The organism is Mycobacterium sp. E2733, assembly GCF_001667585.1.
Classification (GTDB): domain Bacteria; phylum Actinomycetota; class Actinomycetes; order Mycobacteriales; family Mycobacteriaceae; genus Mycobacterium.
The window spans coordinates 1-54905 of sequence record NZ_LZJZ01000122.1 but is presented as its reverse complement, the minus strand read 5'-3'; the positions used below and the strand labels follow the sequence as shown (position 1 = coordinate 54905).

62 protein-coding genes and 2 pseudogenes (1 of these 64 running past the window's edge) are annotated in these 54905 nt (G+C 67.0%); 36 read left to right on the top strand and 28 right to left on the bottom strand.

The window, feature by feature from the left end:
* Both A5678_RS22220 and A5678_RS26765 read right to left on the bottom strand, forming a co-directional pair.
* Window positions 1-769: the 5' portion of a YihY/virulence factor BrkB family protein gene (locus A5678_RS22220; protein ID WP_068046882.1), read on the bottom strand. The gene continues 227 nt to the left of window position 1, outside the view; 769 of the gene's 996 nt are visible here — the first part of the coding sequence; the start codon lies at window positions 767-769; the stop codon falls past the left edge of the window.
* 65 nt (window positions 770-834) lie between these two features.
* Complete coding sequence (locus A5678_RS26765) at window positions 835-1020, bottom strand: hypothetical protein (protein ID WP_082945686.1); 186 nt, start codon at window positions 1018-1020, stop codon at window positions 835-837.
* Window positions 1021-1156: 136 nt separating this feature from the next.
* Here A5678_RS26765 and A5678_RS22215 point away from each other — a divergent pair, with 136 nt between their 5' ends.
* Window positions 1157-1522 (top strand): DUF952 domain-containing protein, encoded by a 366-nt coding sequence (locus A5678_RS22215; protein ID WP_068046880.1) that lies wholly within the window; start codon window positions 1157-1159, stop codon window positions 1520-1522.
* On the opposite strand, the gene A5678_RS22210 is transcribed toward A5678_RS22215, so the two are convergent.
* The 3 genes from A5678_RS22210 to ppgK form a co-directional block, all read right to left on the bottom strand.
* Window positions 1471-1884 carry a Rid family hydrolase gene (locus tag A5678_RS22210; RefSeq protein WP_068046878.1) on the bottom strand — a complete coding sequence of 138 codons (414 nt, stop codon included), beginning with the start codon at window positions 1882-1884 and terminating at the stop codon, window positions 1471-1473. The two genes, A5678_RS22215 and A5678_RS22210, sit on opposite strands and share 52 nt — an antisense overlap.
* 102 nt (window positions 1885-1986) lie before the next feature.
* Window positions 1987-3489 (bottom strand): RNA polymerase sigma factor, encoded by a 1503-nt coding sequence (locus A5678_RS22205; RefSeq protein WP_082945685.1) that lies wholly within the window; start codon window positions 3487-3489, stop codon window positions 1987-1989.
* A gap of 176 nt (window positions 3490-3665) precedes the next feature.
* Complete coding sequence (ppgK, locus tag A5678_RS22200) at window positions 3666-4475, bottom strand: polyphosphate--glucose phosphotransferase (protein WP_068046871.1); 810 nt, start codon at window positions 4473-4475, stop codon at window positions 3666-3668.
* A 103-nt stretch (window positions 4476-4578) separates the two neighbouring features.
* On the opposite strand from ppgK, the gene A5678_RS22195 reads away from it, so the two are divergent.
* Window positions 4579-5457 carry an inositol monophosphatase family protein gene (locus A5678_RS22195; RefSeq protein ID WP_068046868.1) on the top strand — a complete coding sequence of 293 codons (879 nt, stop codon included), beginning with the start codon at window positions 4579-4581 and terminating at the stop codon, window positions 5455-5457.
* Window positions 5458-5465: 8 nt separating this feature from the next.
* Here A5678_RS22195 and cei read toward each other — a convergent pair whose 3' ends face one another.
* On the bottom strand, window positions 5466-6119 hold the full coding sequence (cei, locus tag A5678_RS22190) for an envelope integrity protein Cei (RefSeq protein WP_068046866.1): 654 nt from the start codon (window positions 6117-6119) through the stop codon (window positions 5466-5468).
* Between the two features lie 194 nt (window positions 6120-6313).
* Here cei and A5678_RS22185 point away from each other — a divergent pair, with 194 nt between their 5' ends.
* The gene (locus A5678_RS22185) at window positions 6314-6616 is read left to right on the top strand and encodes a DUF4193 domain-containing protein (RefSeq protein ID WP_068046861.1); all 303 of its coding nucleotides are present in this window, start codon (window positions 6314-6316) and stop codon (window positions 6614-6616) included.
* 13 nt (window positions 6617-6629) lie between these two features.
* Here A5678_RS22185 and A5678_RS22180 read toward each other — a convergent pair whose 3' ends face one another.
* Window positions 6630-7115: a DUF3093 domain-containing protein gene (locus tag A5678_RS22180; RefSeq protein WP_068046858.1), complete on the bottom strand. Its 486-nt coding sequence runs from the start codon at window positions 7113-7115 to the stop codon at window positions 6630-6632.
* 25 nt (window positions 7116-7140) lie between these two features.
* Here A5678_RS22180 and dut point away from each other — a divergent pair, with 25 nt between their 5' ends.
* Together dut and A5678_RS22170 are read left to right on the top strand one after the other, a co-directional pair.
* The gene (gene dut, locus A5678_RS22175) at window positions 7141-7605 is read left to right on the top strand and encodes a dUTP diphosphatase (RefSeq protein WP_068046854.1); all 465 of its coding nucleotides are present in this window, start codon (window positions 7141-7143) and stop codon (window positions 7603-7605) included.
* Window positions 7605-8360 (top strand): DUF3710 domain-containing protein, encoded by a 756-nt coding sequence (locus A5678_RS22170; RefSeq protein WP_156747035.1) that lies wholly within the window; start codon window positions 7605-7607, stop codon window positions 8358-8360. The genes dut and A5678_RS22170 overlap by 1 nt, the downstream gene beginning before the upstream one ends.
* A gap of 11 nt (window positions 8361-8371) precedes the next feature.
* On the opposite strand, the gene A5678_RS22165 is transcribed toward A5678_RS22170, so the two are convergent.
* On the bottom strand, window positions 8372-9073 hold the full coding sequence (locus A5678_RS22165) for an alpha/beta fold hydrolase (protein WP_068046849.1): 702 nt from the start codon (window positions 9071-9073) through the stop codon (window positions 8372-8374).
* 138 nt (window positions 9074-9211) lie between these two features.
* On the opposite strand from A5678_RS22165, the gene A5678_RS22160 reads away from it, so the two are divergent.
* Complete coding sequence (locus tag A5678_RS22160; RefSeq protein ID WP_068046846.1) at window positions 9212-9580, top strand: OB-fold nucleic acid binding domain-containing protein; 369 nt, start codon at window positions 9212-9214, stop codon at window positions 9578-9580.
* A 74-nt stretch (window positions 9581-9654) separates the two neighbouring features.
* Complete coding sequence (locus tag A5678_RS22155) at window positions 9655-10299, top strand: DUF3159 domain-containing protein (RefSeq protein WP_068047113.1); 645 nt, start codon at window positions 9655-9657, stop codon at window positions 10297-10299.
* Window positions 10300-10352: 53 nt separating this feature from the next.
* Here the strand turns inward: A5678_RS22155 and A5678_RS22150 are convergent, their stop codons facing one another.
* Both A5678_RS22150 and A5678_RS22145 read right to left on the bottom strand, forming a co-directional pair.
* Window positions 10353-11030: a TrkA family potassium uptake protein gene (locus A5678_RS22150; protein WP_068046843.1), complete on the bottom strand. Its 678-nt coding sequence runs from the start codon at window positions 11028-11030 to the stop codon at window positions 10353-10355.
* A gap of 11 nt (window positions 11031-11041) precedes the next feature.
* Window positions 11042-11710 (bottom strand): TrkA family potassium uptake protein, encoded by a 669-nt coding sequence (locus tag A5678_RS22145; protein ID WP_156747034.1) that lies wholly within the window; start codon window positions 11708-11710, stop codon window positions 11042-11044.
* Window positions 11711-11838: 128 nt separating this feature from the next.
* Here A5678_RS22145 and A5678_RS22140 point away from each other — a divergent pair, with 128 nt between their 5' ends.
* The 4 genes from A5678_RS22140 (at window position 11839) to dxs (ending at window position 18661) form a co-directional block, all read left to right on the top strand.
* The gene (locus A5678_RS22140) at window positions 11839-13833 is read left to right on the top strand and encodes an APC family permease (protein ID WP_068046837.1); all 1995 of its coding nucleotides are present in this window, start codon (window positions 11839-11841) and stop codon (window positions 13831-13833) included.
* 20 nt (window positions 13834-13853) lie between these two features.
* On the top strand, window positions 13854-15047 hold the full coding sequence (locus tag A5678_RS22135; RefSeq protein ID WP_068046834.1) for a class I SAM-dependent RNA methyltransferase: 1194 nt from the start codon (window positions 13854-13856) through the stop codon (window positions 15045-15047).
* 182 nt (window positions 15048-15229) lie between these two features.
* Window positions 15230-16693, top strand: a complete 1464-nt coding sequence (locus tag A5678_RS22130; protein ID WP_082945683.1) for a cation:proton antiporter — start codon at window positions 15230-15232, stop codon at window positions 16691-16693.
* A gap of 54 nt (window positions 16694-16747) precedes the next feature.
* A complete protein-coding gene (gene dxs / locus A5678_RS22125) occupies window positions 16748-18661 on the top strand; it encodes a 1-deoxy-D-xylulose-5-phosphate synthase (protein WP_068046831.1) in 1914 nt (637 codons plus the stop codon).
* Between the two features lie 107 nt (window positions 18662-18768).
* Here dxs and A5678_RS22120 read toward each other — a convergent pair whose 3' ends face one another.
* From A5678_RS22120 to A5678_RS22110, 3 genes are all read right to left on the bottom strand, one after another.
* The gene (locus A5678_RS22120) at window positions 18769-20058 is read right to left on the bottom strand and encodes a ribonuclease D (protein WP_068046828.1); all 1290 of its coding nucleotides are present in this window, start codon (window positions 20056-20058) and stop codon (window positions 18769-18771) included.
* Between the two features lies 1 nt (window position 20059).
* Entirely contained in the window at window positions 20060-20695 is a 636-nt protein-coding gene (locus tag A5678_RS22115; protein WP_082945682.1) for a DUF3000 domain-containing protein, read from the bottom strand.
* A gap of 198 nt (window positions 20696-20893) precedes the next feature.
* Complete coding sequence (locus A5678_RS22110; protein WP_068046826.1) at window positions 20894-21715, bottom strand: enoyl-CoA hydratase/isomerase family protein; 822 nt, start codon at window positions 21713-21715, stop codon at window positions 20894-20896.
* A 47-nt stretch (window positions 21716-21762) separates the two neighbouring features.
* Between A5678_RS22110 and hemE the strand changes: the two genes are divergently transcribed.
* From hemE to A5678_RS28065, 5 genes and pseudogenes are all read left to right on the top strand, one after another.
* Window positions 21763-22812: a uroporphyrinogen decarboxylase gene (gene hemE, locus A5678_RS22105; RefSeq protein ID WP_068046823.1), complete on the top strand. Its 1050-nt coding sequence runs from the start codon at window positions 21763-21765 to the stop codon at window positions 22810-22812.
* Entirely contained in the window at window positions 22809-24164 is a 1356-nt protein-coding gene (locus A5678_RS22100; RefSeq protein WP_068046820.1) for a protoporphyrinogen oxidase, read from the top strand. Before hemE ends, A5678_RS22100 begins: the two co-directional genes overlap by 4 nt.
* 5 nt (window positions 24165-24169) lie before the next feature.
* Window positions 24170-24862 (top strand): hydrogen peroxide-dependent heme synthase, encoded by a 693-nt coding sequence (gene hemQ / locus A5678_RS22095; protein ID WP_068046818.1) that lies wholly within the window; start codon window positions 24170-24172, stop codon window positions 24860-24862.
* A gap of 38 nt (window positions 24863-24900) precedes the next feature.
* Window positions 24901-25608 (top strand): class I SAM-dependent methyltransferase, encoded by a 708-nt coding sequence (locus A5678_RS22090; RefSeq protein ID WP_156747040.1) that lies wholly within the window; start codon window positions 24901-24903, stop codon window positions 25606-25608.
* Between the two features lie 6 nt (window positions 25609-25614).
* Window positions 25615-25788, top strand: a pseudogene (locus A5678_RS28065) (hypothetical protein); the annotation flags it as partial.
* A 96-nt stretch (window positions 25789-25884) separates the two neighbouring features.
* Here the strand turns inward: A5678_RS28065 and msrB are convergent.
* The 4 genes from msrB to A5678_RS22070 are packed head-to-tail and all read right to left on the bottom strand — an operon-like array spanning window position 25885 to window position 30011.
* Window positions 25885-26295 (bottom strand): peptide-methionine (R)-S-oxide reductase MsrB, encoded by a 411-nt coding sequence (gene msrB, locus A5678_RS22085; RefSeq protein WP_068046812.1) that lies wholly within the window; start codon window positions 26293-26295, stop codon window positions 25885-25887.
* Between the two features lie 9 nt (window positions 26296-26304).
* Window positions 26305-27657, bottom strand: a complete 1353-nt coding sequence (gene aftC, locus A5678_RS22080; protein WP_068046809.1) for an arabinofuranan 3-O-arabinosyltransferase — start codon at window positions 27655-27657, stop codon at window positions 26305-26307.
* An 18-nt stretch (window positions 27658-27675) separates the two neighbouring features.
* Window positions 27676-29235 (bottom strand): alpha/beta hydrolase, encoded by a 1560-nt coding sequence (locus A5678_RS22075; RefSeq protein WP_068046806.1) that lies wholly within the window; start codon window positions 29233-29235, stop codon window positions 27676-27678.
* A gap of 14 nt (window positions 29236-29249) precedes the next feature.
* Window positions 29250-30011: a pyrimidine reductase family protein gene (locus A5678_RS22070; protein ID WP_068046801.1), complete on the bottom strand. Its 762-nt coding sequence runs from the start codon at window positions 30009-30011 to the stop codon at window positions 29250-29252.
* On the opposite strand from A5678_RS22070, the gene zapE reads away from it, so the two are divergent.
* Window positions 30010-31101: a cell division protein ZapE gene (gene zapE / locus A5678_RS22065; protein WP_156747033.1), complete on the top strand. Its 1092-nt coding sequence runs from the start codon at window positions 30010-30012 to the stop codon at window positions 31099-31101. The genes A5678_RS22070 and zapE overlap by 2 nt on opposite strands.
* On the opposite strand, the gene A5678_RS22060 is transcribed toward zapE, so the two are convergent.
* The 3 genes from A5678_RS22060 to A5678_RS22050 all read right to left on the bottom strand — a co-directional run bounded on the left by A5678_RS22060 (window position 31079) and on the right by A5678_RS22050 (window position 32897).
* Window positions 31079-31579, bottom strand: a complete 501-nt coding sequence (locus A5678_RS22060; protein ID WP_068046795.1) for an N-acetyltransferase — start codon at window positions 31577-31579, stop codon at window positions 31079-31081. The two genes, zapE and A5678_RS22060, sit on opposite strands and share 23 nt — an antisense overlap.
* Window positions 31567-32091, bottom strand: coding sequence for a hypothetical protein (locus A5678_RS22055; RefSeq protein ID WP_068046793.1), 525 nt, complete (start codon window positions 32089-32091; stop codon window positions 31567-31569). The genes A5678_RS22060 and A5678_RS22055 overlap by 13 nt, the downstream gene beginning before the upstream one ends.
* Window positions 32092-32162: 71 nt before the next feature.
* A complete protein-coding gene (locus tag A5678_RS22050) occupies window positions 32163-32897 on the bottom strand; it encodes a Clp protease N-terminal domain-containing protein (RefSeq protein WP_068046789.1) in 735 nt (244 codons plus the stop codon).
* 145 nt (window positions 32898-33042) lie between these two features.
* Between A5678_RS22050 and A5678_RS22045 the strand changes: the two genes are divergently transcribed.
* The 5 genes and pseudogenes from A5678_RS22045 to A5678_RS22025 form a co-directional block, all read left to right on the top strand.
* Window positions 33043-33339 carry a DUF732 domain-containing protein gene (locus A5678_RS22045; RefSeq protein WP_231983739.1) on the top strand — a complete coding sequence of 99 codons (297 nt, stop codon included), beginning with the start codon at window positions 33043-33045 and terminating at the stop codon, window positions 33337-33339.
* 59 nt (window positions 33340-33398) lie between these two features.
* Window positions 33399-33716, top strand: coding sequence for a DUF732 domain-containing protein (locus tag A5678_RS22040; RefSeq protein ID WP_068046783.1), 318 nt, complete (start codon window positions 33399-33401; stop codon window positions 33714-33716).
* A gap of 137 nt (window positions 33717-33853) precedes the next feature.
* Window positions 33854-35362 carry a sodium:alanine symporter family protein gene (locus A5678_RS22035; protein ID WP_068046780.1) on the top strand — a complete coding sequence of 503 codons (1509 nt, stop codon included), beginning with the start codon at window positions 33854-33856 and terminating at the stop codon, window positions 35360-35362.
* An 80-nt stretch (window positions 35363-35442) separates the two neighbouring features.
* The gene (locus A5678_RS22030; protein WP_068046777.1) at window positions 35443-35787 is read left to right on the top strand and encodes a DUF732 domain-containing protein; all 345 of its coding nucleotides are present in this window, start codon (window positions 35443-35445) and stop codon (window positions 35785-35787) included.
* A gap of 193 nt (window positions 35788-35980) precedes the next feature.
* Window positions 35981-36304, top strand: a pseudogene (locus tag A5678_RS22025) (cytochrome c oxidase assembly protein); the annotation flags it as partial.
* Between the two features lie 7 nt (window positions 36305-36311).
* Here the strand turns inward: A5678_RS22025 and A5678_RS22020 are convergent.
* On the bottom strand, window positions 36312-37232 hold the full coding sequence (locus A5678_RS22020; protein ID WP_068046774.1) for a cation diffusion facilitator family transporter: 921 nt from the start codon (window positions 37230-37232) through the stop codon (window positions 36312-36314).
* An 84-nt stretch (window positions 37233-37316) separates the two neighbouring features.
* A complete protein-coding gene (locus A5678_RS22015) occupies window positions 37317-37529 on the bottom strand; it encodes a hypothetical protein (protein WP_068046770.1) in 213 nt (70 codons plus the stop codon).
* A gap of 638 nt (window positions 37530-38167) precedes the next feature.
* Here A5678_RS22015 and A5678_RS22010 point away from each other — a divergent pair.
* The 3 genes from A5678_RS22010 to A5678_RS22000 all read left to right on the top strand — a co-directional run bounded on the left by A5678_RS22010 (window position 38168) and on the right by A5678_RS22000 (window position 39677).
* Entirely contained in the window at window positions 38168-38908 is a 741-nt protein-coding gene (locus A5678_RS22010; protein WP_156747032.1) for a hypothetical protein, read from the top strand.
* A gap of 79 nt (window positions 38909-38987) precedes the next feature.
* Window positions 38988-39218 (top strand): hypothetical protein, encoded by a 231-nt coding sequence (locus A5678_RS22005; RefSeq protein WP_067199165.1) that lies wholly within the window; start codon window positions 38988-38990, stop codon window positions 39216-39218.
* 105 nt (window positions 39219-39323) lie between these two features.
* Window positions 39324-39677 carry a hypothetical protein gene (locus A5678_RS22000; RefSeq protein ID WP_068046764.1) on the top strand — a complete coding sequence of 118 codons (354 nt, stop codon included), beginning with the start codon at window positions 39324-39326 and terminating at the stop codon, window positions 39675-39677.
* 22 nt (window positions 39678-39699) lie between these two features.
* Here the strand turns inward: A5678_RS22000 and A5678_RS21995 are convergent, their stop codons facing one another.
* Complete coding sequence (locus A5678_RS21995) at window positions 39700-40608, bottom strand: IclR family transcriptional regulator (RefSeq protein ID WP_068046761.1); 909 nt, start codon at window positions 40606-40608, stop codon at window positions 39700-39702.
* A 66-nt stretch (window positions 40609-40674) separates the two neighbouring features.
* Here A5678_RS21995 and A5678_RS21990 point away from each other — a divergent pair, with 66 nt between their 5' ends.
* The 6 genes from A5678_RS21990 to A5678_RS21965 all read left to right on the top strand — a co-directional run bounded on the left by A5678_RS21990 (window position 40675) and on the right by A5678_RS21965 (window position 45917).
* A complete protein-coding gene (locus A5678_RS21990; RefSeq protein WP_068046758.1) occupies window positions 40675-41604 on the top strand; it encodes an SDR family oxidoreductase in 930 nt (309 codons plus the stop codon).
* Complete coding sequence (locus A5678_RS21985) at window positions 41601-42416, top strand: acetoacetate decarboxylase family protein (protein WP_068046754.1); 816 nt, start codon at window positions 41601-41603, stop codon at window positions 42414-42416. Before A5678_RS21990 ends, A5678_RS21985 begins: the two co-directional genes overlap by 4 nt.
* A 4-nt stretch (window positions 42417-42420) precedes the next feature.
* Entirely contained in the window at window positions 42421-43635 is a 1215-nt protein-coding gene (locus A5678_RS21980; protein WP_068046751.1) for an amidohydrolase family protein, read from the top strand.
* Window positions 43636-43649: 14 nt separating this feature from the next.
* A complete protein-coding gene (locus A5678_RS21975; protein WP_068046749.1) occupies window positions 43650-44918 on the top strand; it encodes an amidohydrolase family protein in 1269 nt (422 codons plus the stop codon).
* A gap of 206 nt (window positions 44919-45124) precedes the next feature.
* Window positions 45125-45316 (top strand): hypothetical protein, encoded by a 192-nt coding sequence (locus tag A5678_RS21970; RefSeq protein ID WP_068046746.1) that lies wholly within the window; start codon window positions 45125-45127, stop codon window positions 45314-45316.
* 100 nt (window positions 45317-45416) lie between these two features.
* On the top strand, window positions 45417-45917 hold the full coding sequence (locus A5678_RS21965) for a hypothetical protein (protein ID WP_068046743.1): 501 nt from the start codon (window positions 45417-45419) through the stop codon (window positions 45915-45917).
* A gap of 53 nt (window positions 45918-45970) precedes the next feature.
* Here the strand turns inward: A5678_RS21965 and A5678_RS26755 are convergent, their stop codons facing one another.
* From A5678_RS26755 to A5678_RS21950, 4 genes are all read right to left on the bottom strand, one after another.
* Window positions 45971-46270: a hypothetical protein gene (locus tag A5678_RS26755; protein ID WP_082945678.1), complete on the bottom strand. Its 300-nt coding sequence runs from the start codon at window positions 46268-46270 to the stop codon at window positions 45971-45973.
* Between the two features lie 57 nt (window positions 46271-46327).
* A complete protein-coding gene (locus tag A5678_RS21960) occupies window positions 46328-46519 on the bottom strand; it encodes a hypothetical protein (protein ID WP_068046740.1) in 192 nt (63 codons plus the stop codon).
* Window positions 46520-46595: 76 nt separating this feature from the next.
* Window positions 46596-47627, bottom strand: a complete 1032-nt coding sequence (locus tag A5678_RS21955; RefSeq protein WP_068046737.1) for a hypothetical protein — start codon at window positions 47625-47627, stop codon at window positions 46596-46598.
* A complete protein-coding gene (locus tag A5678_RS21950) occupies window positions 47628-47921 on the bottom strand; it encodes a hypothetical protein (RefSeq protein WP_068047098.1) in 294 nt (97 codons plus the stop codon). It lies immediately after the preceding gene.
* A 119-nt stretch (window positions 47922-48040) separates the two neighbouring features.
* On the opposite strand from A5678_RS21950, the gene A5678_RS21945 reads away from it, so the two are divergent.
* The gene (locus A5678_RS21945) at window positions 48041-48373 is read left to right on the top strand and encodes a hypothetical protein (protein WP_082945692.1); all 333 of its coding nucleotides are present in this window, start codon (window positions 48041-48043) and stop codon (window positions 48371-48373) included.
* A gap of 161 nt (window positions 48374-48534) precedes the next feature.
* Complete coding sequence (locus tag A5678_RS27315; protein WP_156747031.1) at window positions 48535-48708, top strand: hypothetical protein; 174 nt, start codon at window positions 48535-48537, stop codon at window positions 48706-48708.
* 196 nt (window positions 48709-48904) lie between these two features.
* Here A5678_RS27315 and A5678_RS21940 read toward each other — a convergent pair whose 3' ends face one another.
* Entirely contained in the window at window positions 48905-49270 is a 366-nt protein-coding gene (locus tag A5678_RS21940; protein WP_231983738.1) for a hypothetical protein, read from the bottom strand.
* Between the two features lie 972 nt (window positions 49271-50242).
* On the opposite strand from A5678_RS21940, the gene A5678_RS21935 reads away from it, so the two are divergent.
* From A5678_RS21935 to A5678_RS21925, 3 genes are all read left to right on the top strand, one after another.
* On the top strand, window positions 50243-51019 hold the full coding sequence (locus A5678_RS21935) for an SDR family NAD(P)-dependent oxidoreductase (RefSeq protein WP_068047095.1): 777 nt from the start codon (window positions 50243-50245) through the stop codon (window positions 51017-51019).
* A gap of 240 nt (window positions 51020-51259) precedes the next feature.
* Window positions 51260-52462, top strand: a complete 1203-nt coding sequence (locus A5678_RS21930) for a cytochrome P450 (protein ID WP_068046729.1) — start codon at window positions 51260-51262, stop codon at window positions 52460-52462.
* A gap of 211 nt (window positions 52463-52673) precedes the next feature.
* Window positions 52674-54440 (top strand): serine/threonine-protein kinase, encoded by a 1767-nt coding sequence (locus tag A5678_RS21925; RefSeq protein WP_068046727.1) that lies wholly within the window; start codon window positions 52674-52676, stop codon window positions 54438-54440.
* Window positions 54441-54905: the final 465 nt, after the last annotated feature.

The window sequence follows — 54905 nt, the reverse complement described above, 5'->3', positions numbered from 1 at the left end:
TTGGTGTGGCCAGCGCCCCGTAGGTGTAGCCGGTGCTGGTGATCCAGCGCAGGTAGACCCGGAGGCCCAGCGTGGCGATCAGGAAGACGGCCGTGGCGAGCACGGCGCCGAAGACCAGCCGGTGCGTCGGGAGGGGTTCGGGCAGCGCCACCCGGTACAGGATGACCACCCCGACCAGCAGGCCGAGGATCAGCGCCGGGTAGTAGCCGTAGCGCAGGACGTTGGCCAGGTCGTAGGGGATGTGTTCGCTCACCTTGCGCGGACCCACCACCAACACCGGCGCCGCTCCCACCACGAACACCAGCATCACCACGTAGAGGAACAGGGCGAAGAGTCGCTGTCGCACGGGGTGCCGCAGCGGAGTCTGGTCGTGCGCCTCCACCACGGCATCGACGTAGGCCGAGATTGCCGACGATCCCGCCCACATCGAGATCAGGAAGCCGACCGACACCACCTCGCCACGCGCATTGGCGGTGACGTCACGGATGGTCGGCTCGATGATCTCGTTGACGACGCTGGGCGAGAAGAAGCTGCGGATCGCGGAGGTGATGCTCTTCTCGACCGCCGTCAACGTGTCGGGCCCGAACAGCGGCGCCACGTAGGCCAGGCTACCCAGCATTCCCAACAGCAGTGGCGGCAGCGACAGGGCCGACCAGAAGCCCGCCTGCGCGGACTCGGAAAAGATGGAATCGTCCCAGCTTTTCGTCAGAGTCCTCAGACTGAGTCGCCAGACGTGATGGCGCGACGGCTTTGCGACTTGATCGCTCATACCCGTCCAGCATTACCGAAGACTGCCCCACTGGCCCACATTGGCGGTGGGTGAGTTCGGCGGACCTAGCTTCCGCTGACCTCCAGGACGGCGGACAACTCGGTCAGTTTCGCCTCGTGCTCGTTGGCGTGATGCTGGCAGAAGAGAAGCTCAGCTCCGGAAGGCAGCTTCGCACGGACTCGAGCAGCGGCACCGCAGCGATCGCAGCGGTCCGCACGGGTTAGCTCGGGACTGGTCAGAGTTGCATTCATGGCTTCTCCGTTCTTGCTTTCTTTCACTCTCTCAGACGTATGGGGTTTTCGCGTTGTTCCCTGATCGTTATCGGGTGTGTCGTTTCTCACGGCCTGTAAACGTTTCGTTTCCGCCGCATCTCTAATGTGTTCATCCATGACTTCCGCTCCTGACCTGCTGGTACATCTGTGTGGGGTCGACGAGTGGTCCCGTGCCCGTGCGTGCGGTGAGATCCGCCCCGACGAGTCCGGCGGCGGCCGGTTCATCCATCTGTCGACACCCGGGCAGGTTCACCTGCCCGCGAACCGGCTCTATCGGGGCCGCGATGACGTGGTGCTACTGCACATCGACCCTGCGCGGCTGGACTCCGAAGTGCGTTGGGAGCCAGGCGTTGCAACGGATCCGGAGTCGATGCTGTTCCCGCACCTGTACGGTCCGCTGCCCACCGACGCTGTGATACGAATCACCGCTTACCGCCCAGCGCCCGACGGAACGTTCCCGCCCGTCGGCGAGTCCACGTAGGCGTCGGCTTCGATCTCGACCAACAGCTCGGGTGCGATCAGCGCGGACACCTGCACCATGGTGGCCGCGGGACGGATGGCACCGAAGACCTGCGCGTGTACCGCCGCGACCTCACGCCAGCGAGAGATGTCGGTGACATAGATGCGGGTGCGGACCACGTCGGTGAGTGCCGCGCCCGCCTGTGCGAGCGCAATCTCGATGCGGTGCAAGGCATCTCGCGCCTGGGCCGCGATGTCCCCGGCCGCACCGGCGCCGGTTGTTCCGGCCACCGACACGTGCGGGCCGACCCGGACCGCGCGCGAATAGCCGACGACCGCTTCGAACTCCGAGTCGGATGACACCACTGTGCGGTTGGCTGACATGGGAGTCACCGTACGACGGCGCGGGCGCCCGCGCGACGCATTTTTCCGTGCGCGCTGAGTGTCCTTGCGCGCCAACAGGTCCGGTGCGGCCGGCCGGAGGTTCTAGTCGAGGTAGTCGCGCAAGACCTGGGAACGGCTGGGGTGGCGCAGCTTTGACATCGTCTTCGACTCGATCTGACGGATGCGCTCGCGGGTGACGCCGTAGACCTGGCCGATCTCGTCGAGGGTGCGCGGCTGGCCGTCGGTGAGGCCGAAGCGCAGCCGTACTACGCCGGCCTCGCGCTCCGACAGCGTCTCCAGCACCGACTGCAACTGGTCTTGCAGGAGGGTGAACGACACCGCGTCGACGGCCACCACGGCCTCGCTGTCCTCGATGAAGTCACCCAGCTGGCTGTCGCCCTCGTCGCCGATGGTCTGGTCCAGCGAGATCGGCTCACGGGCGTATTGCTGGATCTCCAGCACCTTTTCGGGCGTGATGTCCATTTCCTTGGCCAGCTCTTCGGGCGTGGGCTCGCGGCCCAGGTCCTGCAGCAGCTCGCGCTGGATGCGGCCCAGCTTGTTGATCACCTCGACCATGTGCACCGGGATGCGGATGGTGCGGGCCTGGTCGGCCATGGCGCGGGTGATGGCCTGGCGGATCCACCACGTCGCGTAGGTGGAGAACTTGTAGCCCTTGGTGTAGTCGAACTTCTCGACCGCACGGATCAGGCCCAGGTTGCCCTCCTGAATGAGGTCGAGGAACGCCATCCCACGGCCGGTGTACCGCTTGGCCAGCGACACCACGAGGCGCAAGTTGGCTTCCAGGAGATGGTTTTTCGCGCGATCGCCGTCGCGGCAGATCCACATCATGTCGCGGCGCTGAGCCGCGGGCAGCTTGTCGCCGCGCTCGGCCATCTCGGCCATCAGCTGCGTGGCGTACAGGCCGGCTTCGATCCGCTTCGCCAGCTCGACCTCTTCCTCGGCGTTGAGCAGCGCCACCTTGCCGATCTGCTTGAGGTACGCGCGAACCGAGTCGGCGGAAGCGGTGAGTTCGGCGTCCTTGCGCGCCTGCCGCAGCGCCTCGGACTCGTCTTCGTCCCACACGAAATCGCCGGAAGCCTTGTCCTTTTCGGAGGGCTCGGCGATTTCCTCGTCCTCGTCGGCGGGAGCCGCGGTGGCCACGGCGGCCGGGGCGGCGGCCTCTTCGTCGCTGTCGTCGGGATCGGGTGGGTCGACGTCGGCGTCGTCGCCGTCGGTCGCGGCGTCATCCTCCAGGTCGTCCAGGCTCAGGTCGCCGGCGTCGATCTCGAGGTCTTCGCCGGGCTCGGCGTCGAGCTCCGCGTCGTCGAGATCCTCGACGGCCTCGAGTTCGACATCGGAATCGGCCGGAGCGGCCTTGGCCGCTTTGGTCCCGCGGCCCGACGGTGCCTTGGGGGCCCGGGTCTTCTTCGTGTCGGAAGTGGCCGCGGCGTCGGCCGCGCGTGCCGGGGCCTTGGCGGCGCGCTTCGCGGGTGCGGAGCCATGAGCGGCCTTGGCCGCCGAGCGCTTAGCGGGGGAGGACGGAGACTTCGTGGCGGTCCGTTTCACCGGCGCTTCGGTTGCCGGGCTTGCCTTGGTCGCTGCCACTTACACCCCTTCGTTTGGACTCACCTTCGGTGGGTATTGGGCATGGTTAACCGAAAGTGTCTGCTATGTCGATGTCGGCGTTGGATCAGCGTGGGTGTTTGCACGCTATCGTTCGGGCGGTCGCCGATCACCATTGTAACGACAGTGAGCGGTCGAACGGCTCCGCCGGGCGAAAATCAGTGCGTCACGTCGGAGGTGGAGGCCATGGCCGCGCCGACTATCCCGGCGGTGTTGAGCAGGGCCGCAGCCACCACCGGGGTGCGATTTTCGAGCAGCGGTAGCCACTTGTCGGCCTTGCGGCTGATGCCACCCCCGGCGATGAAGAGGTCCGGCCACACCGCGTTCTCGATGGCCACCAGCACCCGGGTGACCTGCGTGGCCCACCTTTCGTAGCTCCAATTGTTCTTCTCTTTGACCGATGACGCCGCCCGCTGCTCGGCCTCTTTGCCGCCGACCTCGAGATGCCCTAACTCGGTGTTTGGTATCAACGTGCCGTTGTGAATGACCGCGGAGCCGATTCCCGTGCCGAACGTCAGCAACACCACCAGACCGGTCTGATTTCTGCCGGCCCCGTAGTGCTCCTCGGCCAGCCCCGCAGCGTCGGCATCGTTGAGCACCGTGACGTCCTGGCCGTCCAACTCCGCGCTGATGATGTCGCGCGCGTTGCTGCCGATCCACGACTTGTCGACATTGGCCGCCGTCTGGACGACACCGTGGGTGACGACCCCCGGATAGGTCACCCCGAGCGGACCGGTCCAGCCGAACGCGTTGACCACCTCGGCGATGGTTTTGGCAACCGCGGCCGGCGTTGCCGGCTGCGGGGTCAACAGTTTGATCCGCTCGCCGATCAACTGCCCGGTGTCCATGTCGACGATCCCGCCCTTGATGCCGCTGCCGCCGACGTCGACGCCGAATCCCCGCCGCTGTGGGGTGCCGACGGCGGCGCCGGTGCCGGGCGTATCCGTGGTCGAGTCGGTGCTGGTCATCGAAGCTCCTGGACGTGGCTGAGGCTGTCCGCCCACCTTAGCCCGGCGCCGACGCGCCTACGGGGTATCTGCGGGGCCGTGCCGCCTGTGATGCGATAGACCGGTGACCCGAGGAGATGACGAGCCCGCCCGGTTGCGCACGGTGGCCGAATCACTGGCCACGGAGGCCGCCGCGTTCGTGCGGCGTCGCCGCGCCGAGGTGTTCGGCGAAGCCGCGGCGAGCGCGCAACTTCCAGGCGACGGCGCGGTGCGGTCGAAGAGCACCCCCACCGATCCGGTGACCGTGGTCGACACGGAGACCGAACGCCTGCTGCGGGACCGGCTGGCTGAATTACGGCCCGGTGACCCGATTCTCGGCGAGGAGGGCGGCGGCCCGGCCGACCCGGCGGGCACCCCCGCGGGCGCGGTCACCTGGGTGCTCGATCCCATCGACGGCACGGTGAACTTCGTCTACGGCATCCCGGCGTACGCGGTGTCCGTCGGTGTGCAAGTCGACCGCGTGTCGGTGGCGGGCGCGGTCGCCGACGTCGTCGCCGGCCGGGTGTACTCGGCGGCGACCGGCCTGGGCGCGCACGTCATCGACGATCAGGGGGTGTGGCCGTTGCGGTGCGCCGCGGTCGACGACTTGTCGATGGCGCTGCTGGGCACCGGTTTCGGGTACTCACGGCAGCGGCGGGCGACGCAGGCGGCGTTGTTGGCGCGGCTGCTGCCGGTGGTCCGCGACGTCCGCCGGATCGGTTCTGCGGCGCTGGATTTGTGCATGGTCGCGGCCGGCCGGCTCGACGCGTTCTACGAGCACGGCCTGCAGCCGTGGGATTGCGCCGCCGGCGCGCTGATCGCGGCGGAGGCGGGGGCGCGGGTTTCCTTGCCGGCCAACGACATTGAGGGCGCCGGACTGGTGCTGGCCGCCGCGCCGGGAATCGCCGACCAGTTGCTGGCCGCCCTGGACGAAATCGACGGCCTGGACCCGATTCTCGATTGACGCCGATGTCAGCAGCTGCTGGAGTGAATCTTGGTGAGCAGCGCGGGGTCTGACGGCTCGGTGGCGCCGGGGCGCAGTGTGGCCAGCACGGCGTCGATGTCGTCGTTGTGGGCCAGCGCGGTGAAGTCCGTGCCCAAGGCCAGGTCGACCGAGTCGTCGGCGCGGCTGTCGTTGAACAGCTCCATGCACGGCGCCACCAGCCAGACCGCGGCCGCGGTGGCTTGCCCGGCCGTACCGAACCGGATCTGGCCCTGGCAGGTCAGCCGGGTGCCGGCGTAGAGGGGATCGTTGGCGGCCGTCGGCTGGGCAAACCCGATGTCCTTCAGGGCGCCCGAGACGTCGCCGGCCTGCCCGCCGCGGCCGCTGGCGTTCAGCACGCGGACCTTGGTGTCGCTGAGTTTGGCGGGTGTGACGTCCATCATCGCGCTTCGCGACACCTGCTCACCGATCTGGGCCGGCGCCCCCGATCCGGCCCCTTGCGGCGGCGGGTTGCACACCGCGACCTCGTGCACCTTCGCCGGCCGGGTCAGCGCGATCGTCCACACCACGGCCGTCACCACCACGAGGAAAACGACCACGACGATGGCGGGGCGGGGATTGCGTCGCCGGAAGGGCCGACCGTGCTTGTCAAAGGCGGTACCCTCGGTGATTTGTGCGACCACAGGTGCACTCTAGTCGCACCCTAAACGCACTGTTCAAAGGCGAACGCAAGGGCCAAGATGGGTGTGTGACGTAAATCACACATTAACGGGTCGCGATCCGGGCACGAATCGTTTGGTGGATGCGTTCGACGCTGGTACAAAGCGATGCTTGAGATTACGAGGGCATGTAGAGGCAAAAGGGCAGGGGAAGAGATATGCCTACCGACTATGACGCTCCACGGCGCACCGAGACGGACGACGTCTCGGAAGACTCGCTGGAGGAGCTGAAAGCGCGACGCAACGAGGCGGCCTCGGCTGTGGTGGACGTCGACGAATCCGAAACCGCTGAATCTTTCGAGCTGCCTGGCGCCGACCTGTCCGGGGAGGAACTGTCGGTTCGCGTCATTCCGAAGCAGGCCGACGAGTTCACCTGCTCGAGCTGTTTCCTGGTGCAACACCGCAGCCGGCTGGCCAGCGAGAAGAACGGCCGGATGATCTGTACCGACTGCGCGGCTTGACCGGTCCGTCAGGTCAGCTGCGCAATGCCGACAGCACCCGCTCGGGGTGGCGGCAACTCACCAGCCAGTACGGCGTCGGGTCGTCCGGGTCGTCGAGCACGACCAGGATCATCGGCCCGATCCACGCCCGATGCAGCACATACGCCGCCGGATCGAGTTGGCGGCCCAGCGCCGCGGACTTGGCCGACGGGGCTACCGCCGCGGACCGGGCGATCACGGCGACCGGCAGGTGCGCCTCGCCGGCCCACAGTTCCACCCCGCCCGGGACGTTCGGGTCAGCCGTCACCCGGATCTCGACGCGGCCCAGCCACAACAGCGTTCCGACCGCAACCGCGAAAAGCGTTGCGTACGGCAGCCAGGACGGCCGGGGGGCCACACCCATGTTGACTTCGAAAGCGATCAGCCCCGCCAGCCCCAAGGCCAGCGGCCACCACCACCATGGCACCCACAGTCGTTCGCGATATCGCACACTGTGCGGCGCGACGCGCGTACCGGACACGCAGTCAAGGGTAATCTGTGGCCCCGTGTCGACCAGTCTCGCCATCGTCCGGCTTGATCCCGGGCTTCCACTGCCCACGCGCGCCCACCAGGGCGACGCCGGTGTGGACCTCTACAGCGCCGAAGACCTGAAGCTGGACCCCGGGCGACGCGCCCTGGTGCGTACGGGCGTGGCCGTCGCGATCCCGTTCGGCATGGTCGGGTTGGTGCATCCGCGTTCGGGATTGGCGTCGCGCGTGGGGCTTTCGATCGTCAACAGTCCGGGAACCATCGACGCGGGCTATCGCGGCGAGATCAAGGTCGCGCTGATCAACCTCGATCCGACCGAGCCCGTCGTCGTGCATCGCGGCGACCGCATCGCCCAGCTGCTCGTGCAGCGGGTCGAACTGGTCGAGCTGGTCGAGGTGTCGTCGTTCGACGAGGCCGGCCTGGCCGACACATCCCGTGGCGACGGTGGCCACGGTTCCTCCGGCGGACATGCGAGTTTGTGATGGCACTTAAGAGACGTTCAGGCAATGACGACAGTGACCAGCCGGTGGACGCGGAAGCTGCCGCCGACCCGATCGACGACGAGTTCGACGAAGAACTCGAGGGCCCGTTCGACATCGACGATTTCGACGACCCGTCGGTCGCGGAGTTGGCGCGCCTGGACCTGGGCTCGGTGCTGATTCCCATGCCGGAGGCGGGCCAGCTGCAGGTCGAACTGACCGAGACCGGCGTTCCGAGCGCCGTGTGGGTCGTCACGCCCAACGGGCGCTTCACCATTGCCGCGTACGCGGCACCGAAGACGGGCGGCCTGTGGCGCGAAGTGGCCAGTGAACTCGCCGAGTCCCTGCGCAAGGACTCGGCCAAAGTCAGCATCAAGGACGGCCCCTGGGGCCGCGAGGTGGTCGGCTCCGCCTCCGGTGCGGTGCGCTTCATCGGGGTCGACGGCTACCGCTGGATGATCCGCTGCGTCATCAACGGTCCCCACGAGACCATGGAAGCTCTCGAGCAGGAGGCGCGGGCGGCGTTGGCGGACACCGTTGTTCGCCGCGGTGACACACCGCTTCCGGTGCGCACGCCGTTGACCGTGCAGCTGCCCGAGCCGATGGCGCAGCAATTGCGGGAGGCCGCGGCCGCCCAGCAGGCCCAGCAACAAGGCGACGCGCAACAGGCCGCCGAGCCGGGCTCCAACGAGCCGGCGGCGCGTCGCAGCGTCGACGGCTCGGCCATGCAGCAGCTGCGCACCACCACCGGGGGCTGAGCGGAAACCCGCTAGCTCACCTCGGCGAGAGCGGCCAGGCACGCGGCGCCCAGTGCCGCCGGGTCTGAACCGATCTGGTCGAGCGTCACGGTGCGCAGCGCCGCCCGCGGCGCGGCGGCGACCCACTCCGCACCGACCTGGAGCGGATGGATGGGATCGTCGACGGCGGATGCCACGGCCAGTGGCACGGCCAGCCGGGCCAGCTCGGCATGGTTGGGCGCCACGTGGCCGGCGGCTTCGTCCATGGCGTCGGGCAGTTGGGGCCACTGGGCGCGCCACGAACGGGCCAGCTCGTCGGCCAGCCAGGGCGGGCTGGACGCCCGCATCTGGTTGGTCGTCGCCTCCAGTCCGTCAGCGCGCAGTTGCGACGCCGTGTGCCGAGCCGCGAGGGCCGCCGGCGCCGTTTCCGGCTCCCCGGCCCAGGCCGGCAGCGCGGCCAGGACGGCGACCGTCCGGTCCGGGTGGGCCAGTGCCCAGGCGACCGCCACCGCCGCGCCGATCGAGACGCCGCCGACGGCGATCGGGCCCGTGCGCGCGGCGGCATCCAAAGCGGACAGGTAGCCGTCGATCAACCGATCCGGGTTGGGCGGCGGGGTCACCAGCACGGCGCCGACCTCGCGCAGCGGACCGGAAAACGCCCGGCGAACGTAGTCGTCGTCGGACCCCGTGCCGGGCAGCAAGACGGTCGTGACACCGCGCAGATCGACAGCCATCCCCTGATAGTGCCCTGGCGTTCATTTGCGCTCCAACATCGGTGTTTGAGTCGGTTGGCGCGGGGGAACCAAGAGGTCTACGGTGTCCGTTGGCATAAATGGAAGCGCCAAGGCTTATCAGCATTGTCAGGAGGGGCCATGGGGGCCCAAGGATATCTGCGCCGGCTCACTCGGCGCTTGACGGAGGCTCCGGAGCAACGCGACTCCGAGGAGTTGTCCGACGAGGTCGCACTTACCGGCGCGCAACGAGTCGTCGATTGCGAGCGTGGCCAAGAGGTCACCATGGTCGGCACGCTGCGCAGCGTGGAATGTAACGGTAAGGCCTGCGCGGGCGGTGTCCGCGCCGAGCTGTTCGACGGCAGCGACACCGTCACTCTGGTCTGGCTGGGCCAGCGCCGGATCCCCGGCATCGACTCCGGCCGCAAGCTGCGGGTGCGGGGTCGGCTGGGCAAGCTGGAGAACGGAACCAAGGCCATCTACAACCCCCACTACGAAATTCAGCGGTGACCCGACCCGCCGATCGGGGGCCGAGTCCGGGACCCCGCGAGCCGGGCTCCGCCGAACCCGCGCCCGCCAGCCGCATCACACCGGAACGCCTGCTGGGACAAGTGGGCGGGGTCAGCGGTGTCATCTATTCGTCGCTGCCCGTTGTGATCTTCGTCATCGCTTCGAGCGTGGCCGGCCTGCTCGTGGCGATCGTGGCCGCGCTGGCCGTCGCCGCGCTGGTGTTGGTATGGCGGCTGATTCGCCGCGAATCCCCGCAACCGGCGTTCTCCGGTTTCTTCGGCGTCGCCATCTGCGCGCTGATCGCTTACATCGTGGGGGAGTCGAAGGGCTACTTCCTGCTGGGCATCTGGATGTCGTTGGTGTGGGCGGTGGTCTTCGCCGTATCGGTCGTCGTCCGACGGCCTCTGGTCGGCTACGCGTGGAGCTGGGCCAGCGGGCGTGGTCGCGGATGGCGCGACATTCCCCGGGCCGTCTACGCGTTTGACATCGCCTCGGTGTGCTGGGCGCTGGTGTTCGCCGCCCGGTTCGTCGTCCAGGGCCTGCTCTACGACGCCGACCAGACCGGTTGGCTGGCGGTCGCGCGGATCGCAATGGGGTGGCCGCTGACCGTGGCGGCCGCGCTGGCGACGTACGTGGCGATCAAGTCGGTGCAGCGTGCCCTGTCGGCGGGTGGTGGTGACACCGGCGTCGAGATCGAGGCCGATCCCGTCCGCGACTAGCGGTGATCGCAAGCGCGGCGAAGCCGGGCGCTGCGGGTCACCGCCATCGGGCCCTAGGCGTCCAGCGGCGGGCCGTCCGGCAGCAGCAGCTTGCGCAGGTCCTCTTCGACCTCCGCGACCGCGACGAAGAGCAGCTCGTCGCCGCCTTCCAGCGGCTCGTCCGCCTCGGGCACGATCACCCGCGGGCCGCGGAGGATCGTCACCAGCGAGGCGTCCCGGGGCAGTTGCAGGCGGCGCACCGGCTTGCCGCCCCAGGGGGTGTCGTCGGGCAGGGTGATCTCGACCAGGTTGGCCTGCCCCCGGCGGAATTCCATGAGCCGCACCAGATCACCGACGGCAACGGCCTCCTCGATGAGCGAGGCCAGCATGCGCGGTGTGGACACCGCCACATCCACGCCCCAGGCGTCGGTGAACAACCATTCGTTGCGGGGATCGTTGACCCGGGCTACCACCCGGGGCACCGCGAACTCGGTCTTGGCCAGCAAGCTGAGCACGACGTTGGCCTTGTCGTCGCCGGTCGCGGCCACCACCACGTCGAAGTCCTGCAGATGCACCGATTCCAGCAGGCTCAGCTCGCAGGCGTCGCCGAGCCGCCAGTGCGCGGCGGGGATGGCGTCGACGTCGATGTGGTCGGGGTTGCGTTCGATGAGTGTCACGTCGTGGCCGTTGCCGATGAGTTCGCGACTGACGGACCGGCCGACCGCGCCGGCCCCGGCGACAGCTACCTTCATGTTCGCCCCTCCTAACCGAGGTCTTCGCTGGGGGGCATGGCCGCGATGGCGATGGCCTCGGCAGCGCGGCCGGAGATCGCGGCGACGTAGACCTGATCGCCGGCCTGGATGACCATCTTGGGTTCCGGCAAGACGCCGGTACCGAACCGGATCAGGAACGCGACGCGGGCGCCGGTGGCCTGCTCGAGATCGGTGACCCGCTGCCCGATCCACTCCTCGTGCAGGACGACCTCGGCGACGACCACCGTGCCGGTCGGGTCGCGCCACTTGGCGGTCTCGGTGTCCCGAAGCAGCGCGTTGAGCAGGCGATCGGTGGTCCAGGGCACGGTGGCGATGGTGGGGATGCCGAGGCGTTCGTAGACCTCGGCGCGTTTGGCGTCGTAGATCCGGGCGACGACGCGCTTGACGCCGAACGTCTCCCGGGCCAGCCGCGCCGAGATGATGTTCGAGTTGTCCCCGGACGACACGGCGGCGAACGCGTCCGCCTCCTCGATGCCCGCCCTCAGCAGTACGTCCCGATCGAACCCCTGCCCCAACACCCGCTCCCCGGCGTACTCGGGGCTGAGCCTGTTGAAGGCGGTGCTGTCGCGGTCGATGACCGCGACGTCGTGGCCGATCCGCGATAGCCCGTCGGCCACCGAGGAACCGACCCGGCCGCAGCCCATCACCACTACTCGCACTTTCCGGTCCTCTCGGCTGCGTCCTGCGCCCTAATCGGCAACCCACGTCGGCCAGCCGATTTCGGGTCGGCAAACATTCTTGCCTACGAAGCTACCGCCAAACCCTCGTGGGCTTACTCTTGGCTCTCGTGTCCAAACTTTCAACCGCAGCGCGTCGGTTGCTAATTGGCCGGCCGTTTCGCAGCGACCGGCTGAGTCACACCCTGCTGCCCAAGCGGATCGCCTTGCCGGTGTTCGCCTCCGACGCGTTGTCCTCGGTGGCGTACGCACCCGAGGAGGTCTTCCTGATGCTCTCGGTGGCCGGCCTGTCCGCCTACGCGTTGACGCCCTGGATCGGTCTCGCCGTCGCCGCGGTGATGCTGGTCGTGGTGGCCAGCTACCGGCAGAACGTGCACGCCTACCCGTCGGGCGGGGGCGACTTCGAGGTGGTCACCACCAACCTCGGTGACACCGCCGGACTGGTGGTGGCCAGCGCGCTGATGGTGGATTACGTTCTGACGGTTGCCGTTTCGACGGCGTCGGCAATGGCGAACATCGGCTCCGCCATCCCGATCGTGGCCCAGCACAAGGTGTGGTTCTGCGTGGCGGCCATCCTGCTGGTGATGGCGTTGAACCTGCGCGGCATCCGTGAGTCCGGGGTGGCGTTCGCCATTCCGACCTATGCCTTCATCTTCGGCGTCTTCATCATGATCGGCTGGGGCCTGTTCCGGATCTTCGTGCTGGGTAACCCGCTGCGTGCGGAGTCCGCCGGCTTCCAGATGCACGCCGAGCACGGCCAAGTCGTCGGCTTCGCGCTGGCGTTCCTGGTGGCGCGGTCGTTCTCCTCGGGCTGCGCGGCGTTGACCGGTGTGGAGGCGATCAGCAACGGCGTTCCGGCGTTTGAGAAGCCCAAGTCGCGCAACGCGGCGACGACGTTGCTGATGCTGGGTGGGATCGCGGTGGCCCTGCTGATGGGCATCATCGTGCTGGCCCAGCAGATCCGGGTCCAGCTGGTCGAGGATCCCGCCCGGCAGCTGGCCGGCGCCCCGCCGGGCTACTACCAGAAGACCCTGGTCACCCAGCTGGCGGAAACGGTGTTCGGCAGCTTTCACCTCGGCTTCCTGCTGATCGCCACGGTGACCGCCCTGATCCTGGTGCTGGCGGCCAACACCGCGTTCAACGGGTTCCCGGTGCTCGGTTCGGTCCTGGCGCAGCACAGTTATCTGCCGCGCCAGCTGCACACCCGCGGGGACCGATTGGCGTTCTCCAACGGCATCCTGTTCCTGTCCGGCGCCGCGCTGCTCGCGATCATCGCGTTCCGTGCCGAGGTCACCGCGCTGATCCAGCTGTACATCGTCGGCGTGTTCATTTCCTTCACGCTGAGCCAGATCGGCATGGTGCGGCACTGGACCCGGTTGCTGCGCACCGAGACCGATCCGTCGGCGCGGCGCAAGATGATGCGCTCCCGGATCGTCAACACGGTCGGATTGCTTTCCACTGGCGCGGTTTTGTTGGTCGTCCTGGTGACCAAGTTCGTCGCCGGCGCGTGGATCGCGCTTTTCGCCATGGGTTTGCTCTTCGGGATGATGAAGATGATCCACCGGCACTACGGGACCGTCACCCGGGAGCTGGAGGAGCAGGCCGCCGCGCAGCACGACGTGGTGCTGCCCAGCCGCAATCACGCGCTGGTGCTGGTGTCCAAGCTGCATCTGCCGACACTGCGCGCCCTGGCCTATGCCCGGGCGACACGTCCCGATGCGCTCGAGGCGCTCACCGTCAGTGTCGACGACGGCGAGACCCGCGAGTTGGTGCACCAGTGGGAAGAGAGTGACATCAGTGTGCCGCTGAAGGTCATCGCCTCGCCCTACCGCGAAATCACCCGGCCCATACTTGATTACGTCAAGCGGGTCAGCAAAGAGTCGCCCCGCACCGTGGTCACCGTGTTCATTCCCGAGTACGTGGTGGGTCATTGGTGGGAGCAGGTGTTGCACAATCAAAGCGCGCTGCGGCTCAAGGGCCGGCTGTTGTTCATGCCCAACGTGATGGTGACTTCTGTTCCATGGCAATTGAATTCGTCGGAGCGGCTGCAGACGCTGCAGCACCACGCCGCCCCGGGTGACACTCGCCGGGGCATCTTCGATTGACCCGCGAATCACCACGCACGGTGTTGCCAACGTGCGACGAGCTGACGTTGGTCACCGGTGCCCCGGCCAACGGCGGCAGCTGCGTGGCGCACCACGAAGGACGGGTGGTGTTCGTCCGCTACGCGTTGCCGGGTGAGCGGGTGCGGGTTCGGATCACCGCCGACCGTGGATCTTATTGGCACGCAGAAGTTGTCGAAGTACTGGAGCCGGCGGTCGACCGCATCGAGTCGCTGTGCCCGATCGCCGGAGTGGACGGTGCCGGGTGTTGCGACCTGGCGTTCGCCACTCCCGAGGCGGCTCGCGCGCTCAAGGCGCAGGTCGTGGCCAATCAGCTGGAGCGGCTGGGCGGGCACCGCTGGCATGGCGAGGCGGAACCGCTGTCGGACGCAGGGCCGACGGGGTGGCGCACCCGGGTCCGGCTCGATGTGGGCGCCGACCGCCGCGCCGGCTTTCACCGGTATCACAGCGACGAGCTGGTGACCGACCTGCGCTGCGCGCAGTTGCCGGCCGGCATGCTCGACGGCATCGCCGAATCCGAGTGGCCGCCGACGGCCCAGCTGCACGTCGTGGTGGACGACGACGGGGAGCGCCACGTGGTGCGCACGTTGCGGCAGGGCAAGAAGACCGCCACCAAGGTGGTCGAGGGCGGCTACGAGGCGGTGCAGCGGGTCGACGGCCGCAGCTGGCAGATCCCGGTGACGGCGTTCTGGCAGGCGCACCGCGGCGCGGCCGCGGTCTACAGCCGCCTGGTTGCAGACTGGGCGCAGCCCGGTGCCGGCATGACCGCCTGGGATCTCTACGGCGGCGCGGGTGTTTTCGCCGCGGCGCTCGGAGCCGCGGTCGGGGAGTCCGGTCGGGTGCTGAGCGTCGACACCTCGCGCGCGGCCGCGCGCGCCGCCCGGGCCGCACTGGGCGACCTGCCGCAGGTACAGGTCGTGAGCGACTCGGTGCGGCGGGTGCTCAACGCGCAACGATCCGGCGCCGATGTGGCGGTGCTGGATCCGCCGCGGGCGGGTGCCGGGCGCGAAGTCATCGATCTGCTGGCTGCCGCCGGTGTCCCGCGGATAGTGCATATCGGTTGCGAGGCGGCATCTTTCGCCCGTGATATCGGGCTCTACCTCGGCCGCGGCTATACCGTCGAGGAGATCAAGGTGTTCGACGCGTTCCCGCTCACCCACCACATCGAATGCGTCGCGCTGCTGACCCGCGCCTGAGGGCGCCGCTGGAGCCAACGAGACACGAGTGATCGCAATGCCTCTGCGGGTGGGGTGCGCCGAAAGCGGCTAGACTCCATCGCGGTGTGCCGGGAAGTCTGGTCGGCGATGTCCGTGTCGACCAACCGAAAGGCACGAGTGCCTACCGACAAAGCGCTGTCGCGTCTCCGGGGGCCGCGATCGTGAACGATGGTCTTCGGTTCGCGCTCATCATCTTGTTCTGCAGTGCGGTCGGTCTGGTCGCTGTCTTGGCGAACCGTCTGACAGAGCGGGTCAAGGTCCCCGTGCCACTGCTCGTGCTCGTCGGAACGGCAGCGGTGGTGCACGCCATGCCCGCCGTGCAACCACCGTCCGAGCGGATCGTGCAACAGGTAATCACCGTCGCGCTGGTGCTGGTGCTCTTCGACGGCGGAATGCATATCGGGCCTTCTCGTTTCCGCGCGGCGGCGGCCCCCATCCTGTCGGTCGGCGTCGTGGGCACGGCCCTCACCGCCGCCGGCGCCGCCTTGGTGCTGCACTACGCATGCGGAGTCAGCTGGTTCCCTGCGGTGCTCGTCGCAACCGCCATAGCTCCCACCGATCCGGCCGTCGTGTTCTCTGTCCTGGGCAAACGCGAGATCAGAGGCCGCAGCAGCACCATCTTGGAGGGTGAGTCCGGCGCCAACGATCCGGTGGGCATCTCGTTGATGTCCAGCCTGATCGCCGCCGGCGGCCTCAGCGCAGCCGGATTCGCCAGCGTCGGAACTCAATTCGCTCTGCAGATGGCCATCGGCCTGGCCGTCGGGGTGATCGGCGGCCGCGCCTTGCTCGTCTTCATGCGCCGCGTGGCGCTGCCGAGCGAAGGCCTCTACCCGCTACGAACCCTGGCATCGATCCTGATGCTGTACGGCATCGCCACGCTTGCACACGGATCGGGATTTCTGGCGGTATTCGTCGCCGGCATCGTGATCGGCGACGCGCGCGCGCCCTACAAGCCGGAGATCAAGCGATTCCACGCCGCCCTGGCCGGTCTGGCCGAGATCGTCGCGTTCGTCGTGCTGGGTTTGACCGTCGACCTCGGCGTCCTTACTCACCCGGACGTGTGGATTCCCGGGGTCGTCCTCGGAATCGCGCTAACGGCGCTGATTCGCCCGCTGGCCGTGAGCGCATGCCTGGCGGGCGTGCGACTTGAGCGAAACGAACGCGTCTTCATCCTGTTCGCCGGCCTCAAAGGGGCGGTGCCGATTCTGCTCGGTGAGTTGCTGCGCGCCGCGCACGTTCCCAACGCCGAGCGGCTCTACGGCATCGTGGTCGTCGTCGTGATCTTCTCGGTTCTGGTGCAAGGCAGCTCGGTGCCCGGCGTCGCAAAACTGTTGGAACTGCCCATGCGCACCGTGGAGACCCGGCCGTGGGAGATCGGCGTGCGGCTCGCGGACGAACCGGAGGGGGTGCATCGCTTCAGCGTTGCCCCGGGCTCTGCCGCCGAGGGGTGCACGGTGGAGGGGCTCAGTGACCGGGTTGGTGACATCTGGGTGAGCATCGTGGTTCGCACCACAGGCCTGGTGCCCGTGCGGGGCGACACCGAACTTGAAGCCGGTGACGAGGTCGTCGTGCTGGCGGATCCCGAGCTGCACGACACCCTGGCCGAGCTTTTCGGGCCCTCGTAGTCCGGCTGGCTCCGGCTCCCTGCTGTTCCTTCCGGCGCTGCGTAGACTATCGGGATGCTGGAACAGATCCGCGGGCCCGCTGATCTGCAACACCTGTCCCAACAGCAGCTGCGCGAACTGGCCGCCGAGATTCGCGAGTTCCTGATCCACAAGGTCGCTGCGACCGGGGGACACCTCGGGCCCAATCTCGGCGTTGTCGAACTGACGCTGGCGCTGCATCGGGTGTTCGACTCGCCGCATGACCCGATCGTCTTCGACACCGGCCACCAGGCCTACGTCCACAAGATGCTCACCGGGCGCGCCCAGGACTTCGAGAGCCTGCGCAAGAAGGGCGGGCTGTCCGGCTATCCGTCGCGCACGGAGAGCGAACACGACTGGGTCGAGTCCAGCCATGCCAGCGCGGCGCTGTCGTACGCCGACGGCCTGGCCAAGGCGTTCGAGCTGACCGGCCACCGCAACCGGCACGTGGTCGCCGTGGTCGGCGACGGCGCGCTCACTGGCGGCATGTGCTGGGAGGCGCTGAACAACATCGCCGCGTCGCGCCGTCCGGTGATCATCGTGGTGAACGACAACGGCCGCAGCTACGCGCCGACGATCGGCGGGGTCGCCGACCATCTGGCCACCCTGCGGCTGCAGCCGGCGTACGAGCAGGTTCTGGAGAAGGGCCGCGACGCGGTGCGCTCGCTGCCGTTTTTCGGGGAGCTCGCCTACCGGTTCATGCACAGTGTGAAGGCCGGAATCAAGGACTCCTTGTCCCCGCAGCTGCTGTTCACCGACCTCGGGCTGAAGTACGTGGGACCGGTCGACGGCCACGACGAACGTGCGGTCGAGATGGCGCTGCGCCACGCGCGGGGCTTCGGCCGGCCGGTGATCGTGCACGTCGTCACCCGCAAGGGCATGGGTTTCGGTCCGGCGGAGGACGACGAGGCCGAGCAGATGCATTCGTGCGGCGTCATCGACCCGGTCACCGGGCAGGCCACCAAGGTCGCGGGCCCGGGTTGGACCGCCACCTTCTCCGACGCGCTGATCGGCTACGCCAGGAAGCGCCGCGACATCGTGGCCATCACCGCGGCGATGCCCGGCCCGACCGGGCTGAGCGCCTTCGGCCAACAGTTTCCGGATCGCCTGTTCGACGTCGGCATCGCCGAGCAGCACGCGCTGACGTCGGCGGCCGGCCTGGCGATGGGCGGCATGCACCCGGTGGTGGCCATCTACTCGACGTTCCTCAACCGGGCCTTCGACCAGATCATGATGGACGTGGCGTTGCACAAGCTGCCCGTCACCATGGTGCTCGACCGGGCCGGGATCACCGGTTCGGACGGCGCCAGCCACAACGGAATGTGGGACATGTCGATGCTGGGCATCGTGCCCGGCATGCGGGTGGCCGCGCCCCGGGACGCCACCCGGTTGCGCGAGGAGCTCGGCGAGGCGCTTGACGTCAACGACGGGCCGACGGCGCTTCGGTTCCCCAAAGGCGATGTGGGCGAGGATATTCCGGCGCTCGAGCGACGCTCGGGTGTTGATGTGCTCGCGGTGCCGGCCGCCGGACTGAACCACGACGTGCTGCTGGTGGGCGTCGGGGCGTTCGTCCCGATGGCGCTTGAGGTCGCCAAGCGGCTACACAACCAGGGGATCGGCGTGACGGTGATCGACCCGCGTTGGGTGCTCCCGGTGTCCGAGGGAGTCATCGAGCTCGCCGCGCAGCACAAGCTGGTCGTCACGTGCGAGGACAACGGGGTCAACGGCGGCGTCGGGTCGGCGGTGTCCGCGGCCTTGCGGCGCACGGAGTTCGACGTGCCATGCCGCGACGTCGGCCTGCCGCAGCGCTTCTACGAGCACGCCTCGCGGGGAGAGTTGCTGGCCGACCTGGGGCTGACGGATCAGGACGTGGCCCGCCGCATCACGGGCTGGGTCGCCGCGCTGGGTAATGCCGTCACCGAAGCGGAGATCCGCGAGCACCTCGACTAAGTGGCGATCGCGAGCGCGGCGGAGCCGGGCGAAGCGGGTCGCCACCTCGACTAAGTGGCGATCGCGAGCGCGGCGGAGCCGGGCGAAGCGGGTCGCCACCATCGGGGCTAGTCGCGGTCATCTTCGGGCGGTTGCAGCGCCCGGGCCAGAACGGGATCGACCAATTCGCGCTGCCACGACCGGGCCTGGCCGGCCCGCAGAAACGTCTCGACGGCTTCGAACGGGTCGGGGGCGGGTTCCCAGTCCCAGCACAACCGTCGGACCAGGTCGGGTGAAACCAGGTTCTCGGTGGGGACGTGGACCCGCTCCGACACCTCGGACAGCGCCGCACGCGCCGCCTCCAACCGCGCGGCCGCCTCCGGTTTGCGCCTGCTCCACCGCGCCGCCGGTGGCGGCCCGTTCGGCGGTTCGGCATCCACGGGCGGATTCTTGGTCTGCCGGGCCGCCTCCAGCGCCCCCAGCCACGTGGCGGCACTGCGACGCTGATTGCGCCCACCGAACACCGGCAAGGCAGTGAGGTCCTCGATCGTCTTCGGGTCGGCGATGGCGGCCTCGATGATGGCCGAGTCGGGCAGGATGCGTCGCGGCGCGATGTCGCGGCGCTCGGCGATGCGGTCGCGCGTCAACCACAGCTCGCGGACTGCGGCCAGGCCGCGTTGGTCGCGCACCCGATGGATTCCCGACGTCCGCCGCCACCGGTCCCGCCGCGTCGCCGCGCTGGGCTCCCTGGAACCCGCCACCCGAAGATAATCGAATTCCTCTGCGGCCCAACCGGTTTTGCCCTGCTCGGCCAGGACGTCGGCCATCGCGGCCCGCAGCTCGATGAGCAGTTCCACGTCCAGCGCCGCGTAATTGAGCCATTCATCGGGCAGCGGGCGTTTGGACCAATCGGCCGCCCCGTGCCCCTTGGCCAACCCGGAACCGAGCAGCCGCTCGACCATGGTCGCCAGGTTCACCCGCTCGAACCCGGCCAGCCGCCCGGCGAGCTCGGTGTCGTACAGCGCGGGTGGCCGCAAGCCGACCTCCGCGAGGCAGGGCAGGTCCTGGTCGGCCGAATGCAGGATCCATTCGTCTTGGTCGAGCACCTCGGCGACGGGTCGCAGCGCCTCCAGCGGGTCGGCGCCGTGGCTGACGGGGTCGATGAGCACGGTGCCTGCGCCGGCCCGCCGGATCTGGATCAGGTAGGCCCGGTTGGAGTACCGGAAACCCGACGCCCGCTCGGCGTCCACCGCGAACGGCCCGCGACCGCGACCCAGGAGCTCCGCCGCCTCCGCGATTTGGCGGACCGTCACCGAGAGGTCCGGAATCCCTTCGGTCGGGTGCAGCAGGGGCGTGGGCGCGGGTTCGGTGTCCTCGGGCGCGGCGCTGCCGGCCTCATGGGCCGCCGGTTCGCACATGTCAGGCGCGTGACCTCGAGCTCAGATCGGTGACGCCCGTCGGCGGTAGACCCGCCGCGTGTTCCAGCACCTCGCAGAAGGCCTCGACATGGACGCCGACTTGCGGCGTGGTCGCCGTCCACGACGCCCGCAGCTCCAACTGGTGGGCGCGCGGCGGCCCGGAGATGTCGCCGTAGCGCACCGACGTGGTGGCGGTGACCGTGCCGCCGAGGGCGGTGACCTGCTCCATCCGGGATTCCAGCGCGTCGACCAGCCAACTCCACGCCACCTCCGGCAGCAGGGGGTCGACGGCCTCGCTGGGATCAAGGTCGGCCTGGATGTAGGCGACCAGGCGGATGGTGCCGTCCCACGCGTCGGCGCCTTCCGGGTCGTACAGCAGGATCAGGCGGCCGAAGGCGTCGCCGTCGGATCGCTCGGGCACGATTTCGCGGTCGGGATGCTTGACTTCGGCCCCCAGCGCGTAGCTGTAGGGCGCCAGGCGTTGCGGCGGTCGGATTGGGCCCAGCTCGATTTCCGCTCGGACGGTGACACCGTTCATCTCCGCTACCGCCTCGCGGAAGGGCTCCGGTTCAGCTGAGGTCACTTGGCGCCGCTCCTCTTCATCCCGGCCGCTCTGCGTGGGCGCGGCATATGTCATTAGCGCCGCTCCTCAGCATCGCTGCCATCCCCCAAAAGCGGGTGGGGGAACCTCCCACTTGTGGGGGCGTGCCCCCACTGCATCGTCGCCGCGCGGGTCACAGGGTCCGACGGTAGACCTATCGGCCGACACGCGGAATCAGGCGCGCCGACCGCTACCAACCCGTTACCCGACCTCATCGGCCGGTATCTCCCCTGCTCAGGAGCCATTTCCGCCGGTAAATCGGGCCGGCCGCTTCTCGCGGTGCGCGGCCAGCCCTTCCTGCACATCGGGGCCGCTGAAGCTGAGAAACTCCAGGCCGAGCGAGGTGTCGAACGCGGGCGCGAACATGCGGTACCAGTAGTTGAGGCTGTGCTTGGTCCAGCGGATGGCGTTCTGCGCGCCGTCGGCCAGATTTTCGGCGATGCGCGTTGCCGTGGACAGCACGTCGTCGTCGTCGACGCAGGTGGACACCAGGCCGATGCGCTCGGCTTCCTCGCCGAGCAGCGTCTCGCAGGTGAGCAGGTAGTACTTCGCTTTGGCCATGCCGACGAGCAACGGCCAGCAGATCGCGGCGTGGTCGCCCGCGGCCACACCCAGCTTGGTGTGCCCGTCGATGAGTTTCGCGGTGCGGCCCGCCACCGAGACGTCGGCGAGCAGGGCCACCACCAGGCCCGCCCCGACGGCCGGGCCGCGGATCGCCGAGACGACGGGCTTGTCGAAGTTGACCATGTTGAGTACCAGATCGCGGGCCTCCCGCATGATGCGCATCCGGCCCTCGTAGTCGCCGATGGTTTCGGCGATCAGGTCGAAGCTGCCGCCGGAGGAGAAGGCCTTGCCCTCGCCGCGGACCAGCACGACGCGCACGTCGGGGTCGCGGGCGATCACCGGCCAGATGTCGGCGAGGTCCCGGTGCATCTGCGGGCCCACCGAGTTGAGGCCGGGGGCGTCGAGAACCAGCGTCAGAACGCCGCTGTCGCCCACCTCGCAGCGCAGGCTGGGGAAGTGGTCGTAGTTCGCGGGCGGGTGGCTCACTGGCACGGTCGTCGATATTACGCAGCGGCACCCTCATGGCAGCATTGAGGACAATGACTACTCGCCGCGACCTACCCGAGTCGCCGTATCTGGCCGCCGTCACCGGTGGTAAGCCGGGCCGGATCCCGGTGTGGTTCATGCGGCAGGCGGGTCGTTCGTTGCCCGAGTACCGGGCGCTGCGGGCCCAGACCGACATGTTGTCGGCCTGCTTCGACGCCGAGCTGGTCTGCGAGATCACCCTGCAGCCGGTGCGCCGGCACAACGTCGACGCGGCGATATTGTTCTCCGACATCGTGGTGCCGCTGCTCGGCGCGGGCGTCGACTTGGACATCGTCGCGGGCGTCGGGCCGGTGATCGCGTCGCCGGTGCGCACAGCCGCCGACATCGATGCGATGAAACCCCTTGACCGGCAGCGGATTCAGCCGGTGTCCGACGCGGTGACGCTCCTGGTGGGCGCGCTCGGCGCCGTCCCGCTGATCGGGTTCGCGGGCGCGCCGTTCACGCTGGCGTCATATCTGATCGAGGGTGGCCCGAGCCGCCACCACGCCAACACCAAGGCGATGATGCTGGCCGAACCGGACAGCTGGCATGCGCTGATGGAAAAGCTGACCGACATCACCGTGGGCTTCCTGCGGGCCCAGCTGGAGGCCGGGGTGGACGCCATTCAGGTGTTCGACTCGTGGGCGGGTGCGCTGTCGCTCGCCGACTACCGCACCTACGTGCAACCCCACAGCGCCCGGGTTTTCGGCGCGCTCGCAGACCATGGCGTCCCGATGACGCACTTCGGCGTCGGCACCGCCGAACTGCTGGGCGCGATGTCGTCGGTCGGCGCGAACGTGGTGGGGGTCGATTGGCGAACCTCCCTGGCCGATGCGGCCGCCCGGGTTGCGGCGGGCACGGCGTTGCAGGGCAACCTCGATCCGGTGGTCCTGATGGCGGGGTGGCCTGCGGTCGAACGCGCCGCCCGGGCCGTGGTGGACGACGGGCGCCGCGCCGTCGACGCGGGCGCGACCGGTCACGTCTTCAATCTCGGCCACGGCGTGCTGCCGGACACCGACCCCGGTGTGCTGACCGATCTGGTGTCACTGGTCCACTCCCTATGACCTCGCCTTCGTATTGCGTTGTCGGGGGCGGTATTTCGGGACTGACGGCGGCATACCGGCTGCGCGCGGCGGTCGGTGAGGACGCGACAATCACGCTGTTCGATCCCGGCGACCGGCTGGGCGGAGTCTTGCGCACCGAGCGCGTTGCCGGGCAGACCATGGACCTGGGTGCCGAGGCGTTCGTGCTGCGCCGCCCCGAGATGCCGGCGCTGCTGGCCGAGCTGGGCCTGTCGGGGCGCCAACTGGTGTCCACCGGCGCCCGCCCGTTCATCTACAGCCGGCAGACGCTGCACCCGTTGCCCACCGGCACGGTGATCGGGATTCCGTCGTCGGCCGCCTCCGTGGCCGGATTGGTCGACGAGGCGACCGTCGCGCGCATCGAAGCGGAACCCGGCCGCCCGCTGGACTGGCGACCCGGCAGCGACCCCGCGACGGCCGAACTGGTCGGCGAGCGGTTCGGCGAGCAGGTCGTGGCCCGGTCGGTGGATCCGCTGCTGAGCGGGGTGTACGCCGGTTCGTCGGCCACGATCGGTCTGCGCGCGGCGGCTCCCGGCGTCGCAGCGGCCTTGGACCGCGGGGCCACCTGCCTGACGGACGCTGTCCGGCAGGCGCTGCCGCCGGCGACCGGGGCACCGGTGTTCGGGGCGCTGGACGGCGGCTACCAGGTGCTGCTCGACGCGCTCGTCGAGCGCGGCCGGCCGCACCGGGTCCAGGCCGCGGTGCAACGGCTCGAGCCGGCCGGACCGGGGTGGTCGCTGCTGGATGACACCGGCGGCCGCTGGCGCGCCGATGCGGTGATCCTGGCCGTCCCGGCCCCGCGGGTGGCGCGCCTGGTCGCCGACGTCGCCCCGAGCAGCGCCGCCGCAGCGGGCCGGATCACCAGCGCGTCGTCGGTGGTGGTCGCGCTCGCGGTGCCGGGCGACACGCCGTTCCCGCAGTGTTCCGGTGTGCTGGTGGCCACCGGAGAGCCGTTGCGGAGCAAGGCGATCACCCTCTCGTCGCGCAAGTGGGGCGCCCGCGCGGACACGCAGTTGCTGCGGTTGTCGTTAGGTCGCTTCGGCGACGACGTGGCCGTCAGCGTCTCGGACGATGAACTGCTGGGTTGGGCGTTGAGCGACCTGGTCGACGTGTTCGATCTGGCCGTCGACCCGGTCGACGCCCGCGTGCAGCGCTGGATCGAGGCCATGCCGCAGTACGGCCCCGGCCACGCGGAACTGGCTGCCGAGATACGCGCGGGCCTCCCGCCGACGCTCGCCGTGGCCGGGAGCTACCTCGACGGCATCGGCGTGCCGGCGTGTATCGGGGCGGCGGGCCGCGCGGTCGAGGCCCTCGACGTGAAAGTGGCACGATAGGTTCCATGGCCAAGCTCGACTACGACACCCTCAACTCGACGATCCGCTACCTGATGTTCTCGGTCTTCTGCGTGCGGGCGGGTGAGCTCGGAGAAGAGCGCGATGCCGTCATCGATGACGCGTCGCGGTTTTTCAAGCAGCAGGAGGAGCGCGGCGTCGTGGTGCGCGGCCTCTACGACGTGGCGGGGCTGCGGGCCGACGCCGACTTCATGATCTGGACCCACGCCGAAACCATCGAGGCGCTGCAGGCCACCTACGCCGACTTCCGGCGCACCGCCCTGGGGCGGGCCTGCTCGCCGGTGTGGAGCAGCGTGGCCCTGCACCGGCCGGCCGAGTTCAACAAGAGCCACATCCCCGCGTTCTTGGCCGGCGAAGAGCCCGGCAACTACATCTGCGTGTATCCGTTCGTGCGGTCCTACGAGTGGTACCTGCTTCCCGACGAGGAGCGGCGCCGCATGCTGGCCGAACACGGCATGGCCGCCCGCGAGTACAAGGACGTCCGCGCCAACACGGTGCCGGCGTTCGCGCTCGGTGACTACGAATGGATCCTGGCCTTCGAGGCCCCTGAACTGCACCGCATCGTCGACCTGATGCGAGAGCTGCGCGCCACCGACGCCCGCCGGCACACCCGCGAGGAGACGCCGTTCTTCACCGGCCCCCGCGTCCCGGTCGAGCAGTTGGTGAACTCGCTGCCGTGAGCCGGCCCGACGTCACTGACCCGGCCCGTTTCGAGGAGATGTACCGCGATGAGCGGACGTCGCACGGGTTACCGGCCGCCACGCCGTGGGACATCGGCGGCCCGCAGCCGGTGGTCCGGCGGCTGGTCGCCCTGGGCGCGATCAAGGGCGAGGTGCTCGACCCGGGCACCGGGCCGGGCCACCACGCGATCTATTACGCCTCCAAGGGCTACTCGGCCACCGGCGTCGACGGCTCGGCGGGTGCGCTGGTGCGGGCCCGCGAAAACGCCCGCAGGGCCGGGGTTTCGGTCAACTTCGAGCTCGCCGACGCGACCAGGCTGGAGGGCCTGGAAGGCCGCTTCGACACCGTCGTCGACTGCGCCTTCTACCACACCCTCAGCACCGAACCCGAGCTGCAGCGGTCCTACGTGCAGGCGCTGCGCCGGGCCACCAAGCCCGGCGCCCGGCTGTACATGTTCGAGTTCGGGGAACACGACGTCAACGGGTTCAAGATGATGCGGTCGTTGTCCGAGAACGACTTTCGTGATGTGCTGCCGCGTGGCGGCTGGGAGATCACCTATCTCGGGCCGACGACCTACCTGGTCAACATGAGCGTTGAGCAGATCGAGATGATGGCCGCGCGCAACCCCGACATGGCCGATCAGGCGCAGGGCTTGCTGGAGCGATTCCGGGCGATGGAGCCGTGGCTTCAGGACGGCCGGGTGCACGCCCCGTTCTGGGAAGTTCACGCCACCCGCGTGGACTGAGTCCTCGACGGCGACCACCACCGCACCCACCGCCGGCAATACGCCAAAGACCAGTGGCGGTTACGCAAGCTTGAAGAACTTGGCTGGATCGTCATCCGGGTCATCGCGGAGGACAAGCCGCAGGACGTTGTGAGACGCGTTCGCAGTGCGCTCACCCGCGGCGGATGCCGCGAGATATAAACCGTTGCGGCGCTTGGCGGCCGTGTCGCCACAATTGGTTATGTGTCGTGGCGGGCAGCTCGGGCAGCCAAGGCTGCCAAGGGGCCGTAAAGGGATCTACGCCCCCGCGGGCACCAGGCGCAGCGAGATGGAGTTGATGCAGTAACGCTGATCGGTCGGGGTGGGGTAGCCCTCGCCGGAGAAGACGTGACCCAGGTGGCTGTGGCAATTGGCGCACAGCACCTCGACGCGCCGCATGCCCAGCGAATCGTCGGACCGCAGGATCACCGCGTGGGAGTCCGCCGGGTCGAAGAACGACGGCCAGCCGCAATGCGACTCGAACTTCTCTGTGCTGCGGAACAATTCGGCCCCACAGGCCCGACATTGGTAGACGCCTTCGGTCTTGGTGTCGGTGTACTCGCCGACGAACGGCCGCTCGGTGCCGGCCTGGCGCAACACATGAAACTCTTCGGGCGTGAGCTTCTGGCGCCACTCGTCGTCGGTCAGTTGCACCTTCGGGCTAGTCATGCGTCCACGCTAGCGCGGATGGCGCTGACCCGCTGCGCCCGGTTCCGCCGCGCTTGCGATCACCGCGTCGCGCTCACGCTCACCCGTCAGCCACGCCGGATCGATGCCCTCGTCCAGCCGGTTCTCGGCCCTGGCATCGAGGTAACGGAACAGGAGCACCGTGAAGACCACGATCAGCAGCAACGACCATCCGTAGGTGATCTTCAGGTAATGCAGCGCGCGGCCGTACCTCATCCACCTGTAGATCAGCCAGTCGTCGAGCGCCAAGAAGCCGTAGACCCCGAGCCACGCCGGCCAGTTGCGGATCAGCGAGTTGGGCAGCACCACGGTCATCAGGAACGGGAACAGCATCATCGAGTAGTAGCCCTGGGCCAGCGACAGCACCAGCCACGACCACAGCAACAGCACGCCCGACGAGCTGGTGAACCAGAACAGTGGGTCGCGGGTGCGGTAGTAGCGGTACAGCAGCCACATGGCCCCGATCGCGATCACCGTGAACAGCAGCCGCAGGAAAACGATCAGCCACGTGGGCAGGCCGAAGTAGACGCCGTTGCCCTCGATCGAGCTGTTGAAGTAGTCACGCGTGCCCAGGATGTAGGGCACCGTCTTGGTAACGAAGTCCATGGGATCGCTCACGAGAGGCCACGCGGCCAGGTTCACCACGACGGGAACCACGACCGCCGGGACCAGCGCCCGCCACTGGCGGTTCAGCAGGGGCAGCAACAGCAGCGGTCCGAGCAGCGGTTTGAGCGTCAGCGTCAGCCCGATCGCGACGCCGGCCCACCACTGACGGCTGACGCGGCCGTCCAGCAGCCATCGCAGGAACAGCATCTCCGCGAGCAGCACGCAGCCGTTGATGTTGGTGAACACCAGAGTGCTGGTCACGCTTTCGGTGCAAAACATGGCCAGCAGCAGGGCGGGCGCGGCCACCGAGGAGATGGTGAATTCGAACATCCGCAGCAGCAGGTACCAGGCGATCAGGATCGCCACGGTGTTGATGAGGACGAACAGATACCGCGACGGCGTGAAGGACAAGTACCCGAACGGCGCCATGAGCAGCGTGCCGCCGGGCGGGTACAGGTAATGCGGGTCGACATAGTCGAAGTGCTCGTTGTAGATGTCCCAGCCGCGCCGGAAGTTCAGCACCGCCCGGTAGACCGGCTTGAAGTCGTCGGTGATGTTGCCGTTGAGGGTGAGGATGATGCTGCGGTGCAGCACCGACATAATCGCCAGGGGCCATAATGCCGAGCGCACGATGGTCGCCGCGCTCGGGGGGCCGCTGCGGGGACGAAAGGCGGCGAGGACCCAATCGCGCGAGCCGGCTCGGCTCGATTCAGCTGCCGTCACCAGCGCACCGTACACCGGCGCCAGGCCGGAAAATCAGGCGGGACAGTACGTGTCGGTGCCGGGCAGTTTGCCGCTGTTGACGTAGCCGATCAGCGGGGGGACCGCACAGCTCGAGTAGATGCTGGCGCCGTGTCCGATGCCCTGCCACATCACCCGCTTGCTGGCCGCGTTGGCGTTGATGACGGTGGCCGCCGTCGCCGCGACCCCGTCGGTGCCGACGATCGGGTCGTTCTGCACGCCCAGCAAGAGGACGTCGACCTTCAACGACTTCGGCGGCGCCGGCGGCGAGCCGGTGGGCCAGTGCACACACTTGACCAAGTTGAGCGCCGCGACGGTGCCGAACTGGGGGTACAGCTTGGCCCACGCCACGACCAGTTCGCGCACCCGGTCCGGGGTGGGCCGGTTGACGGCGTCGCTGCAGCTGTTGACGAACTGGCCGTCGGAGTCCTGAGTGGCGCCGGCGTGGTTGATCAGGTTGGTCAGCTGATTGGTGTCGCCGGAGCGAGCGGCCGCCAGCGCGTTGGCCAGGTTGGTGGTGGCGTTGACGCGGCCGCCCGAGGGAAAGCCCAGCGCGACGGTGATGGCGCTAGCCAGCTGGGCCACCGACGCACCGGCGGGCCCCTTGCCGGCGCGGGCGTCCGCCAGCAACCCGCTGACTACGCCCTTGGGGTCGGGACCAAGTGCGCAGTTCACCGCGATGCACTGGGCGGCGAACGCATCGAGCGCGGCCTGCTGACCCTTGACTTGTTGCTCGGCCGCGGCTTCGGCGTTGACGCCCAACGCAACTGGTGAGTCGAGTATCAGCCGGGCGACCTTGTCGGGGCGCGCCGCGGCGTACGCCAGCGCCACCTGGGCGCCGTTGCCGATCCCGACCAGCGCGACCGCCGGCACATCCCACAGCGAACGCAGTCGCTCGATGTCCGAGGCGGCGTGGGCATTGTCGTAGGCCGACGCGCCGGGCGCGATGGCGTCGGTGCAGTTGGTGGTGGCGTTGTTCGCGACGTCCGACAGGTTGGCGACGGGGTCGTCGCCGGTTTGGAACTGCGCCTGGTCGCGCATGATTTGCCGGTCGGAGGTGTCCCGGCAATCGATCGGGTTCGACATGCCCATGCCGCGACGGTCGACGGCGACGATCGGGTGGGTTTGCAGCACGTCGGCGCCGCCGCGGGACAGCCAGACCGGCAGCTGCGCCGAAGACGGCAGGTCGGAGCCGGTGGTGAAGACCAGCGGGCCCGCGTCGCGCGGCGTTTGGTTCGAGCGGGCGCGGACCACGCCGACGCTCATGGTGCCGGTCCCGCCGCCGTTCGGGTCCAGGTCGGCGTCGTAGTTCGCGCAATCCAACTGGACCCCGGCCGCGGGCGGCACCGCGGCGTCGCCGAATACCCGCGACGTGCAGTCATGCCACGGCAGGTCGTTCTTGGGGGCGGCGAGCGGCGGCGGGCCGCTGGGGGGTGGTTTGGTGGTGGCCGCACCCTGGGGTCGGGCGCCGGAATTGGTGGCGAAGCGCGGGTCGGCGGCCAGGCCCGGGACGCAGCCGGCGACCACGGTGGTCACCGCGATCAAGATCGTCGCGAGCATGATCTGCCGACTCATGTCGACCACAGTAGCTAGGCCTTGACGTAGCGGGTGTACAGGTAACCGGCGTCGTCGGTCAAAACGTGGGCACAGCGCATCCGCGTGAGCAGCTGGCTGGGGCCCGTCGCGATGCGCCGGGCCAGCCCGCCGACTATGTAGGGCGCGATGGTCAGGCAGAGCTCGTCGAGCATGTCGCGCTGGATCAGCGAATCGAGCAGCATCGGCCCGCCCTCCGTCAGGATGCGGCGCATGCCGCGAGCGGCGAGTGTCGCGAGCATGACCGCCTCGTCGACCTCGCCGGGGTCGCTGCCGGAGCAGTCGATCACTTCGCACAGGTCGGTGAGCATCCGGCGCGCCGGGGCGGCGGCCGCCGCGCAGGTGAGGATCAGCGGCGGCACCTCCGTCCGGGTGAACACCGTCATGTCGCGGTCCAGCCGACCCGACTTGGTGACGATCGCCAGCGGCGGGACCTCGCCTTGCCCACGGGCCTGTCGCTGCTGGCGCTGGGCGACGCTGAGCTGCGCGCCGGAATAGCCCTCGACCCGCACGGTGCCCGCGCCGACCACGATGACGTCGGCGAGCTCACGCAGCAGGTTGAAGACGAACCGGTCGCCGGGGCCGCCCATCGTTCCGCTGCTGCCGCCGGAGGTCGCCCCGCCGTCCACGCTGGTGATGAAATTGGCCCGCACCCATGTCCCGTCGTGTTCGGGATAGTCGTAGAGCCGGGGGAGTTCACCGTCGTCGAGTTCGCGTACCGCTCCGAGCAGCGACAGCGGCGTCTCGGGAATGGGCATGAGATTGATTGCAGCACGCCGTTACAGTTTTGGGATGCACGGGTCCCCGTCCACGCGAGTGGCGCACCTGGTGGATCGGCATCCGACCGTGTCGCCGGAGCGGTTGATCGCTCAATTGAGGCCGCCCCCAACGTTCGCCGACGTGAGCTTCGCGACTTACCAGCCCGATCCGGCCGAGCCGACGCAAGCGGCCGCCGTCGTGGCATGCCGGGCCTTCTGCCGGCAGGCCGTGGAACGCCGCGGAGGACGGCGAAAAATGTTGGGCCGACGGGTGGTTCTGCCGGGCGTCGGGTTGTATCTCGATGGTGGGTTCGGCGTGGGCAAGACCCATCTGCTGGCGTCGGCTTACTACGCGCTGCCCGGTGGCGGGCCGGAGTCGCCAACTCCTAAGGCGTTCGCGACGTTTGGGGAGCTGACGCAATTGGCCGGGGTATTCGGCTTCGCCGAATGCGTCGATCTGCTGGCGAACTACACCGCGGTGTGCATCGACGAATTCGAGCTGGACGACCCCGGCAACACCACGCTGATCTCGCGGCTGCTCTCGTCCCTGGTCGAGCGGGGGGTGTCGGTGGCGGCCACCTCCAATACCCTGCCCGAGCAGCTCGGCGAGGGCAGGTTCGCCGCCCAGGACTTTCTACGGGAAATCAACACGCTGGCAAGCATTTTCACCACCGTGCGGATCGAGGGCCCCGACTATCGGCACCGCGGCTTGCCGCCGGCGCCGCAACCGCTGTCGGACGAAGAGGTGGCCATGCGCGCCGCGCAGCTCGACGGCGCGACGCTCGACGATTTCGACGCGCTGTGCGCGCACCTGGCCACCATGCACCCGTCGCGGTATCTGACCCTTATCGAGGGAGTGACGGCCGTGTTTCTGACTGGCGTGCACGGCATCGACGACCAGAACGTCGCGCTGCGGCTGGTGGCGTTGACCGACCGGCTCTATGACGCCGGCGTCCCGGTGGTGGCCTCGGGCGACAAGCTGGATACCATCTTCACCGAGGAGATGCTCGCCGGCGGGTACCGAAAGAAGTATCTGCGGGCGATGTCTCGGCTCCTGGCGCTGACGGTCAACGAAGCACGTGAGTCATGACGAAGTCGTTCTCCCGCCCGGCTCCGACCTGAAAGGTCCTGGTGCCGCTCACTTCAAAACCGCTCTTGGCGTAAAACCGTTGTGCGCGTTGGTTTGCCTGATTGACGCCCAGCCATACGCGGCCCACGCCCCATTCGCCGGCCGTGGCCAGCGCGAGGTCCATCAGCGCGGTCGCGACACCGCTGCCGTGGTGCTCGGGCGCAACGTAGATCTTCGACAGCTCGGCGCTGTCACCGTCGCGAACCAGCATGGCGTAACCGATGATTCGGTCGTCGAGAGCCGCGGTCAGGACCGCGCGACGGGGATCGGCCAGGTATTCGGCGAAGCGGTCGGGTGACAGGTTGGACTCGACGAAAGCCGCGATGTTCTCCGGCGCCATCGAGGCGGGGCAGGCCAGCGGGAATGTGCGCGCGGCGATATTCGCAAGCTGTTGAACGTCAACGGAGTTCGTTGTTGCGACGCTTGTCAGAGGTTCCACTGCGCGAGGTGGTAGCCCGTCTTCTTGTCCAGCAGAACCACGGTGGAGACGGGATCACGGTAGGCGTCCCAATACACTTCGCCGCGCACGATCGCCCCGTTCGGGGCGTTGGTGAGCACGTTGTCGAGGGCGTCGGGCGCATCGGTGGCCCGTGGCTTGTAGGCGTCGGCGAACGGGGTCACGCCGTCGAAGCTGAAGTTGGTCGCCATGATGAACGGATTGGGCACCCGGACCGCGCGGACAACCACGTCGGCACGTTCGACCGTGCTGCCCGGGAAGCCCTTGTACGTGCCTTCACGCGTGTAGCCGAATCCGGGGGGCGGGTCACAGGGTGACACGCTGGTGACGGTGACGTCGGCGACATAGCTGCCGGTGTCCACCCGCAGCGTGTCCCCGATGTGGCCGATCGGGGCGTCACCGGCCCAGGCGCGGGGAGCGGGAAGCCCGGCGACGGCGGTGGCGCTCGCCGCGGCGACGAGGAACGCGGACAGGACGACCAGCCAGCGGTGCATCTTCGCCTCCTAGGCACCCTTGGAAGGGGACCATCGAATGATCGCACACGCGGTGAGGCGCCCGGGAGGGGTCAGACGGTCTTGTCGCCGCCGAGCGATTCCAGTGCCTTGATCAAATCGGCCTCGACGCGGGCCTTGTCGACACCGCGTCGGCGCAGCGGCCCGTCGTCGGAGGAGGCTGCCTCCAGCTCGAGCAGCGCCAGCAGCAGATGCTCGGTCCCAATGTAGTTGTGGCCCAATCGAAGTGCTTCCCGGAAGGTCAGTTCGAGGGCTTTGCGTGCCGGTCCGCTGAACGGGATGAGGTCCTGAGTTGCGCTGCTTGGCGGGGGCAGCCGGACGGCGGCGCGAAGCGCTTGGGTGTCGACCTGTTGCAGGTGCAGTAACACCGTGGCCAGGGCGGCGGGATCGTCGAGCAGACCGAGGAGCAGGTGGTCGGGGGTGATCTCGGCGTTGGCCGCTTCGTGTGCGGCGTTCTGGGCGGCCACCACCGCGCCGCGCGCCCGCGGGGTGAAGCGGCCGAAGCCCTGTTCGGGATCCAGGGTGGCGGGCTCGGCGCGCGGCACGAACCGCTTCTGGGCCGCCTGTTTGGTGACGCCCATGCTCTTGCCGATGTCGGTCCACGACGCCCCGGATCGGCGGGCCTGATCGACGAAGTGCCCGATGAGGTGGTCGGCGACTTCGCCCAGGTGTTCGGCTGCCAGCACGGCGTCGGCCAGTTGATCCAGCGCGTCGGTGTGCACCGATTTGATGGCGTTGATCAGCTCGTCAAGTCGGACGGGGTAGGCGATGCGGGTCGCGTCGGACATCCGTCAACGATAGGTTGACGCAGGCGCGCTGTCAACCGAAGGTTGACGTTTGTTACAAATTGTTTCGCCAGCCGCGGACCCGGCGCGCGTCTGGGACGATTTCGAATTTATGAAGCTCGTTCTGACAATTTTTAGTGTTGCGGCCGTGATTGGCTTGGCCGTGCCCGCGCACGCCGACGACACCGACGACGCATTCCTCGCGTCGCTGAATTCGGCCGGCTTCACCTATAACGACCCGGGGCAAGTCATCCAGGCCGCCCACTATGTCTGCTCGGCGGCCGGCGGTGGCACGGCGATGGCGGACATCGCGAAGGCGATGACCTCCAAGGCGCCCGCGCTGACCGAGGAGAAAGCGGAGAAGTTCACCGCGATCGCGGCCAGCGCGTACTGCCCCGACGCGATCTCGTCGTCCACCCCGGCGACCACGACCGCCAGCCACTAACCGCTCGATTCGCTCCACGAGATGCGGACCGGCGGCTCCTCTGGAACGATTTGTGAGCCGTGAGGCTACTTCTGATTTCGCTCGGCCTTGCCGTCGCCATCGGCCTGGCAGGTCCCGCGCGCGCCGATGGCAGCGACGACGCCTTCCTCGCCACCGTTCACGCGGCCGGCCTGACCTATTCGGATCCCGAACAGGCGATCACCTCCGGCAGGTCGGTGTGCAAGTTGGTGAGCGAAGGCTCGAATCTGGCGGACGTCGTCCGGATGATCCAAATGCTCAATCGTGGGCTTCAAGGCGACGACGCCACCCGGTTCGCGGCCATCGCCGCCAACTCGTATTGCCCCCAAGCGCTCTCCGCGGCCCCCGCCTCCTCCTAGCCTGGACCCACGCGTCGAATGTGACGCGCTTTTTACATATCCGCCCGCTAACGGCGGGTGAACGAAACTTGTCATCAACAATTCGTCCATACCATTTCGGCGACGGATCGCGGCCGTAGTCGAAAGGAAGCAGGGGTTTGGACTTCCTCCAGCAGCAGTTAGTCGAACCCCTTAGCAACATCCTCAATACGCACGTCCTGATCTATTTGCTGATCGGTGGCGGTACCTATTTCACGGTGCGCACCAGGTTCGTTCAGATCCGCTACTTCGGGCGCATGCTTCGCCAGCTCCGTAGAGCGCACCGCCACGACGGCGGCATCTCGTCCTTCCAGGCGTTCTGCGTGGGTCTCGCATCGCGCGTGGGTACCGGAAACATCGCCGGTGTCGCAATCGCACTGACCGTCGGCGGGCCCGGTGCCGTCTTCTGGATGTGGGTGGTGGCAGCGGTCGGCATGGCCACGGCGGTGATCGAGGCCACCCTGGCCCAGATCTTCAAGGTCCGCTCGGAGGACGGCGCCTTCCGAGGCGGTCCCGCGTTCTACATCCAACGCGGGCTGCGGTCACGCGCGGGCGGCGTCGCGTTCGCCATGCTGCTGGTCGTGACCTTCTCCACCGCGTTCAACATGGTGGAGACCAACGCGATCAGCGGGGTCATGCAATCGTCGCACGGCATCGGGGTTGGTTGGACGACAGCCATTTTGGCGGCGCTGGCGGCGCCCGTGCTTTTCGGCGGCGTGCGACGGGTCGCCCAATTCGCCGGGTCGGTCCTTCCGGTGGTGGCGTTGGTGTACACGCTGCTCGCGCTGGGAATTGTGGCCGTCAACATCACCGAGCTGCCGACGGTGATCAAGGAGATCATGGGCGGGGCGTTCGGAATCCGACAAATGGCAGGCGGTTTCGCGGGTGGCGTGCTCGCCGCGATGTTCACCGGCGTCAAACGCGGGCTGTTCGCCTGCGAGGCAGGCATGGGTAGTTCGCCCAACATCGCCGGCGCCGCGACCGTGGCACATCCGGTGGAACAGGGGCTGATCCAGGCGCTCGCCGTGTTCGTCGACACGATGGTGATCTGCACGGCGACCGCGTTCATCGTGCTGATGTCCGGTCCCGAGACATACAACCCGGCCCGCTTGGGAGCGATTGCCGGTGCGAGCCTGACGGAGTCGGCGGTCGCCGCCGACCTCGGTTCGTGGACCACGATGTTGATGACCGCGGTGGTGTTCGTCTTCGCCTTCGCCTCGGTCCTGAGCAATTACGTAGTCGCCGAGGCCAATCTGTTCTACCTGGGTGGCCGGCGTCTAGCGGCCAACGTGCTGAAGGTGGTCACCCTGCTGTCGATCATCTTCGGAGCCCTGGCCAAGCTCACGTTGGTGTGGGCGCTTGCCGATCTGACGATGGCGGTGATGGCGATCGCGAACCTGCTCACCATCTGCCTGCTGGGGAAGTGGGCGTTTGCGGCGCTCAGGGATTACCACCGCCAGTTCGTGCAAGGCGTCGCACCCGTTTTCATTGCCAGCCAGGCGGGCCTGCCCGGCGTCCTCGACGGTGACATCTGGGAACCCGCGGAGCGTCGGCAGATCGGAGCGCTGCCCGAGTCATTGACGCTGCACCGCCCCGCGCTGCGCTCCTCCCGCGCGCCCGCGGCATAGCCATAAGGCCGGACAGAGTTCACCCGTCGTTTGCCCGCCAAGGTGCTATTCGCCAACCAGTCTGCGACAATCGCTGCGTTATGCGATTTTTAATGGCTTTGGCAAGTGTCGCCGCCGCGGTCGGCCTGGCCGCGCCCGCGCATGCCGACATCGACAACGATCAGGACTTCCTCAAAGACCTGCGCGACGCCGGCATCACCTACCAGGACGGCGGCAACGCGGTCACCATCGCCAAGTCGGTGTGCGAGCTGCTCGACGACGGACAGTCGTCCGCGGAGATCGTGACGCAACTCCGCAACCAGAACCCGGCATTCCAGGGGGCCAGCGCGGCCAAGTTCACGTACCTGTCCGCGGCGCATTACTGCCCGAAGTACATAACCGGCGAGGGCCGTGGCCCGAAGCCGGACGGTCAACCCGGCAACTGAGCGCCGGCCGGTATCTGGGCCGAACTCGTCGACCGGCGTTGCGCTCCGCAATACCCTGACTGCTGCGCGCGCGGCACCCCGGACCGCTGACCTAAAGCGCCGCGGTTCAGACATGGGCGCTGGACCTTGCCTCCGTGACGACCATCGTGGTGCCCGCCGGCGGCTACGCGGGGTGCTACCGACGGGCGCGACCGGCGACGGTGTCTTGGGATTGGTCATCTGGCAGGGCGCATTGACCGGCGCCGCGTATTACGCGGAGCTGCATCGGTTTTGGGGCTCCGATCAGCGGCTCGATCAGACGATCGGCGCGGGTGTCCTGTTGATCCTCGGTTCCCTGGTCGGGTGGCCGTTCGTGTCGCTTCTCATGCGCGCCTTGTCGCGCGACGAGAAGGCGCACACGGCGCGGGTCGACACCGAGTTGGACAGGGCGCAAAGCGCCGAGGGTGAAAGCGCCGCGTCGTCGGGGCTGTGGTGGGAGAACGACCCACAGCTGCGGGAGCGATTCCGCCGGGGCTGAGCGGGGCCTAGGCGGCCCGCGCCGTCCAGGAGAAGTTGTGCATCTCGGGGATCTTCGGCGCCAGGGCGGCGGCGACCAGGCGACCGATCTGGTCCGCCGCGGCCAGGGGAGTCTCGGGGTCGAGGAACCCTTCCACCTCGACGCGTAATGTCCGGCCGGTCCACCGGGCCCTGGCATGCGCGTGCGTGACGCCCGGCACCGTGGCGGCGACGGCCTCGGCGGTCGTGATGATGTGGGGGTCCACGCCGTCGAGTAGGCGGTGAGCGATGTCGGCGGTCACCTCCCAGCCGACGTGGCAGATGAAGCCGGTGACGACGATCCCGGCGATCGCGTCGGCCCAGGCCCAGCCGAGCGCCACCCCGATCAGCCCCAGCATCGCCCCGCCCGACGACAACGCGTCCAACCAGGAATGTTTGGCGTCGGCCACCATGGTCGCCGAGCGAATCCGCTTGCCCACCAACAACTTGTAGCGGGCCACCAACTGATTGCCCGCGATTCCCACGATGGCCGCAGCAATACCCCAGCCCACGTATTCGGTCCCGCCGTGCCGGAGCAGCTTGTTGACGCTCTCGAAGGCGGCGACGGCGGCGCTGCCCCAAATCACCAGCGCCACACCGATTCCGGCGAGGTCTTCGGCACGTTCGTAGCCGTAGGGATAGCGCTCGGTGGGGACTTTGCGCGACGCCCGAAAGCCGACGAACACCAGGATGCTGGTAGAGACGTCCGACAGGTTGTGCAACGCGTCGCCGAGCAATGCCACCGAGCCGGATAGCAGCGCGATGGCCAATTCGATGAGTCCGGTCAGCGCCAGTCCAACGGCGCTGACGGCGACAGCCCGGTTGGCCTGCCGACGCTCGGCCGCGTCGTCGGTGACGGTGTCGAGAGGAAAACTTGCCGCTGGGTCACGGACGCCGTTGACGAGGTGCATAGGGCAAGCATGCCCGATCGAGCGTCGGCACCGCACCCCTGGCGTCGTGGTTGGTTCGCGCGCACCGAGCCCGACGCTCTGGAATCACTTCTCCCGATCGAGGCGGGGGATCTGGTCGCGCGACGGGCGATTGCGCCTCGGCAGCAGCATGAGCATCACCGGGAAGCGCAGCCGCGCCTCACGGTGGGAGATTTCGAGGAACACGGTCTCTATCTCGATGTTTCTTATGGGTTGTCGTTCCATCATCAAGCGCGTCCGCAGATAGTGCGGGGTCCTCAGCCACTCCACCAAATTCATGCCCGCGACTCTACCCCTCTGGCGAAAGCCGTTGCACCGCATAATAACTTGAAGCACCTCGGCATTTCGGGGGTTGATTCACGCCGTTGTTCAGAGCGCAGGACACGGCCGATTCGCAGCAATCTCCAAGGTCTAAAACCCTAGTGGACGATTAGAATTCTTAGCGTGAACAGCCAGGCTAAAAGCTAGCGGCAATCGCATTGGTGGATCTCATCCAAGGGAACCGCAATGAGAAAGTCGGCAGCGATATTTGTCGCCGTTGGGGCTTTGACACTCAGCGGAGCTACCGCCCACGCTGACAAGCCGTCACCAGGTCCCACGCCGCCACCGGGCACGCCCAAATGCCTGACGTTCGATGGCACCCAGGTGAACTGGCTGCCCTGCGGGTGGACCACCGATGGGCGACGATGGACTCCGCCGCCGCCCCCGCCGCCGGGTCCTTGACTAGCCGGCCTCGAACCGCTTTTATCCAGGGACGGCCAGTTTGCCGGCTGTAACGTTCGCTGCCACCACTGATGACCGCGAGTTTCCTTAAGGAATTGCGCGCGGATTTCTTGCGATCATTTCAAAGACATAACGATTGCTGCTGGTGTAGCGTCCCGATCAATTTCATAGGGACGTGGCAGAAAGACCGAGCGATGAAAGCAGCAATCGCGGCCGCGACGGCAGCCGTTTTTGCGTTAGGTCTACCGATCGCCGCGCCGGCTCACGCAGAGACGACTGCGACCGTGAAAGCCCAGACCACCAATCGCATGAACGGCCCGAACTTGAAGGCGGGTCAAGAAGGCGTTTATAGCGCCGGCCAGGTCCTGACCCTCGTGTGCCACGCCGCGGGCGACCCGGTGAGAGGCTTTTTCAGCTACCAGATCGCCAACGGAGGCTGGGACAGCCTCTGGTACAAGACAACCGACGGCCATTACGTTGCCGACGTCGACATCGACACCCGCACACTCGACGCGCTTGGTCCGGACTGCGGCGGCGGGGGAGCGCCCGCTTCAGCGGGCGGTCAAGACAAGGTGGCCCATGCTATGGCGTGGGCTCGCGACCAAATGGCGGCCGACCCCAATAACACGGTCCAGTGCGAGGCATTTGTCGAGCAGGCCTACAACCACGCGTTCAGATATCCGTCGGCGATGGATGCGTTCAATGACTTCAACAGGAAAGGGCAGGTCCACACGTACGCGGACAACATTCCGGAGGGGGCCCTCGTCTTCACGAGCAATCCGGGATTCGATCACGGCACCGGACACGTCATGCTCAGCGAGGGCAACGGCCAGTACCTCACCGCCAACTACTTCACGCCGCCGCACATTCGCGAAATAAGGCGCAGCCCCTACGATTCGCAAAACCTCTTTCTCGGTTGGGCGTACGCCCCGTAGTTGCCGAGGCCGCGGCGCAGCGCCATTCGGACTCGAGACCAGTTCCGGAGCCGCCGAAGCCTGTGGTACTTACGACCATATGAACAATCCTTCGCCGGGCCCGGGCTGGTGGCTGGCCTCCGACGGCAAGTGGTATCCGCAGCAGTGGGAATACACGTGGGATTACCGGGAGGGCGACACCGCCATGGACGAGATGAAGTTGAGGGCGGACGAGTTGGGGCGGCTGGGGTGGGAGATGGTCGGACTCGACGCCGACCACCGCGGAGCCTTCTCCGTCGCATGCTTCTTCAAGCGGCCGATCGCACCGTAAACCCGACGAATGAGGCGCGGCCGCCGCAAGTGGGTAAACAACGCAATAGCGCGTCGGGACGCGTCGGTTGTGCGATCAAGTCACTAGTCGGAAGGCGGCATCGAAATGGTTCGTCAAGAGGGCGGCCGGTGGGACGTCGGCATCAAGGACAATGCGGTTTTTGTTCAGCGGGTCTCGGAGAGCGACGAGCAAGTATTCGTCGATTCGCTGGACTCTGAAGAGGCCCGCAAGCTTGCTGAGCTCTTGACGAAATTTGCCGACAAGCTCGATGACTCCGACAAGTCCGAGGACTCCGACAAGTCCGAGGACTCCGAGGGCTCCGACAAGTCCGAGGGTTCCGATGAGGACAAGGACTCGAAGGACAAGGACTCCAAAGACTCCGACGACGACGACGATGACGATGACGATGACGACGATGACGATGACGACGACGAAGACTCCGACAAGTCCTCGGATTAGGTGCAGCTAGAGCCGTTGCCTCTCAACCGATTTGGCCCGCCAGGAGGTGGGGTTTGTCGGCCAATGCGGCGCTCAGGTCGCGGGTCACAGAAGCGAGCCGCGCCCCCATCCGGGTGACCGCCTCGCCGCTCATCGGCTCGGCGCTAGGGACCAGGCTGAGCATTAGCGCGATGCCGGACCCGGACTCCAGGATCGGGGAGTCGATGTGGCTCACCTCGTAGGTGCGGTCCGGGTCGAGGCTGATCGGGAACCACTCCTCCTGGTGGATCAGTTCGTCGGTCAATGCCTGCGCCAGCTGGCTCAGCCGGGTGGAACGGGCCTCGGCGCTCCGCACGATCAACGCCAGCTCCTGCAAACGCAGATCGGGTAGGAGGTGCAGACCGACGGCGTAGCCGCGCCGCCGGGCGGCGGTGATGGCCTGGCGATACCGATCGCGTACGTCCTCGGGCAGGGCGGCCAGCCAGCGCTCTCGAGCACCCGGCCCGGCCCAGGCAACCGTCGACGCCCCGTACGGCGGGCGGTGGGGGAACTGGGTGCCGATGGGCATCGGATGACCGCCGCCGTGACGGCTTCGGACCTGATCGACGACGGTCGAGTAGTCATCGCTCACCGAGAAGGCAACGCAGTGGGCGCCGGTCGCGGCCGACAGCTCGGCCATCGCGGAGCGGGCCAACACCAGGGCCGGATAGCGGCCCGCCGCCTCCCGGCCGAGGCGGACCAGGGCGGGACCGAGATGGTAGGTCTTGCGAACCGGGTCGCGTAGTAGCCACCCGGCTCGGAGCAATTCGGACAGCATCGAGTGGCAGCTGGCCTTATGGACGCTCAAGTGGCGCGACACCTCGGCCAATGTCATCCCTCGGTTCCCGTCGCCCGCCAGCTGCTCGAACAGCTTCACCACCCGCTCGGTCTGCGGGGAGGGACGCGGAGCCATGGGTTGCAATGGTCGCATAATGCGACTGCTTGCGATGTTATAAGCGCCTATGTGACGATCGCCACAATGAAGGACCTTCGGGGCAAGGTGGCCGTCATAACCGGTGGAGCCGGGGGCATCGGCCGGGCGATGGGCAGGCGTTTCGGCCAAGAGGGCATGAAGGTGGTCCTTGCCGACGTCCTCGCCGAACCGTTGGATGAGGCGACCCGGGCGCTCGCGGACGACGGCATCGAGGTGGCTGGGGTGGTCACCGACGTCACCGACTATTCCTCGGTTGAGTCGCTGGCCAAGGAGACGGTTTCTCGCTTCGGCGCGGTGCACGTGGTGTGCAACAACGCCGGCACTGGCGGGGTCTCCGAGGGCTACATGTGGGAGCACGACCTGGCCGATTGGCGGTGGGGGATCGACGTCAACGTGCTGGGCGTCATCCATGGCATCAAGGCGTTCGTGCCGATCCTGCTCGAGCAGGGCGAAGGCCACGTGGTGAACACCTGCTCGGGCAACGGCGGGTTCGCGCCGATCGCGCGGGGGGCCATGGGCGGGCCGGCCACGGCGGTCTACCCCATGACCAAGGCCGCCGTGCTCTGTCTGACCGAGAGCCTCTACACGCACCTCGGGATGACGGGGACGCGGGTCCGGGCGCACGTCCTCTTCCCGGGCGGCTTTCTGAACACCGGCATCTGGGAGTCGTGGCGGCACCGCCCGGAGCGCTACGCCGCGACGCAGGAACGCCGCACGCCCGAGCAGACCCTGGACAGGGTTGTGGCCCGCTTCGAAACCGCCGGCGTACATGTCGAATTCACCCCGCTCGAGACGGTCGCTGATCAAGTGCTGGACGGAATTTTGGCGGACCGCTTCTGGATGATGGGTCCGCCCACACCGGCCGATCAGGTCGTCAGCAGCAAGGCGGCATCGATCCTGAATCGCGGCGCTCCCGACTACCTGGTCGACGTCCTCGGCACGCATGCGTCACAAACCGAAGGAGAAAAATTTTGATTAGCAATGTGATTCGCTACGGCCCTCGCCCGCCCGAGGCGCAAGTCGACCATGAGATCGACGCCACCAAGGCGCCCATCGCCACCGAGGCGGTGACCATCACCTACCTCACCGATCCGGAAATCATCGCCGCCGTGCTGCCCAGGCCGCTGGCGCCGGCGGCCGAACCCGTGGTGCGAATCCAGCTGCAGCGGGTCCGGATCGAGGGCATGGCGCCGTTCGGGTCGGCGGTGTTCTCGGTGACTGCCCGCCACGGCGACCTCGAGGGCGACTATCCCCTCTTCATGCCCCAGTCCACCGAGCAGTCGGTCACGGGCGGGCGCGAAACATTCGGTGAGCCAAAGAAACTGGCCCACATCGAGGTGGAGCGCGACGGTGATCGCGTCGCCGCCAGCGTCGACCGGCTGGGCTATCGGCTCATCATCGTGCAGGGGCAAATCACTGGCCCGGCGGAGTTGCCACCCGACCAGGTGAACACCGAGTTCTACTTCAAGTTCCTGCGCGCCCCCGACGGCAGCGGCATCACCGACCCTCACCTGGTCTACGGCGAATACCACCGGCACTACGAACTGCTGGAAAACATCGACGGCACCGTCGAGTTGGGCGAGTCGCCGCTGGACCCGGTGGCCGACATCGTGATTCGCGAAATCCGGTCGATCACCTGGTGCCGCCGGCGCACCATCCAGGTGGGGCGGATCGCGGAGCGGGTGCCGCAGGAGTGGCTGCTGCCGTACGTGCACCAGCGCTACGACGACCCCCATAAGGACGCAGCGCTGCTCGCCGCCTCCAGGCCCGAGCCGGCACGGGCCTAGCGCCATGGACCGGTACACGGTCATTTCGGCCGACTGCCACGCCGGCGCCGATTTGCTCGACTACCGCGACTACCTGGATCCGCACTACCGGGACGAATTCGACAGCTGGGCAAAGACATACGTCAACCCGTTCGGCGACCTCACCGAAGCCGACGCCGAGCGCAACTGGAACAGCGCTCGGCGCAACTCGGAGCTGGATGCCGAAGGCATCGCGGGGGAGGTCATCTACCCCAATACCGTGCCACCGTTCTTTCCTCAGGCGAGTCTGGCCGCCCCCCAACCAGTTAACGGCCCGGAGCTCGAGCTGCGCTGGGCGGGCCTGCGTGCGCACAATCGCTGGCTGGCCGACTTCTGCTCGTTGTCGCCTGAGCGGCGCGCCGGGGTGGGCCAGATCCTGCTCGGGGACCTCGACGAAGCCGTCGCCGAGATCGCCCAGATCGCAAAGTTGGGTCTGCGCGGCGGTGTGCTGCTGCCCGGGATTCCTCCGGGCAGCGGCATCCCCCAGCTCTACGCCGAGCACTGGGAGCCGCTCTGGGCCGCGTGCGACGACGCGGGCGTCGTGGTCAATCACCACGGCGGCAACGCCGGACCCAACCCCACAGACGGATGGGGCAGCTCGTTTGCGGTGTGGGTGTACGAGACACATTGGTTTGCGCACCGGGCGCTGTGGCACCTGATCTTCAGCGGCGCGCTGGACCGCCATCCGGACCTCACCGTGGTCTTCACCGAGCAGGGCGCCGGGTGGATACCGGCAACCCTCGACTCGCTCGACGTGGCGGCGGCCCGGTACGGGCGGGCGGGCTCGGCGATCGCCCGTTTCGCCGGGCCCACCGCCGGCTCGCTCGCCCTTAAGCCCAGCGAGTACTGGACCCGCCAGTGTTACGTCGGCGCCAGTTTCATGCGGCCCGTCGAGTGCGCCGAGCGGCACCGGATCGGCGTCGAGAAGATCATGTGGGGAAGCGACTACCCGCACCTGGAGGGCACCGCGCCCTACACCCGGGAGGCCTTGCGGCACACCTTCTCCTGCGTACCGGCCGACGAGGTGGCCGACGTGGTCGGCCGGACTGCGGCGGCCGTCTACGGCTTCGACCTCGACGCCCTTGCACCCCTGGTCAGCCGAATCGGCCCGACCGTGGCCGAGGTTGCCGAGCCCCTGGCCGCCGTGCCTGCCGACGCGAGCAGCACCGTCTTCGAACCCGACCCGATCCGCACCTGGTAGCGAAAGGACGCACCGTGGATTCCTACATCATCATTTCCGCAGACACTCACGCCGAGCTCCCAACCGAGCGATACCGCGAATACGTCGACCCCGAATACCGCGAGGACTTCGAGGCCTACCTGGCCGAGAAGATCGCCGCTTCGCAGGCCGGCGGATTCATCGACGAACAGTTCGCGCAAGAGTGGTTCTCCGAGAATGGCGAGGGCATCGCCGGCGGATGGGATGTCGCCCTGCGCGACAAGGAGCTCGACGGCGACGGCGTGGTCGGCGAGGTGATCTTCCCCGACGCCGACGCGGTGACCGGGGTGGCCGGGGCTCCGTTCGGGGCCGGCCTGGGCCAGTCGGGCGACCTGGACCCGGGGCGCGCGATGGCGGGGGCGCGGGCCCACAACCGCTGGTTGGCCGAGCTGTGCAGCCACAGCCCCGAACGGCGCGCCGGGGTAGCGGTCGTGCCGATACTGGCGGACGTCGACGCGGCGGTAGCCGAGATCACAAGGGCGGCCGAGTCCGGACTGCGGGGCGGGATCCTGATCCCGGCGCGTTGGGTCGGTTACCCGCCCTACCACGACCGCCGCTACGACAAGGTCTGGGCGGCCTGCCAGGACCTGCAGATGCCGGTACACACCCACTCCGGTCCCGCCCCGCAGGAGGAGTACGGCGGCCACCTGGGCATCTACGTCACCGAGGTGCGGTGGTGGGGAGCCCGGCCCCTGTGGTTCGCGTTGTGGTCGGGTGTGTTCGAACGCTTCCCACATTTGCGATGGGGCGTCACTGAGTGCGGTGCGTTCTGGGCCAACGATCTGCTCTGGCTGATGGACACGCGGTATCTGCGTGAACACTCGGCCAAGAAGATGAGCCATCAGATGGAGGGCGACCTGACGATGCCGCCCTCGGCCTACTTCGATCGCAACTGTTTTATCGGGGCCACCACCACCGAACGCAGGGAGCTGGCGCGGCGCTACGAGATCGGTGTGTCGAACCTGTTGTGGGGCAACGACTTCCCCCATCCGGAGGGAACCTGGCCGCACACCCGCAAATGGCTGCAGCGCTCCTTCTGGGACATCCCGATCGCGGAGACCCGCCAGATGCTGGGCCTGGCGGCGGCCGAGATATACAACTTCGATCTGGGCGCCCTCGCCGGGCTGGCCGAGCGCATCGGCCCGACCCCTCAGGACTTGGGTCAGGACGATGCGGTCAGCATCCCCAAGTGGGCGGCGGCCCGCCGGGCCGGACGCCACTGGCTGACGGACGCCGAGCCCATCCCCGACCTGGTGGAGAACTGAGCAGAGCGGGCCGGGCACACCTAAGAGGTAAGGCCTTTCCAATCTCCTTAGCTGCGCAAGGTTTTTGTGCGCCCGGACGACCGCAACGGACGCCTGCGCAAATCTGCCCGCAACGCCGGTGGGCGCCTTGCGGGCCGTGGGAGGATGGCGGTGATGACGACGGTATCCGCAGGATCTCCAGTCTTACTGCTGCTGAGGGGTTGAGCGTGCCCCTGAAACGTGTTGACGAATTGGAGCCCGGAGACAAGATCCGCATGAAGATCGGGCACGCCACCGTTGTAGCGACCGAACCCCTCGACGACGGCCGCACCCTGCTCACCTTCTCCTACGGGACCAAAGCCCCGGCCGACAACGATCTCACCGTGGATGTCCTGCATCCTGACGAGTGGGGTTGGTGAGCCGAGGATCAACGTCGCCGAGGCAATCGGCCAAAAGCTTGTCGCCGCTAGCTCGGGGTACGACCATTGGGGGAATGGTCCCGGACTCGGAGGAGAAACGATGGCCTCGCACCGGTTGAAGACCTTCGTCGGTATCTGCGCCGCGTCGCTACCGCTTGCCCTGTCGCTTTGCCCGACCGCTCTCGCCGACAACCCGTCCTGGAACGGCCAGTACGCGATCACGTTCATGGTCGGGCCGAAGGCGGGGACCAGCATGGCGGTCGGCGACCCCGAGGGGCAGCACACCGAGACCTACGGGTTCCGCTCGAGCTGTACGAACGGAAAGTGCGTCGCCACGATCGTCAGTGGCCCGCCGCCAACCAACCCGACGGTTCCGCAGCCGGTTCAGTTCACGTGGGATGGAACCGCCTGGTCGCAAACCAACGATTTTCAATGGGACTGCATGATGCCCGACACCACGATCCAATGGAATCCGGCGCGGGCCACTGTGCGCTACACGCCGCAGCCCGATGGGTCGCTTAACGGCATCATGCACACCGACATCTTGAGCGGCGCGTGCCAAGGCACCATCGACATGGACATGAAGGCCGAGCGCGTGTGAAATGCAAAGCCTGGCCGGAAAGCTTTGGTGCATAACGTATTTCGGAAGAGGCGCTAATGTGGCCTGTTGGCCATGAAGCACTGCACTCGTTTAACGGCGTCGGCCGGCTTGACTCCCATTTCCACTAATCTTGCCGTTACTTGGTTAGAGGGCACACCCGAATCGAGATCCGTCGCGATCACACGGACGCTGGGAAACCATTCTTCTGCGCTTACCCCCGGCGGCGGGGGCTGCGCGTCGCCTCCTAGGCATTGAACGTAACCATTGACGCCTGTCTCGGCGTAAGCCGGCGACGCCCCCATCGGCACAGCGATGGCCATGCCGGCCGCCGCGGCGACATAGATGAAACGCATGCTGGGATTATCCCGTGTTCGCGCGTTCGCGGAAGACCGAATTCAAATACGGCCCGCCTACTTCTGGTTTATCTGACGCTTGCCGAACCAGGCTCGGTAGGCGAGATAGCCCATCACCACGGCGAGGCCTCCGGTACTGATCAGGCCCAGCGCCGTGCCGTGGGTGCACACATTCATCACGAACAGGGCCAGGAACAGCACAGCCATCGCTGTGTAGAAGGCCCGGCCGTATACGGAGTTCGTCTTCACGCGCGCATTCTCCCTGTCCTTGCCGTGTGTCAGTCATTCAGCATGCCAGTCATTCCAGCGTGTGCTGTTGGCGGCATCAATCCCCCAAGCACTTGCCCGCGGCGTCCATGCCGTCAGCGACCGCCGCCGTACCGAGAGCGATTTGGGCGAGGGCGGCGGGGATCCCGACGCCGGTCGCGCCTTCTGGGGCCGCTGTCAAGATCGCCACCGTGCCGCCCACCGGTTCCAGAAGGGCTTTCGTCGCGTCGTACACGCTGCAGGGGGATTTGGCGGCCGCAGCGGTGGCCGGACCGGCCGCGGGCATCGGCAGTGGGGTCGTCGCGGGGCTTGGCAATGGGATTGCGGGCGGACCCGGGCTAGGCGCCGGGGGCGCGGCGATGCTCTGTTGGTACTGCGGGAGGAACCCGGCCAGGGGCGGCGGTGGCGGCGTCCCGTCAGGGGTGTCCCACGGTGCGAATGGCGGCGGGTTGGGCCCAGTGGTGTTGTCTTGCGTGAAGTCAACTAGCTGGACCCCGGGGTGACTGGTGGTTGGAGGTGTTGACTGGCCCCCGTTGCGGCCGGCTCCCGGGTTTTGCGCGACGGGATCGGAGGTCGGGTTCTGCGCAAAGCCGACGTTCCCGACGCCGCCCGCGGCGGCGGTGAGCTGACCGGCGACCTTGGCGTCTGCCCCGTCGAGTTGCTCGGCACGCAGCCGAATATCAGCGGCGAACGCTTCCGCCTGAGCTTGGCGGGAGGCGCGTTCCGCTGGGGTAGTACTGCGGATGTCGGTGACCGACAAGTCTTCTCCGACGGTGAATCCCGCATTCTGCGCATCTTCGACTCCATACAGGACTCGACGCTGGGCGGCACTGATGTCACTGGCGCCGTTACGGGCTATTCCGGCTGCCTGCCGTAGCTGGTCGGCCTTGGCGCTGACGACGGATACATCGGCTCCGGTGCGTTGCCGCAGCGCATCACCGCCGGCCCCGTGCCAGGTGATGGACTGCGCCTGGTTGCGCATTGTCAGGAATGCGTCTTCCCAGCGGTCGGCGGTTTCAGTCCAGTAGCCGGCAGCGTCGATGAGATGCTCGGTGCTCCACGCCTGGATCTGGGTGAGGGTGGCGGCCACCTACACCACCGTCACCTTTGTCACGTCGGACATCGCGACCGCCGATGTGGCCTCCTGCGCCGTGTATCCGCCGGCGGCCGTGGTCACCCCGCCGACCGTTGCCTGCGTCCGCGCTGTAAAGACCGCTGCGGCAACGCGTATCGCCGCGTTGATACCGTTCACGGCCGCCGTCGTGGCCTGGAATGGTTGGCCCGGCGACGGCGGCGCCCCCGCGAGTTGTGAGGTAAGCGCTTCCCACTGGCCAGCCGTAGCCTCAAGCTCGGCGGGGACGACCTGCAATGCGTCTTGTCCCATGCCGCACGACTTTATGGGGATCGCTCGCGCCTCGGTATTCACCTGCTGGAAAGACACCAGCGGTTGGCGTCGAAGGCGTCAGCTCAGAAGCCCGCGCGAGGCGGTGAGATCATATGCGGATGACCACCCAAACCTGCATGGGTTGTGGCCTACAAACCCGGTACTCCTATGGGCGCACCTGCATGGGATGCGGCCTGGAAACTCGTTACTCGTACGGTCGACGTCCGGATCGTCAGCCGCGGGCCGCCGCGGCGTCCGCGGCGCTGACGAGAATCATCGTGTTAAGCGATCGGCATCCCACGGCCGCGCTGGCGCTGACGGTGCCGAGCGTGATCATCGGCTTAGCCGCGGTCGCCGCGTACCCGTACGTGTTCGTGCCAGTGCTGGTTCTATTCGGTGTCGCCTTGGTGGCCTCAGTCCGGTACGAGGAAGTCCGCAACCCCTCGAAGTAGTTGGATGGCCACCGGGTGCTTGGTGTATGAGGTCATCGTTCGCGAGGACTGCGCCGCGACGACGCCGGCGTCGAAAGGTGGTCGTTCAACATCCTCATGGCGGCAGCTAGTCGACTGGGCCTAACGTCGAACAAATCCTTGGCTGACATCGTGTCTGTGGAATGAAATTCGCAATGATCGCCGCGCTGGTGTTCGCACCGCTGGCGCCGTCGCAAGGTGAGCAGTGCCCGCTGGGCTCACCACCCGCCACAGATGGGCAGGGCAAGCAGATGGTGTGCGTGCATCATCACGAGTTGAACCACACAAACATCTGGGAATACCCTTCTGACAACTAACGTCGTTGACTCTGCAGCGGGTACGTCGGAGGCGTCACAGGGACTGAATTGAGTCTCGGCGTCGCCCATCGTCAACCACTCTCAGGCGCGTGACGTTTCGGCGAGCCATATGCATACAAAACACGAGCGCCAGCCCGCCACCGTGTTTCCACGGTGGCGGCCCCAACGAAATGACAGCTCAGTGTGTTTGCGAGGCTTACATTTTCCGGGTCAATACCGGCGCGTGATTGGGCGGTACGACCGGCCGATGTGGGTTTGTGCGCGCCGGCGCATCGGTGACGACGATTTTCCCGCCGGTGCATGTGACGAGCTTGCCGCCGACGATCACGCCCTGGCCCTCATCGATCGGGATGTCGTAGCCGTCAGGGTCGGTGTAGTGGCATCCGCTGCTCGGGCCGGTGGGCCCGTTGGGCTCGGCGTAGGCGGTGGCAGGGGCCAACGCGGCGATGGCCAGCGCGCCGAACAGCGTGGCGGCGTAGTGGATGCGAGTCGGTTTTCGGGTGGCGTTCTTCACGGTGATCTCCTGTAGGTCGTCACGGCCCGTCCTTCGGGCTGCGTTCACAGACCTAGGGCAACCGGGACCACCGAGAGGGACACTTTTTAGGCAGGGTGGATGGCGTGCCATAACTCGTCGGCCTGGGGACGTGCGAATTCCCAGCAATGACGATCCGGACGAGCCAAGGCTTCGGCGGATCTTCAGCGCCGGCATCGCGCGGGTACGTTCAGCGCGCCACCGGCAAGAACTGACGGGGCGGAGTCTCGACGTGTCGCAGCAGCTCCGGCTTTAGGACGGCGGGGGTGGCCCGACGGGTCGGCACACATTGGCCCCCGGGTCCCACCAGTTGCCGGGACCGCAGTCTGGCGGTGGCGGTGCCCCTACCGGCTGGCAGGCGTTGGCTCCTGGGTTCCACCAGTTGCCGGGGCCGCAATCCTGGGGTGGCGGTGCCCCTAGGGGTTGGCAGGCGTTGGCTCCTGGGTTCCACCAGTTGCCGGGGCCGCAATCCTGGGGTGGCGGTGCCCCTAGGGGCTGGCAGGCGTTGGCTCCAGGGTTCCACCAGTTGCCCGGGCCGCAATCTGGGGGTTGAGCCGAGCTCATCCCCGGAGACACCGCTGTCACGTACGCCACGGGCGCTATTGCCATCATGGCGATGCCCGCCACGCGGCGGATAAGCATGCTCATCAAAGGACCTCCCATCAGGAAACTGCAAACCTAGAGATTGACCTTGACCTCGAGTTTTAAACTGCCGACTCGCGCTTTGGGCGCCGCCCTCCCCGAAAGGGAGGGTGTGGGAATTTTCGGCCAACGCCCCGTCCGGGCGAACCGGAGCCTTCGATCATTTTCTGCTCACATCAACCAAAGTGACGCTGTTACAAGGCTTTACATAAAACAAACGTCATTGGAGCGCAATATCTTTGGAGCGCTATGGCAGCGAAGCGCGGCGCGCGGCGACGGTACGTAGAGGCTGTCACTGCCTAAATGCACGGGCCCAGCACCACATCTTTGTAATTTCTGTGCTGCCCTACAGTAATGGGTATGGCTGGTGCGGGGACGGGGAAACTTCTGTCCGAGAAATCCGTCATTGTCACCGGTGCGGGACGAGGGTTGGGCAGATCCATCGCGCTGCGGGTGGCGGCGGAGGGGGCCAATGTCATTGTCAACGACATTGATCCGCAGACCGCCGCGCACACGGTGGCAGAGATCGAGGCCCGCGGAGGCACTGCCCATCCGGTCGTCGCCGATGTCTCGCTGGAGGCGGACGTCGAGTCTTTGGTCGGGGCGGCTATCGATCGCTACGGGTGCCTGGACCTCGCGTGCAACAACGCGTTGCCAGAAATCCACCTCGGTGAGCTCTCGCAGCTTGATGTCGACGACGCGCGGACCCTGATGTCGGTGGCCATGCTCGGCACCGCCATTTGTCTCAAGCATGAGATCGCAGCGATGGAGGCGCGCGGCGGAGCGATAGTCAACATCTCGTCCATAGCTAGCGTTGCCGGTCAGAAGGGGACCGGATTCTATGCTGCATGCAAAGCCGGGATCGAGGCGATGACGCGGGTGGCCGCGAATGAGAGCGGTCGAAAGAGATTGCGTGTTAATGCAATTCGAGCGGGTGGGATCGTTACTCCGGCGCTCACGGAATTGCTTTTGACTTCCGACGAGTCGCGCCGGCAATTGGAAGATTTTGTCCCCTTGGGTCGATTGGCTGAACCGGAGGAGGTCGCCGATGTGGCGCTGTTCTTGCTCAGCGACCTGTCCAGGTATGTGACCGGTGCAGTGCTGACGACAGACGGCGGGAGCCTGCTGCTCGGCTGACCATCTGCCCGCCCCCATGAAACTAAGGCGCGGCCTGAGGCGACGGGCCGACCGGTCGTGAATGAAGGTCAGGGCCACGGGCGAACTATCCAATCATTGACTGAATTGCTATGCGACGTGAGGATGAGCACTGTCGTAAGTGGCTCGATTATCGCGGCTCGCAGTAAGGTGCTGTCCTGACCTACCCAGTAGTTCGTCCTACGAACGGTCGGATGTGTTGGAGTGGAGGGAGTTGCAGATATGGGCCTCAAGACTGTGAGTGAGTTGTTCTACGACCCCTACAATGTCGAACTCAACGCCGACCCGTACCCGCTGTTTCGGCGGCTCCGCGAGGAGGCGCCGCTGTCGTACAACGAACAACACGACTTTTACGCGCTGAGTCGATTCGAGGACGTGCATGCGGCGCTGAATGACCATGAGACGTTCAGCTCTGCCCGGGGCAACATTCTCGAGTTGATCAAGGCGGACATGCCGATTCCGCCCGGGCTGTTTCTTATGGAGGACCCGCCGCTTCACGACATCTACCGCCAGAGCCTTTCTCGCATGTTCACGCCCCGCAAAATGCGCGAGGTCGAGGCCACAGCCCGGCAATTCTGTGCCGAGAGTCTAGATCCGTTCGTTGGTAGCGGGGGCTTTGACTTCATCGCCAATCTGGGTGCCGAGATGCCGGTGAGAGTCGTGTGCAGGCTGCTGGGAATTCCTGACGAGATGCGGCAGGAGGTCCTCGACCTCGCCGAAGGTCACGTCAACACCGAGGCCGGCGGGGAAATGAAAGCCGCGTCCTCAGGACTGGAGACAGGGCAGTTATTCGCCGAGTACCTCGATTGGCGCGCTGAACATCCCTCCGACGACATCGTCACCGAATTGCTCGGCGTCGAATTCGCTGACCTCGATGGCACGATACGAGGGTTGACCCGTGAGGAAATACTCATTTGCATCACGCTGGTCGCTGCGGGCGGCGCCGAGACAACGACCCGGCTAATCGGATGGGCGGGCAAGGTTTTAGCCGAGCATCCCGAGCAGCGGCGGGAAGTGGTCGCCGATCGTAGCCTGATTGCCGGCACAATCGAGGAGCTGCTGCGTTTCGAACCCCCCGCCCCACACATCGCGCGCACCGTCACACGCGATCTGCAGTACTACGGACAACCCGTTCCAGCCGGCAGCATCATGATGTTGCTCGCCGGTGCTGCAAACCGTGACCACCGGCAATTCCCACCCGATGGTGACGTCTTCAACATTCACCGCAAAGCCGGAGCCCATGTCGGGTTCGGTGTTGGCGTGCACTACTGCCTGGGAGCGTCATTAGCCCGGATGGAGGGACGCGTGGCGCTCGACGAGGTGCTCAACCGCTTCCCGGAGTGGAACATCGATATGTCTCGGGCGCACATGACCACGACATCGACAGTCCGCGGCTGGGAAACCTTGCCAGCGGTCCTAGCATGAAAACGCCGCTCGACCTTTGACCCGATGACGGTAACCAATCGCGGCGCCCTGACTCAACATTCGGTTTAACGGCGTCGTTCGGCGCGACTCCCATTTCCCCTTAACTTGCCACCACGTGGTTAGAGGGCACTCCACCATCGAGATCCGGCGCTATGACATGAACGCTTACGGCCTAGCGAATCTACCGTGCGGATGGCCGTGACTCGCTAGCATGCTGACCGTGGCGGGGGAGGATGCTGCGGAGGGCACGCCGTTCGGGCGCTACCGACTGATTAGCCTGCTGGGGCGCGGCGGTATGGGGGAAGTGTGGCGTGCCCACGACACCGTCACTGACCGGGTCGTCGCCATCAAGGTCCTACCGGCAAATCTGTCTGAGCACAGAGACTTTCAGCGGCGATTCCGCCGCGAAGCGCACGCGGCACCACGCTTGGACACGCCGCATGTGGTCCCGATCCATGATTTTGGCGAGATTGACGGTCGGCTGTTCGTGAGTATGCGGCTCATCAAGGGGCGCGACCTACAAACGTTATTAGCCGATGGCCCGTTGGATCCCGCCCGCGCGGTGCGCATCGTCGACCAGGTCGCCAGGGCCTTGCATGCCGCCCACGATGTCGGGCTGATCCATCGCGACATCAAACCCTCGAACATCTTGCTCGACGACGATGACTTCGCCTATCTGATCGACTTCGGCATCGCACGCGCCGCCGACGAAACGCGAATGACCAAATCTGGCTACGCAATCGGCACCTTCGCCTACATCGCACCCGAGCGGTTGGGGACTCGAGCCCACGAGGATGCCCGCGCCGACATCTACTCGCTGGCCTGTGTGCTCTATGAATGCCTGACGGGAGGCCCTCCCTTTGACGCGGACACGATAGCGGGGCTGGTCGCCGCGCACCTGCACACCCCGCCGCCGCGACCATCAGCCACCCGACCGAATGTGCCCAAGCAAATGGACGAGGTCATCGCCAAGGGCATGGCCAAAGACCCCGACCGTCGCTACCAGACGGCACTGCAGTTCGCCCGGTCCGCCCAATCCGCTCTGACCGAACCGGTCACTGCCGATGGTCCCGAATCAACCCCGCTCGATGTTGAGTTCGAGGTTTTGGAAGATTATCTAACAAGCGATCAACGACGCTCGAAGAATCGTGTGGCGTCCGTAGCCGGCCGGCCAGGGGTTAAAAAAGGGACCGCTGTCATGGCGATAGCCGTCGCGGCGTTCATTGTCGTGGTGTTGGGAATCGTAATCGCCACTCCGCGCGTCAAGCAGGAATCGCCCAGCTCGACTCCGCAGTTGACCAGTCAAGCTCCCACGTCGACATCCGGGTCAGCATTATCTCTACCGCCGGTGATTCCGCCGGCAACCCCGGCAACTCCACCGGCGGCCGCGACCCAAGTTCTGACCTCCATCGCGGTTAACGCAAACGGCCAACCAATCAACGGCTATCAAGAACTACCGCCCTCCACCGATGACACGCTAATTGGCTGTAGTACTCCCTCAACTACTTCGCGTACGACGGGTGTCTACGACTGTCTCCCGGAAGCGGCTGACGCTGGCACGTGTTGGCCGGGCAAACTGCGGTTTATGCTCTGCTTGGCCAATAACGACCCCTGGAAAAAGATGCTGAAGCGGTTCTCGCTTATCGGAACGGCTTCCTTGGACACACTGAGTTCCCCCTTTCAGGCCCGGCCTCTGGCTCTTCTCCTAGATGACGGCACCCGTTGCACGTACATCTCCCACGGCCACTTCTACACGACACGCGACGACGGCTACTACGGTCCCTATAACTGCGGTTCAGCCGGCGCCATCCTTGCGAGGCCCAACGACAGCGAGCAAATCGACCAGTCGCAACCTCTGTGGACAGTTAAGGTCGGCCAGGTCGGAACCTCCTGTGACCCGGTATTGGGTACAACGTGCATGCACTTCCCGCCACCAGAAACTCACACGGTGGTCAACGCATGGTTTGCCGGCACTTAGAAGCGTTTGAGCCGACCGATTGGTGTGGCGCTAGCCGCCTCAGTGCTGGATGCCCTACGCCTAAATGGCAAACTGAACGGCAGATTCACGTTGAGCGGCGCGCATTTCTGGTTTTGTCGCGACGCCTAACGCCGACGCGGCGTTCCTGACGGTCTTCGGCTTTCCGCTCTCGACATCGCTAATTATCGGAACCCAAGATCGAGCGCCTGCAGAACGTCCTTGACCGAGGGTTGGTGAGATCCCGCAGGATCCATGCTGGCAAGGTTAGCGAGTGCGTCCTGCGGCATTGCGATGCGGCGCTCGGCGTAAAACTGACCGCGACCGCATATCGTCCGGCAGTCGTTGCGTTAACTGTCAACCCTAAGGCGTGGAGGAGAAGCCACGCAGATAGCCCGCACTCTCGCAAAACCGATGCAAAAACCACCGTTGAGCTGAGCGTTCGCTGGGTGCGCGATACAGCCCAGC

Bases quoted from the DNA above. Each gene is read 5' to 3' on its own strand.
- A5678_RS21995 (WP_068046761.1), bottom strand. From the start codon at position 40,608: ATGGCTCCGCGTCCCTCCCCGCAGACCGAGCGGGTGGTGAAGCTGTTC.
- A5678_RS22215 (WP_068046880.1), top strand. From the start codon at position 1,157: ATGACTTCCGCTCCTGACCTGCTGGTACATCTGTGTGGGGTCGACGAG.
- A5678_RS22030 (WP_068046777.1), top strand. From the start codon at position 35,443: ATGCGATTTTTAATGGCTTTGGCAAGTGTCGCCGCCGCGGTCGGCCTG.
- A5678_RS22100 (WP_068046820.1), top strand. From the start codon at position 22,809: ATGACCTCGCCTTCGTATTGCGTTGTCGGGGGCGGTATTTCGGGACTG.
- A5678_RS22185 (WP_068046861.1), top strand. From the start codon at position 6,314: ATGCCTACCGACTATGACGCTCCACGGCGCACCGAGACGGACGACGTC.
- A5678_RS22015 (WP_068046770.1), bottom strand. From the start codon at position 37,529: ATGAATTTGGTGGAGTGGCTGAGGACCCCGCACTATCTGCGGACGCGC.
- A5678_RS22005 (WP_067199165.1), top strand. From the start codon at position 38,988: ATGAACAATCCTTCGCCGGGCCCGGGCTGGTGGCTGGCCTCCGACGGC.
- A5678_RS21965 (WP_068046743.1), top strand. From the start codon at position 45,417: ATGGCCTCGCACCGGTTGAAGACCTTCGTCGGTATCTGCGCCGCGTCG.
- A5678_RS22115 (WP_082945682.1), bottom strand. From the start codon at position 20,695: ATGACATATGCCGCGCCCACGCAGAGCGGCCGGGATGAAGAGGAGCGG.
- A5678_RS21950 (WP_068047098.1), bottom strand. From the start codon at position 47,921: ATGGGACAAGACGCATTGCAGGTCGTCCCCGCCGAGCTTGAGGCTACG.
- A5678_RS22160 (WP_068046846.1), top strand. From the start codon at position 9,212: ATGGGGGCCCAAGGATATCTGCGCCGGCTCACTCGGCGCTTGACGGAG.
- A5678_RS21990 (WP_068046758.1), top strand. From the start codon at position 40,675: ATGAAGGACCTTCGGGGCAAGGTGGCCGTCATAACCGGTGGAGCCGGG.
- ppgK (WP_068046871.1), bottom strand. From the start codon at position 4,475: ATGACCAGCACCGACTCGACCACGGATACGCCCGGCACCGGCGCCGCC.
- A5678_RS22090 (WP_156747040.1), top strand. From the start codon at position 24,901: ATGTACCGCGATGAGCGGACGTCGCACGGGTTACCGGCCGCCACGCCG.
- A5678_RS21945 (WP_082945692.1), top strand. From the start codon at position 48,041: ATGACCACCCAAACCTGCATGGGTTGTGGCCTACAAACCCGGTACTCC.
- A5678_RS22150 (WP_068046843.1), bottom strand. From the start codon at position 11,030: ATGAAGGTAGCTGTCGCCGGGGCCGGCGCGGTCGGCCGGTCCGTCAGT.
- A5678_RS22055 (WP_068046793.1), bottom strand. From the start codon at position 32,091: ATGCACCGCTGGCTGGTCGTCCTGTCCGCGTTCCTCGTCGCCGCGGCG.
- zapE (WP_156747033.1), top strand. From the start codon at position 30,010: ATGAGATTGATTGCAGCACGCCGTTACAGTTTTGGGATGCACGGGTCC.
- A5678_RS21980 (WP_068046751.1), top strand. From the start codon at position 42,421: ATGGACCGGTACACGGTCATTTCGGCCGACTGCCACGCCGGCGCCGAT.
- hemE (WP_068046823.1), top strand. From the start codon at position 21,763: ATGACTACTCGCCGCGACCTACCCGAGTCGCCGTATCTGGCCGCCGTC.
- A5678_RS27315 (WP_156747031.1), top strand. From the start codon at position 48,535: ATGAAATTCGCAATGATCGCCGCGCTGGTGTTCGCACCGCTGGCGCCG.
- A5678_RS22070 (WP_068046801.1), bottom strand. From the start codon at position 30,011: ATGCCCATTCCCGAGACGCCGCTGTCGCTGCTCGGAGCGGTACGCGAA.
- hemQ (WP_068046818.1), top strand. From the start codon at position 24,170: ATGGCCAAGCTCGACTACGACACCCTCAACTCGACGATCCGCTACCTG.
- A5678_RS22010 (WP_156747032.1), top strand. From the start codon at position 38,168: ATGAAAGCAGCAATCGCGGCCGCGACGGCAGCCGTTTTTGCGTTAGGT.
- A5678_RS22075 (WP_068046806.1), bottom strand. From the start codon at position 29,235: ATGAGTCGGCAGATCATGCTCGCGACGATCTTGATCGCGGTGACCACC.
- A5678_RS26765 (WP_082945686.1), bottom strand. From the start codon at position 1,020: ATGAATGCAACTCTGACCAGTCCCGAGCTAACCCGTGCGGACCGCTGC.
- A5678_RS22020 (WP_068046774.1), bottom strand. From the start codon at position 37,232: ATGCACCTCGTCAACGGCGTCCGTGACCCAGCGGCAAGTTTTCCTCTC.
- dxs (WP_068046831.1), top strand. From the start codon at position 16,748: ATGCTGGAACAGATCCGCGGGCCCGCTGATCTGCAACACCTGTCCCAA.
- A5678_RS21935 (WP_068047095.1), top strand. From the start codon at position 50,243: ATGGCTGGTGCGGGGACGGGGAAACTTCTGTCCGAGAAATCCGTCATT.
- A5678_RS21930 (WP_068046729.1), top strand. From the start codon at position 51,260: ATGGGCCTCAAGACTGTGAGTGAGTTGTTCTACGACCCCTACAATGTC.
- A5678_RS21925 (WP_068046727.1), top strand. From the start codon at position 52,674: ATGCTGACCGTGGCGGGGGAGGATGCTGCGGAGGGCACGCCGTTCGGG.
- A5678_RS22120 (WP_068046828.1), bottom strand. From the start codon at position 20,058: ATGTGCGAACCGGCGGCCCATGAGGCCGGCAGCGCCGCGCCCGAGGAC.
- A5678_RS26755 (WP_082945678.1), bottom strand. From the start codon at position 46,270: ATGCGTTTCATCTATGTCGCCGCGGCGGCCGGCATGGCCATCGCTGTG.
- A5678_RS22170 (WP_156747035.1), top strand. From the start codon at position 7,605: ATGGCACTTAAGAGACGTTCAGGCAATGACGACAGTGACCAGCCGGTG.
- A5678_RS22210 (WP_068046878.1), bottom strand. From the start codon at position 1,884: ATGTCAGCCAACCGCACAGTGGTGTCATCCGACTCGGAGTTCGAAGCG.
- A5678_RS22000 (WP_068046764.1), top strand. From the start codon at position 39,324: ATGGTTCGTCAAGAGGGCGGCCGGTGGGACGTCGGCATCAAGGACAAT.
- A5678_RS22050 (WP_068046789.1), bottom strand. From the start codon at position 32,897: ATGTCCGACGCGACCCGCATCGCCTACCCCGTCCGACTTGACGAGCTG.
- A5678_RS22165 (WP_068046849.1), bottom strand. From the start codon at position 9,073: ATGGCTGTCGATCTGCGCGGTGTCACGACCGTCTTGCTGCCCGGCACG.
- msrB (WP_068046812.1), bottom strand. From the start codon at position 26,295: ATGACTAGCCCGAAGGTGCAACTGACCGACGACGAGTGGCGCCAGAAG.